Source organism: Bacillus sp. FSL W8-0519, from assembly GCF_038005585.1.
Taxonomy (GTDB): Bacteria; Bacillota; Bacilli; order Bacillales; family Bacillaceae_G; genus Bacillus_A; species Bacillus_A paranthracis.
In genome coordinates this window covers 2,406,079-2,463,749 of record NZ_JBBOTL010000001.1, presented here as the reverse complement: position 1 = coordinate 2,463,749, position 57,671 = coordinate 2,406,079, and the positions used below count along the sequence as shown (strand labels likewise).

The 57,671-nt window shown below is 32.8% G+C and carries 57 protein-coding genes and 5 pseudogenes (2 of these 62 only partly in view); 17 read left to right on the top strand and 45 right to left on the bottom strand.

Features of this window, described 5'->3' with window-relative positions:
• Window positions 1–991, top strand: the 3' portion of a protein-coding gene (locus NST14_RS12885; RefSeq protein WP_000903322.1) for a peptidoglycan D,D-transpeptidase FtsI family protein. Its footprint begins 776 nt before the window's first position; 991 of the gene's 1,767 nt are visible here — the last part of the coding sequence; the start codon falls outside the window, past its left edge; the stop codon is at window positions 989–991.
• 11 nt (window positions 992–1,002) lie between these two features.
• On the opposite strand, the gene NST14_RS12880 is transcribed toward NST14_RS12885, so the two are convergent.
• The 5 genes from NST14_RS12880 to NST14_RS12860 all read right to left on the bottom strand — a co-directional run bounded on the left by NST14_RS12880 (window position 1,003) and on the right by NST14_RS12860 (window position 6,749).
• Window positions 1,003–1,830, bottom strand: coding sequence for a hypothetical protein (locus NST14_RS12880; protein ID WP_001060776.1), 828 nt, complete (start codon window positions 1,828–1,830; stop codon window positions 1,003–1,005).
• A complete protein-coding gene (locus NST14_RS12875) occupies window positions 1,820–2,353 on the bottom strand; it encodes an RNA polymerase sigma factor (RefSeq protein WP_061184417.1) in 534 nt (177 codons plus the stop codon). The genes NST14_RS12880 and NST14_RS12875 overlap by 11 nt, the downstream gene beginning before the upstream one ends.
• Before the next feature lie 372 nt (window positions 2,354–2,725).
• Window positions 2,726–4,693 carry a penicillin-binding transpeptidase domain-containing protein gene (locus NST14_RS12870; protein WP_000737753.1) on the bottom strand — a complete coding sequence of 656 codons (1,968 nt, stop codon included), beginning with the start codon at window positions 4,691–4,693 and terminating at the stop codon, window positions 2,726–2,728.
• Between the two features lie 447 nt (window positions 4,694–5,140).
• Complete coding sequence (locus NST14_RS12865; protein WP_001997501.1) at window positions 5,141–5,761, bottom strand: SGNH/GDSL hydrolase family protein; 621 nt, start codon at window positions 5,759–5,761, stop codon at window positions 5,141–5,143.
• 328 nt (window positions 5,762–6,089) lie between these two features.
• Window positions 6,090–6,749, bottom strand: coding sequence for a CatB-related O-acetyltransferase (locus NST14_RS12860; RefSeq protein ID WP_000682535.1), 660 nt, complete (start codon window positions 6,747–6,749; stop codon window positions 6,090–6,092).
• 454 nt (window positions 6,750–7,203) lie between these two features.
• Between NST14_RS12860 and NST14_RS12855 the strand changes: the two genes are divergently transcribed.
• On the top strand, window positions 7,204–7,674 hold the full coding sequence (locus NST14_RS12855) for a DUF5065 family protein (RefSeq protein WP_000771836.1): 471 nt from the start codon (window positions 7,204–7,206) through the stop codon (window positions 7,672–7,674).
• A 580-nt stretch (window positions 7,675–8,254) separates the two neighbouring features.
• Here NST14_RS12855 and pepD read toward each other — a convergent pair.
• Complete coding sequence (pepD, locus tag NST14_RS12850; protein ID WP_000287532.1) at window positions 8,255–9,724, bottom strand: beta-Ala-His dipeptidase; 1,470 nt, start codon at window positions 9,722–9,724, stop codon at window positions 8,255–8,257.
• A 215-nt stretch (window positions 9,725–9,939) separates the two neighbouring features.
• On the opposite strand from pepD, the gene NST14_RS12845 reads away from it, so the two are divergent.
• On the top strand, window positions 9,940–10,329 hold the full coding sequence (locus tag NST14_RS12845; RefSeq protein ID WP_000808872.1) for a YxeA family protein: 390 nt from the start codon (window positions 9,940–9,942) through the stop codon (window positions 10,327–10,329).
• Window positions 10,330–10,352: 23 nt separating this feature from the next.
• On the opposite strand, the gene spoIISB (NST14_RS12840) is transcribed toward NST14_RS12845, so the two are convergent.
• Window positions 10,353–10,529 carry a stage II sporulation protein SB gene (spoIISB, locus tag NST14_RS12840; protein WP_000852621.1) on the bottom strand — a complete coding sequence of 59 codons (177 nt, stop codon included), beginning with the start codon at window positions 10,527–10,529 and terminating at the stop codon, window positions 10,353–10,355.
• Between the two features lie 558 nt (window positions 10,530–11,087).
• Here spoIISB (NST14_RS12840) and NST14_RS12835 point away from each other — a divergent pair.
• Window positions 11,088–11,363, top strand: a complete 276-nt coding sequence (locus tag NST14_RS12835) for a hypothetical protein (protein ID WP_001041552.1) — start codon at window positions 11,088–11,090, stop codon at window positions 11,361–11,363.
• Between the two features lie 43 nt (window positions 11,364–11,406).
• Here NST14_RS12835 and spoIISB (NST14_RS12830) read toward each other — a convergent pair whose 3' ends face one another.
• From spoIISB (NST14_RS12830) to NST14_RS12810, 5 genes are all read right to left on the bottom strand, one after another.
• Complete coding sequence (spoIISB, locus tag NST14_RS12830) at window positions 11,407–11,583, bottom strand: stage II sporulation protein SB (protein WP_000819051.1); 177 nt, start codon at window positions 11,581–11,583, stop codon at window positions 11,407–11,409.
• Window positions 11,584–11,658: 75 nt separating this feature from the next.
• Window positions 11,659–11,784, bottom strand: a complete 126-nt coding sequence (locus tag NST14_RS12825) for a hypothetical protein (protein ID WP_000594783.1) — start codon at window positions 11,782–11,784, stop codon at window positions 11,659–11,661.
• Window positions 11,785–11,896: 112 nt separating this feature from the next.
• A complete protein-coding gene (locus NST14_RS12820; protein ID WP_001997496.1) occupies window positions 11,897–12,634 on the bottom strand; it encodes a type II toxin-antitoxin system SpoIISA family toxin in 738 nt (245 codons plus the stop codon).
• A 188-nt stretch (window positions 12,635–12,822) separates the two neighbouring features.
• A complete protein-coding gene (gene gpmA / locus NST14_RS12815) occupies window positions 12,823–13,560 on the bottom strand; it encodes a 2,3-diphosphoglycerate-dependent phosphoglycerate mutase (protein WP_000594125.1) in 738 nt (245 codons plus the stop codon).
• Between the two features lie 167 nt (window positions 13,561–13,727).
• On the bottom strand, window positions 13,728–14,210 hold the full coding sequence (locus NST14_RS12810) for a MarR family winged helix-turn-helix transcriptional regulator (RefSeq protein ID WP_000191884.1): 483 nt from the start codon (window positions 14,208–14,210) through the stop codon (window positions 13,728–13,730).
• Between the two features lie 96 nt (window positions 14,211–14,306).
• Between NST14_RS12810 and NST14_RS12805 the strand changes: the two genes are divergently transcribed.
• On the top strand, window positions 14,307–15,992 hold the full coding sequence (locus NST14_RS12805) for an alpha-keto acid decarboxylase family protein (RefSeq protein ID WP_229142733.1): 1,686 nt from the start codon (window positions 14,307–14,309) through the stop codon (window positions 15,990–15,992).
• 121 nt (window positions 15,993–16,113) lie between these two features.
• Here NST14_RS12805 and NST14_RS12800 read toward each other — a convergent pair whose 3' ends face one another.
• The 7 genes from NST14_RS12800 to NST14_RS12770 form a co-directional block, all read right to left on the bottom strand.
• Window positions 16,114–16,896 carry a class I SAM-dependent methyltransferase gene (locus tag NST14_RS12800; protein ID WP_000381793.1) on the bottom strand — a complete coding sequence of 261 codons (783 nt, stop codon included), beginning with the start codon at window positions 16,894–16,896 and terminating at the stop codon, window positions 16,114–16,116.
• Between the two features lie 284 nt (window positions 16,897–17,180).
• Window positions 17,181–17,588 carry a VOC family protein gene (locus NST14_RS12795; RefSeq protein ID WP_229142732.1) on the bottom strand — a complete coding sequence of 136 codons (408 nt, stop codon included), beginning with the start codon at window positions 17,586–17,588 and terminating at the stop codon, window positions 17,181–17,183.
• Between the two features lie 120 nt (window positions 17,589–17,708).
• The gene (locus tag NST14_RS12790) at window positions 17,709–18,419 is read right to left on the bottom strand and encodes a class I SAM-dependent methyltransferase (RefSeq protein ID WP_000787480.1); all 711 of its coding nucleotides are present in this window, start codon (window positions 18,417–18,419) and stop codon (window positions 17,709–17,711) included.
• A 97-nt stretch (window positions 18,420–18,516) separates the two neighbouring features.
• Window positions 18,517–19,278 carry an ABC transporter ATP-binding protein gene (locus NST14_RS12785; RefSeq protein ID WP_000721687.1) on the bottom strand — a complete coding sequence of 254 codons (762 nt, stop codon included), beginning with the start codon at window positions 19,276–19,278 and terminating at the stop codon, window positions 18,517–18,519.
• Window positions 19,279–19,289: 11 nt separating this feature from the next.
• Complete coding sequence (locus NST14_RS12780; RefSeq protein WP_229142731.1) at window positions 19,290–21,629, bottom strand: ABC transporter permease; 2,340 nt, start codon at window positions 21,627–21,629, stop codon at window positions 19,290–19,292.
• A 6-nt stretch (window positions 21,630–21,635) separates the two neighbouring features.
• Window positions 21,636–22,883 carry an MFS transporter gene (locus NST14_RS12775; RefSeq protein ID WP_000987083.1) on the bottom strand — a complete coding sequence of 416 codons (1,248 nt, stop codon included), beginning with the start codon at window positions 22,881–22,883 and terminating at the stop codon, window positions 21,636–21,638.
• A gap of 62 nt (window positions 22,884–22,945) precedes the next feature.
• Window positions 22,946–23,581 carry a TetR/AcrR family transcriptional regulator gene (locus tag NST14_RS12770; RefSeq protein WP_001223577.1) on the bottom strand — a complete coding sequence of 212 codons (636 nt, stop codon included), beginning with the start codon at window positions 23,579–23,581 and terminating at the stop codon, window positions 22,946–22,948.
• 485 nt (window positions 23,582–24,066) lie between these two features.
• On the opposite strand from NST14_RS12770, the gene NST14_RS12765 reads away from it, so the two are divergent.
• The gene (locus tag NST14_RS12765) at window positions 24,067–24,279 is read left to right on the top strand and encodes a hypothetical protein (protein ID WP_000033169.1); all 213 of its coding nucleotides are present in this window, start codon (window positions 24,067–24,069) and stop codon (window positions 24,277–24,279) included.
• A gap of 586 nt (window positions 24,280–24,865) precedes the next feature.
• Window positions 24,866–25,369: an exosporium protein ExsF gene (gene exsF, locus NST14_RS12760; protein WP_001257912.1), complete on the top strand. Its 504-nt coding sequence runs from the start codon at window positions 24,866–24,868 to the stop codon at window positions 25,367–25,369.
• Between the two features lie 877 nt (window positions 25,370–26,246).
• Here the strand turns inward: exsF and NST14_RS12755 are convergent.
• The 3 genes from NST14_RS12755 to NST14_RS12745 form a co-directional block, all read right to left on the bottom strand.
• Entirely contained in the window at window positions 26,247–26,507 is a 261-nt protein-coding gene (locus tag NST14_RS12755) for a hypothetical protein (RefSeq protein ID WP_220778634.1), read from the bottom strand.
• Window positions 26,508–26,687: 180 nt separating this feature from the next.
• Window positions 26,688–28,052 (bottom strand): DEAD/DEAH box helicase, encoded by a 1,365-nt coding sequence (locus NST14_RS12750; RefSeq protein WP_229142730.1) that lies wholly within the window; start codon window positions 28,050–28,052, stop codon window positions 26,688–26,690.
• A 73-nt stretch (window positions 28,053–28,125) separates the two neighbouring features.
• Window positions 28,126–28,395, bottom strand: coding sequence for a hypothetical protein (locus NST14_RS12745; RefSeq protein WP_000054539.1), 270 nt, complete (start codon window positions 28,393–28,395; stop codon window positions 28,126–28,128).
• Window positions 28,396–28,422: 27 nt separating this feature from the next.
• On the opposite strand from NST14_RS12745, the pseudogene NST14_RS12740 reads away from it, so the two are divergent.
• A pseudogene (locus NST14_RS12740) lies at window positions 28,423–28,626 on the top strand (hypothetical protein); the annotation flags it as partial.
• A gap of 87 nt (window positions 28,627–28,713) precedes the next feature.
• Here NST14_RS12740 and NST14_RS12735 read toward each other — a convergent pair.
• Both NST14_RS12735 and NST14_RS12730 read right to left on the bottom strand, forming a co-directional pair.
• Complete coding sequence (locus NST14_RS12735; protein WP_000691137.1) at window positions 28,714–29,400, bottom strand: MBL fold metallo-hydrolase; 687 nt, start codon at window positions 29,398–29,400, stop codon at window positions 28,714–28,716.
• A gap of 131 nt (window positions 29,401–29,531) precedes the next feature.
• Window positions 29,532–29,792, bottom strand: coding sequence for a hypothetical protein (locus NST14_RS12730; protein WP_000513520.1), 261 nt, complete (start codon window positions 29,790–29,792; stop codon window positions 29,532–29,534).
• A 216-nt stretch (window positions 29,793–30,008) separates the two neighbouring features.
• Here NST14_RS12730 and NST14_RS12725 point away from each other — a divergent pair.
• Window positions 30,009–30,146: pseudogene (locus NST14_RS12725) on the top strand (SMI1/KNR4 family protein); the annotation flags it as partial.
• 224 nt (window positions 30,147–30,370) lie between these two features.
• Window positions 30,371–30,700, top strand: a complete 330-nt coding sequence (locus NST14_RS12720; protein WP_000414826.1) for a YkvA family protein — start codon at window positions 30,371–30,373, stop codon at window positions 30,698–30,700.
• A gap of 66 nt (window positions 30,701–30,766) precedes the next feature.
• Here the strand turns inward: NST14_RS12720 and tdcB are convergent, their stop codons facing one another.
• The 8 genes from tdcB to NST14_RS12680 all read right to left on the bottom strand — a co-directional run bounded on the left by tdcB (window position 30,767) and on the right by NST14_RS12680 (window position 38,215).
• Window positions 30,767–31,768 (bottom strand): bifunctional threonine ammonia-lyase/L-serine ammonia-lyase TdcB, encoded by a 1,002-nt coding sequence (tdcB, locus tag NST14_RS12715; RefSeq protein ID WP_000628911.1) that lies wholly within the window; start codon window positions 31,766–31,768, stop codon window positions 30,767–30,769.
• A gap of 74 nt (window positions 31,769–31,842) precedes the next feature.
• A complete protein-coding gene (locus NST14_RS12710) occupies window positions 31,843–33,426 on the bottom strand; it encodes an aminotransferase class V-fold PLP-dependent enzyme (RefSeq protein WP_098947321.1) in 1,584 nt (527 codons plus the stop codon).
• Window positions 33,427–33,496: 70 nt separating this feature from the next.
• A complete protein-coding gene (plsY, locus tag NST14_RS12705; protein WP_000610858.1) occupies window positions 33,497–34,045 on the bottom strand; it encodes a glycerol-3-phosphate 1-O-acyltransferase PlsY in 549 nt (182 codons plus the stop codon).
• Window positions 34,046–34,177: 132 nt separating this feature from the next.
• On the bottom strand, window positions 34,178–35,077 hold the full coding sequence (locus tag NST14_RS12700) for a BadF/BadG/BcrA/BcrD ATPase family protein (protein WP_071741720.1): 900 nt from the start codon (window positions 35,075–35,077) through the stop codon (window positions 34,178–34,180).
• Between the two features lie 20 nt (window positions 35,078–35,097).
• The gene (anmK, locus tag NST14_RS12695; RefSeq protein ID WP_073541667.1) at window positions 35,098–36,246 is read right to left on the bottom strand and encodes an anhydro-N-acetylmuramic acid kinase AnmK; all 1,149 of its coding nucleotides are present in this window, start codon (window positions 36,244–36,246) and stop codon (window positions 35,098–35,100) included.
• Window positions 36,247–36,268: 22 nt separating this feature from the next.
• A complete protein-coding gene (locus NST14_RS12690) occupies window positions 36,269–36,535 on the bottom strand; it encodes a hypothetical protein (RefSeq protein ID WP_001021973.1) in 267 nt (88 codons plus the stop codon).
• A 79-nt stretch (window positions 36,536–36,614) separates the two neighbouring features.
• Window positions 36,615–37,898 carry a PTS sugar transporter subunit IIC gene (locus NST14_RS12685; RefSeq protein WP_001032282.1) on the bottom strand — a complete coding sequence of 428 codons (1,284 nt, stop codon included), beginning with the start codon at window positions 37,896–37,898 and terminating at the stop codon, window positions 36,615–36,617.
• A gap of 11 nt (window positions 37,899–37,909) precedes the next feature.
• Window positions 37,910–38,215 (bottom strand): PTS sugar transporter subunit IIB, encoded by a 306-nt coding sequence (locus NST14_RS12680; RefSeq protein WP_000865887.1) that lies wholly within the window; start codon window positions 38,213–38,215, stop codon window positions 37,910–37,912.
• 227 nt (window positions 38,216–38,442) lie between these two features.
• Between NST14_RS12680 and NST14_RS12675 the strand changes: the two genes are divergently transcribed.
• Window positions 38,443–40,002: a glycoside hydrolase family 10 protein gene (locus NST14_RS12675; RefSeq protein WP_229142729.1), complete on the top strand. Its 1,560-nt coding sequence runs from the start codon at window positions 38,443–38,445 to the stop codon at window positions 40,000–40,002.
• Between the two features lie 55 nt (window positions 40,003–40,057).
• Here the strand turns inward: NST14_RS12675 and NST14_RS12670 are convergent, their stop codons facing one another.
• The 3 genes from NST14_RS12670 to NST14_RS12660 form a co-directional block, all read right to left on the bottom strand.
• Window positions 40,058–40,891 (bottom strand): DUF3974 domain-containing protein, encoded by an 834-nt coding sequence (locus tag NST14_RS12670; protein ID WP_000008358.1) that lies wholly within the window; start codon window positions 40,889–40,891, stop codon window positions 40,058–40,060.
• Window positions 40,892–40,915: 24 nt separating this feature from the next.
• The gene (locus NST14_RS12665) at window positions 40,916–42,028 is read right to left on the bottom strand and encodes a toxic anion resistance protein (RefSeq protein WP_000137402.1); all 1,113 of its coding nucleotides are present in this window, start codon (window positions 42,026–42,028) and stop codon (window positions 40,916–40,918) included.
• Window positions 42,029–42,341: 313 nt separating this feature from the next.
• On the bottom strand, window positions 42,342–42,935 hold the full coding sequence (locus NST14_RS12660; RefSeq protein ID WP_001997477.1) for an O-methyltransferase: 594 nt from the start codon (window positions 42,933–42,935) through the stop codon (window positions 42,342–42,344).
• Window positions 42,936–43,238: 303 nt separating this feature from the next.
• Between NST14_RS12660 and NST14_RS12655 the strand changes: the two genes are divergently transcribed.
• Window positions 43,239–43,397 (top strand): hypothetical protein, encoded by a 159-nt coding sequence (locus NST14_RS12655; RefSeq protein ID WP_001100984.1) that lies wholly within the window; start codon window positions 43,239–43,241, stop codon window positions 43,395–43,397.
• A gap of 34 nt (window positions 43,398–43,431) precedes the next feature.
• On the opposite strand, the gene NST14_RS12650 is transcribed toward NST14_RS12655, so the two are convergent.
• From NST14_RS12650 to NST14_RS12640, 3 genes are all read right to left on the bottom strand, one after another.
• Window positions 43,432–44,301, bottom strand: coding sequence for an RNA polymerase sigma-70 factor (locus tag NST14_RS12650; RefSeq protein WP_000447135.1), 870 nt, complete (start codon window positions 44,299–44,301; stop codon window positions 43,432–43,434).
• Window positions 44,279–45,589: a phytoene desaturase family protein gene (locus NST14_RS12645; protein ID WP_000712992.1), complete on the bottom strand. Its 1,311-nt coding sequence runs from the start codon at window positions 45,587–45,589 to the stop codon at window positions 44,279–44,281. Before NST14_RS12645 ends, NST14_RS12650 begins: the two co-directional genes overlap by 23 nt.
• 93 nt (window positions 45,590–45,682) lie before the next feature.
• Window positions 45,683–45,988 carry a luciferase domain-containing protein gene (locus NST14_RS12640; protein WP_000010324.1) on the bottom strand — a complete coding sequence of 102 codons (306 nt, stop codon included), beginning with the start codon at window positions 45,986–45,988 and terminating at the stop codon, window positions 45,683–45,685.
• 260 nt (window positions 45,989–46,248) lie between these two features.
• On the opposite strand from NST14_RS12640, the pseudogene NST14_RS12635 reads away from it, so the two are divergent.
• A pseudogene (locus tag NST14_RS12635) lies at window positions 46,249–46,774 on the top strand (TGS domain-containing protein); the annotation flags it as partial.
• A 179-nt stretch (window positions 46,775–46,953) separates the two neighbouring features.
• Window positions 46,954–47,586, top strand: coding sequence for a cupin domain-containing protein (locus tag NST14_RS12630; protein ID WP_000097590.1), 633 nt, complete (start codon window positions 46,954–46,956; stop codon window positions 47,584–47,586).
• A 618-nt stretch (window positions 47,587–48,204) separates the two neighbouring features.
• On the opposite strand, the pseudogene NST14_RS12625 reads toward NST14_RS12630, so the two are convergent.
• Window positions 48,205–49,256, bottom strand: a pseudogene (locus tag NST14_RS12625) (exosporium glycoprotein BclB-related protein).
• A gap of 183 nt (window positions 49,257–49,439) precedes the next feature.
• Between NST14_RS12625 and NST14_RS12620 the strand changes: the two are divergent.
• Window positions 49,440–49,640: pseudogene (locus NST14_RS12620) on the top strand (BclA C-terminal domain-containing protein); the annotation flags it as partial.
• A gap of 404 nt (window positions 49,641–50,044) precedes the next feature.
• Here the strand turns inward: NST14_RS12620 and NST14_RS12615 are convergent.
• Window positions 50,045–50,659 carry a helix-turn-helix domain-containing protein gene (locus NST14_RS12615; protein WP_002170244.1) on the bottom strand — a complete coding sequence of 205 codons (615 nt, stop codon included), beginning with the start codon at window positions 50,657–50,659 and terminating at the stop codon, window positions 50,045–50,047.
• A gap of 57 nt (window positions 50,660–50,716) precedes the next feature.
• Between NST14_RS12615 and NST14_RS12610 the strand changes: the two genes are divergently transcribed.
• Window positions 50,717–51,301, top strand: a complete 585-nt coding sequence (locus NST14_RS12610) for a LysE family transporter (RefSeq protein ID WP_001121288.1) — start codon at window positions 50,717–50,719, stop codon at window positions 51,299–51,301.
• A 247-nt stretch (window positions 51,302–51,548) separates the two neighbouring features.
• Window positions 51,549–51,809, top strand: coding sequence for a hypothetical protein (locus NST14_RS12605; RefSeq protein ID WP_229142726.1), 261 nt, complete (start codon window positions 51,549–51,551; stop codon window positions 51,807–51,809).
• A gap of 108 nt (window positions 51,810–51,917) precedes the next feature.
• On the opposite strand, the gene NST14_RS12600 is transcribed toward NST14_RS12605, so the two are convergent.
• The 5 genes from NST14_RS12600 to NST14_RS12580 all read right to left on the bottom strand — a co-directional run.
• On the bottom strand, window positions 51,918–53,714 hold the full coding sequence (locus tag NST14_RS12600) for an ABC transporter ATP-binding protein (RefSeq protein ID WP_001243539.1): 1,797 nt from the start codon (window positions 53,712–53,714) through the stop codon (window positions 51,918–51,920).
• Window positions 53,707–55,461, bottom strand: a complete 1,755-nt coding sequence (locus tag NST14_RS12595) for an ABC transporter ATP-binding protein (protein WP_000834809.1) — start codon at window positions 55,459–55,461, stop codon at window positions 53,707–53,709. Before NST14_RS12595 ends, NST14_RS12600 begins: the two co-directional genes overlap by 8 nt.
• 221 nt (window positions 55,462–55,682) lie before the next feature.
• Complete coding sequence (locus tag NST14_RS12590) at window positions 55,683–56,279, bottom strand: DUF1349 domain-containing protein (RefSeq protein WP_000703153.1); 597 nt, start codon at window positions 56,277–56,279, stop codon at window positions 55,683–55,685.
• A 33-nt stretch (window positions 56,280–56,312) separates the two neighbouring features.
• Window positions 56,313–57,197, bottom strand: coding sequence for a GNAT family N-acetyltransferase (locus NST14_RS12585; RefSeq protein ID WP_000528700.1), 885 nt, complete (start codon window positions 57,195–57,197; stop codon window positions 56,313–56,315).
• A 257-nt stretch (window positions 57,198–57,454) separates the two neighbouring features.
• Window positions 57,455–57,671, bottom strand: partial view of an MOSC domain-containing protein gene (locus NST14_RS12580; RefSeq protein ID WP_073541496.1) — the 3' portion only. 473 nt of this gene lie beyond the right edge of the window; the window shows 217 of its 690 coding nt (coding positions 474–690); its start codon lies beyond the right edge, outside the window — the gene reads right to left on this strand; its stop codon occupies window positions 57,455–57,457.

The window sequence follows — 57,671 nt, the reverse complement described above, 5'->3', positions numbered from 1 at the left end:
CAACTCAGCAGTTTTTGATCCAAATATATTACATACTCATGTATCAACTAAAATAGATAACTTAAAATCACTTTCGCAAAATAAAGCAATTCAAAAATTAAAGTATGGTGAATCTTATGTAAATATGGCCTCTACTATAAAGCCACTTACTATTTTAATTGGATTAAACGAAAAACTTTTTCAACCTGAAGATACGTATTTAGATAACGGTACTTTTGAGTATGATAATCAAAATAACATTACAAATGCACCCGGAACACCAACAGGTGAGATTACACCGAGGCAGGCTATCATTAATTCATCTAACACATTTATGACAGCAAAAGTAGCTCTTCCATTATTTAACCAACATAATGGCAATATAGAAAAAGTGGCACATATATGGACAGATTATTTAATACAATTCGGCCTACGTTCTAAAACCGGGATTGATTTACCCTTTGAAGAAGACGGTCAGTATGAATTCCATCCTTCTAATAAGTTTGAAAATGGAATCTCCGCTTTATTAAATGCCTCGTGGGGCGGAAATGAAGTGCATACTCCTCTTCAACTCGCTCAATATGCAGCAACTTTAGCAAGTAAAGGTGATAAATATAAACCACAAATGGCAAGTGCTATTATTGGTCAAGATGGTAAAGAAACAAAAAAGTTTAAACCAATTTTAGAAAGTTCAAATCGTTACCCAATGAACTTTTGGAGTGTCGTACAAGGTGGAATGAGTCAAAATATAGAGGAGATTAAAAAGTTGCCCTTTGACGTCGCTGGTAAAACAGGTATTACAGGTTTTCCGAATGAGCAAGCAAGAATGATCAATCATTCTCTATTCATTGCATATGCTCCTACCGAAGATCCACAGATTGCCGTTTCTGTCGTTATTCCTGGAAGTAATTCAGAAAAAAACATTGCTGCTCTCGTTACATCAGAAATTTTAGAGTCCTGGAATACTCTTCAAAAAGAGAATAAAAACAAAAAGGAAGGTTCATTAAAGTGAACCTTCCTTTTTTACCAAATAGAATCTATATTTATTATTTTCCATTCACCTTCATTATTCTTTTCAAACATAAATGAGTATTTAATGTCAGTTAAAACATACTCTTTTTGTACATATCCAGTATTACCGTTAATTGTCGATATTTTTATATATTCATCCTTCTGCGCTTTTTCTGGAATCCAAGCTTTTACCATTTCATTAGATACTTCATATAAAACTTGTGATTCTCGCTTTGGTTCAGCTAAAATTTTCGTTTTATTTCCAGTAACAGTTGCATATATAAAATGAGGTTGCTTTGGTTGGTTACTTTCTGTCAATCCACTTGGTACTTTATATACATGTTTTGTATCATTTGCAAATTCTCCCCCCATTGTAAGTGCGACTTGCAACTCATGAAAAATATCTTCATCAAACTTCAATTCATCCTTCTTATAACTCTTCCCTTTAAATTGAACTTCATCTTTTAACGCTTTATACAATTCATTTTTATTTTTTACATTTGTACTTTGATATAACTCATTCATGAATTGTTTTAATGTTGGATCTTGAGCAGACTCATCTTTTGTTTTAGGCTTAATTTGTGTACTACTTTGTACCGGTGATTTATTATTATCAAGCCAAGGTTGTTGAACAATAAAAAATAAAAATGTACAAGCTAAAACCACAACAATTGGCAATGCTTTTTTACGAAATCTTCTTGTTTGTTTTAGAGAGCCTCCCTCATTACTTTCATATATAGATTGCTTTATTTTATAAATATATTCTTCTTCGTTTTTACGGTGTTCCATTGGGCCTTTTTTTAATTTTCTATACCAGTCAGGATTTTGTTTATTGTTCATCACTACTACCCTCCCCTATTAATTTTGAAACCTTACTTCTTGCTCTACTTAATCTAGATTTTACAGTTCCAATGGATACTCCTAGTGTTTCAGCCATTTCTTCATAAGATAGTTCATATTTTGCGTCCAATATTATTATTTCACGGTGCTTTTTAGGTAGTTTTAATACAACTTTCCACACATCATTCATTTCTTCTTGCTTAAAAAACTCTTGTTCTGCCGACAGAGTTTGTTTATCGTCACTAAAAAATCCTACTAAAGATATTCTTTTAAAATAAGATGATTTCAAATAGTTTATTGCCGTATTTCTTGTGATTTTTAATATCCACGTTTTAATAGATGACTCCTTTCGAAATGAATTCCAATTTTTAAATACCTTTATAAATACATCTTGCGTAATATCATCTGATAAGTGTGGATCTTTCGTAATAATAAATGAATAATTCCATACATCTTGCCAATAGTCTTTTATAACATCGTCCAGCTCATCATGATTAAACTTTTCAATAAACGTCTGTTCCAATTTCCACACCTCAAACTTATTTGAATAAACATAAAACTACCCTCACTTTTATTATGGTTTCAATATATAGACAAGATACAAGTTTCATTTGTTCCATTGATTATTTTTTTCAATAGTAGAAATCTTAAATAATCACCAATATATTCTCTTAAATGACAAGTTCCATAATATCACATTTAAAACGATAGAATTTGATTTAAACAATGAATATAATGAGGCATTAACTCCCTAGAACTACAACAAAATAGAAAAAGCATTCTCAATTAGGAAGAATGCTTTTTCGAAACTTAATTCTTCATTTTTTTCGCAATTTATACATTTGAGTTAAGCAAACAATGAATGTAGTAAAAGAATTTACTTTATAATTAAGTATTATTTCTGAAAAACATGTTTTACTTTTTCACCTGGAACGTTACTTCCTCCTCTTCCTTTTACATCTTCAATCATCATGGTAACAATCATGTCTGGCGCATTTGCATCGAAAGCTGCGAACCATCCAAGTTCTTTTCCGTCTGCTTCTTTCGACTCTTTCAGTTCTGCTGTACCGGTTTTACCAGCAAGCGTTACACCATCAACCTTTGCAATTCTCCCTGCGCCATCAGGTTCATTAATGACTTTGATTAATGCACTCTTTAATATCTCTTGACTCTTTTTAGAAACCACATTTTCTTTCCAATTCCCCGCTACTTTTTCTTCTTTTAAAAGATGGGGTGACGGAATATTCCCTTCATTCACAATCGGTGCATATGTTAATGCTAAATGAAGTGGTGTCATTAATACTTGTCCTTGTCCGTATCCCGTGTCTGCTAGTTGAATATCATTTTTTATCCCATCCCTTGCAATAATTGAAATAGGAAATTCATATTCAATTGGTAACTTTTCATGAAAACCATATTTCTTCAGTTCATTTACATACTGAGTTTTTCCTATTTTCAAAGCTTGTTGAGCAAAATAAATATTATCAGAGTACTTCATTGCCTTGTCAAAATCAATTGGATTTGTATCCTTCACACGTGTTACATAATAATTTCCCCAAGATGAATCTTTTGTCCAATTCAATCCTTGAATATTAAATTCTTCCTTAGGATTTATTACGTTTGTTTCCAAACCAATTGCACCTGTAATCGTTTTAAATACGGAACCTGGTACAAATGCTTGTGTGAAGCGATTCATCATTGGTAGTTTCGCGTCGTTAGTCCACGCTTCTCTTTGGGCTTTTGAGGTTCCTCTAACTATTATATTTGGATTATAAGCAGGGCTACTTACAAGTGCGATTGTTTCACCCGTTTTAGGATTGATTGCTGCACTAGATCCTGCTTCATTTCTCATCTCATTAAAGATTTTTTCTTGAATTGCAGCATCAATTGTTAACGTAACATTTTCCCCTGTCTTCGCTTCTTTTTTTGCTACGTTTTTCATCTCTTTCCCATTCTCATCTTCTATAAATACGCGTCCACCCTTTTCACCACGTAATTTTTTCTCCAGTACTTTTTCTAGACCTGTCTTACCTATGAAATCATCAGCTTGATAACCTCTTTTTTGAAGCGATTTTAACTCCTCTGCATTCACCTTTCCTATATATCCTGTTAAGTGTGCCGCTGCTTCTCCTAATGGATACGTCCGAATATTGACTGGGCGAGATGAAACTCCTTCTAATTCAATATAATCATTCTGTCTAGTTCCTTCTTTTAAAATGCCTATTGGTACAAAGGAATTTGGTTTTATCCATTTCGCTGTAAGCTTCTGATCGACCTCTTCTATAGACATGTCCAGTAACTTTGCTACTATTTCTTTTGTTTGCGCCGCCGTTTCGCCTAGTTTCTCTGGAATAATTCCAACCTCAGTCGCTTTACCATTCGTTGCTAGACCTTTCCCATTTCGATCGTATATTTCCCCGCGTTTTCCTTGTTCTGTTTGCATACGTACTTTATAATCTTTTTTCATACCTGGAAAAATGAAATCTGGTGTCCAATCTATTTTCCAAGATTCCTTTTCTTTCACGAGTTTTGCTTCATGGATAAATGAAGCTGGTCCTCCATCCGTATCCATCTTAACTTCAAAAAGAAAAAGTTCTTTATTTTTCATATTCTCTCCTTTCGTTTTAACTTTTAAATTCTTAACGCCAATACCTTCATAAATTTTTTGGTATTTCTCTGTGAATTCCTTTTTAGAAATTGTTTTTTGAGCATGTTCTGATAAATCATCATACATATTTGCAAATTTTCTATCATTCCATAAATTTATATATTCTTCAAATGCTTGTTTTGGCGATTCGTTTTTATTACATCCTACCAACATCACTGCAAAACAAATGAAAAGCAGCATCCATAATTTTTTCAATTCAATCTTCTCCCTTAGTTAAAAATGTTTTTTCTTTCTTTATATATAAAATGAAAAATGTTTTAACGCTTAATTGACAATGTAAGTAATGAAATTGTTCCATATCTACACTAAAAATTTAATTTATGGTTAAGTTGGATTAGAAGAGAGAAGTTTTTAAGCTCATACAAGCAGTAGAAGCGGATATAATTAATGAACTTTATTATGAGTATTGTTTTAACAATTTCATTTAAAATATCTCTTAGTTCGGGTTCTCCAATTCTACTTTTTTTGTATATATTTGATAAAAAAAGAACCCTTATACTAAGGGTTCTGCAACAGAAAATATCAAAAATATAAACAATAAAAGAATTACTTAAAGTATAATTTATAGGCACCCTATATACTTCTTTTCGTTTCAAAAAACCCCTGCGCTGTTTGCGACAAGGGTTTAGCTCATTCTAAAGCTTATTTAGAAGAGTCATGTACAGGCAAACTATTAAAAATCAATTCAGCAACTTTTACATACCCTTTTGAATTTGGATGAATGAAATCTGTAGACCAAAGCGTATTGTCATTAACTAACGGATGACTCCAAAAGTCAACATGATGAAGCTTATACTCTCTACTCAGTGAACGTATAACATCATTTGCCTCTAATAATTGTTCTTTTATTACTCGTTTTTTTTCAGAAGCAAGAGGAAGCCTTACTGTAAAATCTGGAAGATTTGCTATCATAATATCGGCACCTGTTTTACTTAATTTATCTATCATAAATTCCATATCGTTCTTATATGTTTGAAGGTTCCAACGTCCTTTTAATACATCGTTTGCACCCGCAATTAGACTAACCAAATCTGGTTTAAAAGCTAATGCTTTTTCCAATTGCTGTGAGCGAATTTCTTTCGTTACTAACCCGCGCTTTGCAAAATTGGCATATTCTATATCGTTTACACACAGTTGAACAAAATGATCTACCCAACTTTTTAATGTAATTCCCTCAATTTCATCCCCTATCCCCTCTGTAAAACTATCACCAATCGCTACAAATCGCTTCCACATATGTATTCCCCCTTTATTATGAACCATATTTATACTATACAATAGCTCACAACGTAATTGTTATTTCTAAATGGTTTTCGATTTCAATTAAATTCCATAGGAGATTTTTAAAATAGAAAAGGATAAATAGATAAAAATATTTCACATGAACAAAACATGAAAACCTACTTACTATACTCATACCAAATATAAAGTGAAACTTTAATCAATCGAGGTTGCATTCCTTCCCAACTGATTATTAGCCCTTACCTATCAGGATATCCATTAATGTGGGATAAACTTTTCATAATCAAAACTATTAATTTTTTACTACAAAAAACTACATCCTATATCGGACGTAGTTTTCCTAACAGATCTATCTAGGTTTTACTTCTTTGTTATAAAAATCATATAATAATTTAATAGATGAACTAGATAATATAGACATTGCCTTCTCAACTAATTCTCTATCCCAATCAAACCAACGCATTTCCATTAGCATATTTATTTCAGCATCAGTGAATCGTTTCTTTATTTCCTTAGCAGGATTTCCACCGACTATTGTATATGGCGGAACATTTTTACTTACAACAGATCCTGCTGCAACGATTGCACCTTCACCGATTGTAACGCCAGGCATAATAATAGCATTCATTCCAATCCAGGCATCACTTTTTATAATTGTATCGCCCTTCGGTTCATATGAATGTTCAATTTTCTCAACGAATGGATATACTGTAATCCATTCTGAGTGATGATTGTGATTACCACCCATTAAAATGACTACTCCGCTGGCAATACAAACATAATTCCCAATAATGAGTTTATCAAGATGCCATCCCATCTGTTCAATTGGATTGAAAAGTGCTCGGGACTTAGCATCCCCCCACAAATACCTTACACAGCCATCTTCAAAATTTTGATGATCATAATAACCTGAATAATAGGAGTACTCTCCTACTTCAATGAGTGGATTTGTTACTATATCTTTTATATACTTTGTTTCCGACCAATGATTAAATAATGGATGCTTCATAACTTTATTCCTCGCTTCTAAGTAGTGTAGATTTCTGCAATTTACTTAGAAGCTTACTACGACTGCTACATTTTTTAGCTTTTTCAAACGACGAATCATTATATTCAAGCCTTTCTTTTATAATAAAAAAATCATAACGTGATAAATTACATAAGTCAAATTGTAAAATTATGTACTAAACCTTAAAGTGTGAGTTGAAATTTCAACATTAAAACAATCGAGTTTTCAAATAAAAAATCCCAATTATATATAATAAAGATATTTTAGCTATACAACTAACTTATTTCTTATATTAGCCTTAACTCCCTCGATATAGTTTTATTATTTATCAATTTGTCTGATAAATCAATAAATGTTAATATAATTATAGAAGATATTATCATCCATTAGATTTCACAGCTAGTTTTTCATAAAAACGATTTCTGAATCCTTAAGTAAATAGGAGGTTTAGAGGATGAAACTTTTAAGGCAAGCAACAATTATTGGTGCATTGACTGTTGGAGGATTTTTATTTTCGAATACAATTGCTACACTCCCACCTGCGTCTGCTGAATCGCAACCTACACAAAAAGAATCACGATTTTTAGATACTTGGCGGTGGCAAAACTATTTTTTATTACATCATAATGCAGACTTTATAGAAGAGTTAGCAGTTGGTGACTTAAAGCATGGAGATACATTCGATGTTACTATATATACTGGTGGTAAGGATACCGGTATTGTAAAAATATATCAATTGAGTGGAAATGAAAATGATGAAATAAACTTGCATAGATATAAAACCATTTATGACTCGGGTTTAAAACATAATTATGGTAGATTTGTAACGCCTATTACTAAGGCTTATAATCCGGGAACATATGTAGCCGTTATGAAACTTGGAGAAAATTATTATTATGGAGGCAGCTTTAAAATCTCAAAATAATTTATGTTTATCTCACCAGCAACTAAATATTGGATACTATTTTCTTAAACAAAAACCATTTTAAAATCTCCTCTACCTTATATAAGATTGAGGAGATTTTGGTTGTTTGCCCTTTTTAAAATTAGAAAAAATCCTTACTTTCTTTATAAATTATCATTTTTACTCAATAACTGTTTCCACTTCTTTAAGTTCTACCATTCAATATGCAATATTGCATATTCCACATGTTCGATTTATAAATATCCGATAATTATTTTATATAAATATAGAAGGGATAATGCTATATGTCTTTCTTCTCTTGGTCTCCTCTTATTTTCTTAGTAGTTGTTTCAATCATCATTTCTATTAAAAAACTTAAGAAACAATAATGTATTATTTGGAGGTGTAATAATGTCATTTGCAGCGTGGTGTGCAATTTTCATGACTTTAATAGGGGCAATATCCGGAGCAATTTTTGGTACAATCTCCTCTAGAAATTAAAGCAAAAATGAAATACTTACGTAAAAACGAATTTCTAATAAAACTCTATACAAAAAAGTAGCCTATAAAATTTTATAGGCTACTTTTCATTTCATCATTATTACTTAGCTAATTCTTTCGTACCCTTCATTACATCAACGAAGAATCCCCAGTTATTCACAACAGAAGAAATACTAATATGTTCATCTGGAGTGTGAACATTGAATATATCTGGACCGAATGAAATTGCATCTAATTCAGGCATCTTTTGAACGAATACACTGCATTCAATCCCTGCATGTACAGCGAAGATTTCAACATCTTTATTGTATTTTTCTTGATGCACTTTTTCAAATAAATTACGAATTTGTGAATTCGGATTGTATGGCCATTCTGGATACTCTGACTCGATTTCAAATGTTGCACCAACTAATTCGGCAATACATTTAATCTCATCTGCAATATGTTGTTTTAAACTATTTACAGAACTTCTCACTTCGTTACGTAATTTAATTTCATCTTGCAACGTTTCAATAACACCTAAATTTGTTGAGCTTTCTACTAGACCTTTAATATCCATGCTCATACTTTGAATGCCGTTCGGAATTAAGAATAATGATGAAATAAGTTGCTTTTGTGTTTCTTTAGCAAATACTTTTTCTACTTTCTCATCTAATTTTGTAAGTGTAACATGAACATCTGGATCAACAGCACGCATTTCTTCTTGTAATACTCGTGTCCATGATTCTAGTTTTTCTTCTACTTTCTCTACATCTTCTGTACGTAATACGATTGTAGCTATACTTTCACGCGGAATTGCATTCGTTTTTAATCCACCGTGAACTTCACTTATATCAAATTGAATATTTACTGATAAATCATGTAATACTCGTCCTAATACTTTGTTCGCATTACCGCGTTGTTTATCAATTTCCATACCAGAATGTCCGCCTTTTAGACCACCGACATATAGACGGTATGCATCCATATTCGCTGGTGCTTCATCCCAAATTACTGGAATCGTTTCAACAGCTTTTGCACCACCTGCGCTACTTACAAGCAATTTATGATCTTCTTCAGAATCAATATTAATAAAAATCTTTCCTTCAAAATGATTTGAATCAACAGCGAAAGCTCCGCCCATTGTCGTTTCTTCTTCAGTAGTAATAACTACTTCTAGTGCTGGATGCGGAATATCTTTTGAATCTAATAAAGCTAATGCATATGCAACTGCAATACCATTATCAGCTCCTAAAGTCGTTTGATTTGCATATAACATGTCCCCGATAATTCTTAATTTAATTGGATCTTTTTCAAAATCATGTACGGTTGCTTGATTTTTTTCACATACCATATCCATATGCCCTTGAATGATAATAGCTGGTACATTTTCATAACCAGCAGTTGCTTCTTTTTTAATAATGACATTTAATGCTTCATCTTGAATCACTTCTAAATTACGCTCTTTCGCAAAGCCAACTAAAAAATCACTAATTTCCTTTTCATTACCTGATCCTCTAGGAATCTTTGAAATTTCTGCAAAATGATAAAATACAGGGTGCTTTGTTAATTGTTCTAAAGTAGAATACATTTTTAAGCTCCTCTCAAAATAACAAAATAATATGTAAGTCTTTTATCATTATACCATGATTCATAATTTTACTTTTCTTTTAACTTTTAATTTGATGTTCATTTTATGTACAACACTATTACAACATTGTAAGGATGTTGTAATCTATATCGATTTTTCTCATTTCACAATAATCATATACTGTGTAAAGAAACAAATTGAAGGAGATAAAGAAAATGAAACAGTTTGTAGCAATTATTACACTATGTTTATTATTTTCTAGTTTTACTATTGGCTGTGAGAGAGCATCACTAAATCGAATTGGTAAAGATGTATATTACGTGCAGATTAAAGGCGAAGGAGATACCGAAAAAGTAGAAGATAGAAACTTACGAAACTATACGTTGCCCGCATATGATGAAGATGGCGTCAAAAAACAAATTACATTTAGAAGTACGAAAAAAGAAAACGACCAAAAGCTAAAAGAAGACGCGTTTTTACGCCTTTATGTAGATCAAGATGATAATAATAAAAAGGAAATATCATCAATTGAAGTAAAGTCCTATGAAGAGATCCAGAAAGCAGATTTACCTGAAAAAGTAAAAGATAAGTTTACTATTAAATAAAATAAAAAACAAAAGAAAATGCTCTATGCATTTTCTTTTGTTTTTGTCACTCGTATATATTTTGAACTGCTATTATTCATCAGTTTCTCTAACCGATTTATATTTTCCGTTAACGCACCTTTCACAAGAGAGAAATCTGTATTTGGTTCTTCTTTTTTTTCTTTAAAAAACGAAGACTTTTGTACATTTACTTCAGCCATCTCTTCTCCCCCTCTTCAAAAATATACAACCTTCTATTTATATTATATCGCAAATGTAAACAGCATGTACAAGTATCATTTTCTTTTTAATTCATCTTCTAATTCTTCTACTTGCTGTAATGTATCTCCTTTTATTAACGAGAAATCTGTTGTATCTTCAACTCCTACCTGGCATTCTCTCTTTTTCATTTTTGTTAATTATCATAAAATTACCAATATTAATCTACTATTTAATAATAATATTTGATATTATAAAAAAGTAGATTTTATTGTAATTATAATCTAATATATTTTTGATTAAAATAATTTTTCACACATAATGGATTTAAAAACAACACAGTCTATTTACACTATTATACGTCTAGATACAACAGAAAAGAATGAGGTTATTTCTAACAATGGATTCTTTGTTATTGAATCAACAAACACCCAATGGCTATTAACTCGAAATATAATAAATGATTCCTTTGATATAACCTATTTAACCAAAAATCTTTTCGAAAATGAAATAGCAAAACTAATAAAACATTAATCCTTTAAGACGGGAGTATATTTATATTGAATAAACAACAGCATTCTAGCAAAAAAAAGGAAGGTTTTTTCGAAAATAGGATATTACCTATCATCACTGTTCTTTCAGGTGTCATTCTACTAGTGTACAAAGGGTTAGAATTTATTTCAAAGTATGTATTAATTTTAATCTTATTTACACTAATTATTGCTTCGTTATACTTATTGTTTATGAAAGAAATAGTTGGTGCTGTTATTGGATTCATTTTTGCAGCCCTTGGGTATTATATGTATAAAGTCATTTTTAAACAAAAAAAGAAATAACGCATAAACAAATCATAAAGAGGTAATGTAAAAGAGAATGTTTTTACGCATTCTCTTTTACATTACCCTCTTTTATATACTTATATGGAATTGCCTCTACAAATTTTTCTAATCGATCTACATTTTGAGTCAATGCACCTTTCACAAGAGAGAAATCTGTATTTAGTTCTTCTTTTTTTTCTTTAAAAAACGAAGATTTTTGTACATTTAATTCAGCCATCTCTTCTCCCCTTTTTCAAAAGGATACAACCTTTTATTTATATTATATAGCAAATGCAGACAGCTTGTACATGTATCATTTTCTTTTCAATTCTTCTTCTAACTCTTCTACTTGCTGCATCGTATCCCCTTTAATTAACGAGAAATCCGTTGTATCTTCATTGTCTTCTTTAAAAAAATCATTGTCACTATTTTTTATCACTACAATCACCTCTACGTGCTAGTGTAGGAATGATTGTCCGATTTTATACAAGTTTGTCTAAATTCGCTTTACCTTTATGTATAAGTGAAAAGGACAGAAAAAATTCCTGTCCTTATTTACTAAAATAACTATGATGTATTGTTAAATTATATACATTTTCAAAATCTCGATCTTGCAGGTTATTTTTCTTCCCGTCAATAACAATGAAAACATCACTTACTATTTTTGCTGGTATAATTCCGACATTTTCTACTTGTACTGCTCTCTGCTCATTCAATTGCTCAATGTACTCTAACGGAATCATAGTACTAAATTGAGAACGGATACCACGAAAGTTTGTATTTAATTCCTTTGCCGCTTCAAATACAACAATTTTTGCTCCAATCTTTTCCCCATACGAATCTAAAAATGCGTTTAAGCTTTTTGTGTATTCTTCCTCCGTATGCCATTCCATCGTACCGAACACTGCTGGATTGACATTTTGAATGATTGTTGTGTATATTTCTCCCCTTGCTTTAGAAGCAATTAATGACCGTTTTATCGATTGAACCGTCTTGCCGATATCGCTAAATTTCGCTCCCCATATTTCTGAAATATTAGGTGTTAAAATAAATGCAATATCAACGAAAATAACCATTGCAGTGAACATTAAAAGATTTTTCCAGAGGGTTAAATCAATTCCTTTTATCATGAAATACACGGTGACTGATATTATAAACAACCCATACCAAGTCTTTCTAATACGTTGCTTCTTCTCCTCGTACAACTCTTCGTTTTTCCAATAAAAGAAAACAAGTACTAGAAAAACGATTGCTAAAATAAATAAGCCGATTCGAATGTTAGAGATCACCAATGACATCACCCTCCATTCAAAAACTACTCACGATATCATTACATGCACAAGCAACTCTCTTTATGACAAAAGACGTGGACAAGCTTCTAAATTTAGTTACATCGCATATACATTAGAAGGTACCACGTCTTTTATCTTGAATCTACATTGTATATGTAGACAAGCATGTGTTTCAAATTTTCATGTTAAAAAGAAATATGTTTCGGAATTTCCCCTTCAGGTACTTCTCCATCCATACTTAAGTAATAATGACGAATTGGACGTAAATCATCGTCTAATTCATACACGAGTGGTATGCTCGTTGGAATATTTAATGAAACGACACCATCGCTTGAAAGATTATCTAAATATTTTACTAGCGAGCGAATTGTGTTACCATGTGATGAAATGATTACTTTGTTACCATTCTTTAATTTCGGCGCAATTTCTGAATGCCAATAAGCAAGTACTCTTTTCTCCGTATCCACTAAACATTCTGTCAATGGAAACTCACCTTTTTTCAGTGCTTTATATCTTGGATCATTCATTTCATACCTGGGATCATCCTCAGTAAGAGCAGGTGGTCTTACATCAATACTTCTTCTCCAAATATGAACTTGCTCCTCACCATATTTTTGCGCGGTTTCATCTTTATTCAAACCTTGCAATGCACCATAATGTCTTTCATTTAGCTTCCAAGATTTATGTACTGGCACCCAGGTAAGATCCATCTCATGAAGTACAATCCATAACGTCCGAATTGCTCGTTTTAATACAGATGTATAAGCTACATCAAAAGTATATCCGTTTTTCTTTAATATCGCTCCTGCTTCTCTCGCTTCACTTAATCCTTTCTCTGATAAATCTACATCTGTCCATCCAGTAAAGCGATTTTCAAGATTCCATAAACTCTGTCCGTGACGAATAAGTACAAGTTTTATCATAATAATTCCCCTTTCGGAAATGTGAATTTTATTGTTCCATTGCGTACACGTATAAAGTATCTAGTAATGTATCTTTTTATCCATTCACTCTATGACCAAATCATAGTTGCCAAATGTATGGATAAAATTTGTTCTTTTTCAAACTATAAAAACAGATATATTTCTTTTTATTTTTGATCGATTGCAACTTCCCTTTTCGATATCCAAGCATCAAAACCTGATCGGCTATGTGCCATTTCATTCATAACTTGATGCCAATTTTCTTCACATGATTCACCAAATTTTGAAAAAATAGCACCCATTTGTTGTCTTTGTACATCGCTCAGTTTTTTCTCTAAATCGGCACCTTGTTCTGTTAAAGATAACTGTTTCACACGGCGATCATGTATAGCTTCATTACTCTCAATTAAGCCCTTTTCCACAAGTTGTCGTAATGGTCCGTGTAGAGCCTGTTTACTTATTTCTAACAGTGATAATAACTCATTTACGCTTATACCTGGAAAGCGTGCGATAAAAAATAAAATTCGGTGATGTACTCGTTGTATGCCATACTCTTTTATAATTTCATCTGGCTTTTCAGTAAATGTTTTATATGCAAAGTAAAATAAGGCTAATGCTTCATTCATCTGTTCTTCTTTATGTTGTGTCATCTACTTTCCCCCTGTATGTAAATTATACCACATTCTCGTAATGAATTTTTAAATCCATACTCTACGTTTATTACAAGACAGCAAAACAATGAGGAGATGATTCACTTGAAAACGCAATATACTGTTAGTACTTATTTATTAGACCGACTAAGCGAATTAGGAATTGAACATATTTTTGGTGTCCCTGGTGATTATAATTTGGCTTTTTTAGATGATGTAATAGCACATGAAAATGTAGAGTGGATTGGCAATTGTAATGAATTAAATGCGGCATATGCAGCAGATGGGTACGCTCGCATAAAAGGAATCGGAGCTCTTATTACCACCTTTGGCGTTGGAGAATTAAGCGCCATAAACGGCATTGCCGGCTCATATGCCGAAAACGTACCAGTTATAAAAATCACGGGCACACCAACAACAAAAGTAATGGAAAATGGAGCACTCGTTCATCATACGTTAGGTGATGGAAAGTTCGATCATTTTTCCAAAATGTATCGAGAAATCACTGTTGCACAAACTAATTTAACCCCAGAACATGCTGCTGAGGAAATTGACCGTGTGTTACGTGCATGTTGGAATGAAAAACGCCCTGTTCATATTAATTTGCCGATTGATGTGTATAATAAACCAATTAATAAACCTACAGAACCAATTTTACATAAACCGATTTTAAGTAATAAAGAAACACTGGATAAAATGCTTCTACATGCCATTTCAAAAATAAACAGTGCCAAAAAGCCTGTAATTTTAGCGGATTTTGAAGTGGATCGATTTCACGCTAAAGAATATTTATATCAATTTGTAGAAAAAACGGGGTTTCCTATTGCAACGTTAAGTATGGGAAAAGGAATATTTCCAGAAAAACACCCTCAATTTATAGGGATTTATACTGGTGATGTAAGTTCTCCATACTTGCGTAAAAGAATTGATGAATCTGACTGTATTATTAGTATTGGTGTGAAGTTAACTGATGCTATTACAGGTGGCTTCACACAAGGTTTTACGAAAGAACAAGTTATTGAAATTCATCCCTACACTGTGAAAATTACAGATAAAAAATACGGGCCAGTTGTAATGAAAGATGTTTTACAACAGTTAAGTAATGTAATTGAACATCGAAATGAGGAAACATTTGATATAAAGCCATTTATTTCAGAATCACTATCTATTACTGAAAAGTTTAATCCAAAGCCACAAATGGTTACACAAAAACGATTTTGGCAACAAATATACCATTTCTTACAGGAAAACGACGTCTTACTTGCAGAGCAAGGAACACCTTTCTTTGGTAGTGCCGCTATCCCTTTACCAAACGACACTACATATGTAGCGCAACCATTATGGGGATCGATCGGCTATACGTTACCTGCTCTACTTGGTACACAGCTCGCTAATTTATCGCGGCGCAACATTCTAATTATTGGTGATGGTTCTTTTCAATTAACTGTCCAAGAATTATCAACTATACTACGTCAAAATTTAAACCCAATTATATTTTTAATTAACAACAATGGTTATACTGTTGAACGTGCAATTCATGGTCAAAACGAACCGTATAATGACATACAAATGTGGGATTACACAAAACTAGCGAACGTATTCGGAACAGAAGAAAAAAGCCTAACATGTACAGTGGAAAATGAAATAGAGTTACAAGAAGTCTTAACTAAAATAAGTATTGATAAGGATCAACTTACCTTTGTTGAAGTTGTAATGAGCCAAGGGGATCAGCCTGAACTGCTAGCTAAACTTGGGAAAAGATTCGGCCAACAAAATTCTTAATATAAAAAGCATAACCTAATTATATACAAGGAAAAGGATGGAAAGTGCCACCCTTTTCCTTGTATATATACTATTTTAAGAACCTTCTTCGACTAACGTCTCGTGTGACAAGTCAAAATTCTTAATCAACCTTTAATTTTATAGCTTTTGTAGCAATAAATGTTTTAATATGCTTATCTAATATCCTTGTTCCACCAAAATCATCCTCATAAAAACCTGTTATAATAAAACCCGCTTCAATTTGGCCTTGGATTTGATCTTCCAGTGTATGCGCATATTCTATTGTTTGATTTGAATCGATGTAATCTTGAACTTCATCCTCTGGTAAATAATCCAATGTCGATGAAGGGATTGAATGTTTTACATCAAGAATACCTTTTTGTTCTTGATTATCATCAAAAATCCATAGTAACGGATTTGTAAATCCAGAAATGAGAATACCTTTATTCTTTAAAACCCTTGAAACTTCATTCCATACAAGATGTACATCTTTTACAAATAAATTAGAAACAGGATTTACAACAATATCAAAATATTCATCCTCAAAATCACTAAGGTCTGACATATCTCCTTGAACTGTTTTTAAAGTTAAACCATCTCGTTTTGCTACCTTTTCATCTTGTTCCAATTGCTTCTTGGATATATCAGTAACTGTTACATCCGCCCCAGCAGCAGCTAGAACAGGTGCTTGTTGCCCTCCACCTGACGCTAAGCAAAGTATCTTTAATCCATCTAATGATTTTGGAAACCAATCTCTAGGAACTGATTTTTCTGTGGTAACTGTGATTTCCCATTCACCTGATTTACTTCTTTCAATAACCTCGCTACTTACAGGTTGCGTATATCTAGAACCTTCTTCAACCTTTTTATCCCATGCATTACTGTTTTGTTGAGTTGTATCCATTATAACTATTCCCCCTAGCTATCTTGTTACATTTTAAGTGTAAGATCATTTACTATTTATGCTTTTTTCTATTAATCTAACCAATAATTAATACATATTTTTCTATATTTATATTAACAGATAAAAAGTAGTTAGAAAAATAAAATATTCAAAATAGAAAAAATATAAATTTATTTAAACAAATAAAAAGGCATTCCAAACTTGTTGACGGTTGGAACACCTTTTTATTTGTTATTTAAATTTTCAACCTCTTAACTACACCCATTAAACAAATCAATTACAATTTATTCCGCAAGTGTTAACTGCCAAGACACACCATACTTATCATTTAACCAACCAAATTTTTTACTAAATGGATAAGAACCTAAAGGCATTAGTACCGATCCATCCTCCGCTAGCTTATGAAAGACAGTTTCAATTTCTTCTTCTGTTTCACAAGTTACATAAAGAGACATAGATGGTGTAAATGTAAAACCATGCTTTACATAACTATCTATGCACATGAACTCTTGCCCGTGTAATGTAAACGTTGCATGAATGACAGTACCCTCTTTACCAGGTCCGTTTTCATCGTAACGAGAGATACTTACAATTTCTGATTGATCGAATAGCGACGTGTAAAAATTCATCGCTTCCTCAGCTTTTCCTTCAAACATTAAAAACGTAGTAATTTTTTGATTTGTGTTACTCATTTAGAGACAACCCCTTGTTATGTATTTATGCAAAATATACATCGGTTAACAAAAAACGAACATACATTCTCATTATTATATTGTCTATAAAAACGATGAGTTTGTCAATTATCTACATTCTTATTTCTTCTTAAATAATGCTGTCCAAAGAAATGATTCTCCAAACATAGTATTTGGTTGTTCAATCTGTTCCATCTTTCTAATTTCAATCACTTCAAATCCTTTAAATATCTCTCTTAGTTTTTCTTCCGAATAAGCAAGACCTCCTTGTAAACTCCATCCTCTATATACGTCCCAATCTGTTATTTCTGATCCATTTCGCTCATCTAAATCACCTGCCGCGAAACACGTTAATCCGAAATAACCACCTGATTTCAATGCGTTTTTAATTAAATCCACATAATTGACTCTTCTATGTGGTGGAATATGATGCAAACAGCCCGAATCGTATACAAAATCAAATTCATTTTGAACCTCTAAATTGAAAATTGAATCACAAATAAATTCAATTTCTACTCCTTTTGCTAACGCCCTCTCTTTCGCCCAGCTAATGCCTTCTATAGATAAATCTACTGCTGTTACATCAAACCCTTCATTTGCTAGATAAATTGCGTTTCTACCCGGCCCACATCCAAGTTCCAGTACTTTTCCTTTTGAAACCCGCTTTTTTTGTATATACGAAACTAGATTCTCATCTGGAACATTTTCAAAAAACGGAACATCTTTTTCTCTATTCGCATAAAATTCATTCCAAAATGGTTCTGCTGGTCTTAATAATGAATCCAGCATTTTAATAATATCTTCTTGCGTGTGCAACGTTTCATTTTTCATTTGCACCCCTCCAATTTTAATATTCAGAAAATTATTATATATCTTTTAGAACTTTAAGACAAAGAAAAACTCCTACATTCAATAGGAGTTTTTCTCTTTAAAATCCAAGTACAGCTAACCAGTTTAACAACTTCTCTTCTCGCGCTTTTAAATCATCGTTCCTAAGCTTACCTAACTGTATTTCACTAACAATTTCTCCGTCCGCCATAAAAAGAATTCTTTCTGTTTTTGCTGCTACTTTCACATCATGAGTGACTAACATAATGGTCGTTCCACCACGATTAATATTTAATAATATTTGCATTACTTCTTCTGTTGATTTTAAATTTAAAGCACCAGTCGGCTCATCTGCAAAAATAATATTTGGATTATTAATGAGCGCTCTACAAATAGAGACTCTTTGTAATTGCCCCCCAGATGCTTCGGTTATATAATGAGACGCTATATCACTTATCCCCATATTCTCCATTAGCTCTAGAGCACGTTTATTTACTATTTTCTTACTCTCACATTTCGCTAAATATGCTGACAAGATGATATTATCAAATAGGTTCAAGTTTCTAAGAAGGTTGCTCTGCTGAAAAATAAATCCTATTTCAGTAAGACGTAATTTCGCTAACGCTTCTTCTTTCATACATGATAATTCTTTACTATCAATTTTTACACTTCCTGATGACATTTGATCCATTCCACTAATATTATATAGTAATGTCGATTTCCCAGAACCAGAAGGCCCCATGACCGATACAAATTCTCCCTCATAAATCTCTAAATCTATATTTTTTAACACGTGATAATTTGTATTTCCATCCATTGAATATGTTTTGTTTACTTGCTTTACTTCTAAAATTTTTTTCAAGTGATACACCCCTACTCCCCATTTGGCTTTACATCGTTTGTTTGTTTCATAGTAAAACTACTGAAAAGCGTTGTTGCAGTCACACATATACATAATATAGCTGGACATATTACATAAGAAACGATAGGATTCACGACAAACTTTATATGAGCAGCTCCCATAAAAGACCCTAACCAACTTACTAACATTTCACCAAACGTAGCAGCTATACATGTCCCTATCACAATGCCTAATAATACAATGAAGATAGAACGTGTTATATACTGTATACGAATATCTTTACTAGAAAAACCGATATTTTTCATAATTAAAATTTGCGAAGAATCTTTTGCTAATAACATTTTAAAAAACATTGCAGTAATTAAAACTGATATCAATATCGCAATCAAAATAGCCACTTGTGTCACGAGTCTTAATTGTTTAATTGTTTCTCCTAAAGTTTGCGTTACATAATCATTTGTATCTGTTATTTTTACAGAACTAAATTTTTGTTTATACTCCTTCACTTTTTCTTGCAAATCCACTTTAGGCTTCATATCTACATTTACTACATACCATAATATATTTTCATTATTATTAGAAAAACTAGCTTTAGCTGTTTTCCCACCATTCGTTACATCTTGATACATACCACTAATCGTTAGTGTTTTCTCTTTCCCATCAACAAATAAAACGATATGATCCCCTACATTCTTTTTTAATTCATTTGCGTTCATATAAGAAAGAGAAATTTCATTTTCATTTTTTGGTGCCCTACCTTGGATATAGTCTAATGGAAATTTAGTGAAGTCTCCCATTTCTACATTTAAGTTTTCATGTGTACCATCAGCGTTTACCATTTTAAATGTACTCGTAACAAATGTTGCATATTTTTCTACTTCTTTATCATTTTTTACATATGAAATAACACCCTTAAAACGTTTCTCTATATTTTCAGTTTGCTGTAAATCTATTCGAATATCACTTTTTCCTGTTCCCATATAATTTACAAAATCCGGTGACTGAATCGTATACAAAAAGTTAACAGGTACAACAATCATGAACACAGCTATTATTAATACGATACTTAACACACGATATAACTTGAATCTTTTTATAACATCTTGTATACCAATAAATATATTTACATTTGTAAATTTAGTTTGTTTGAGTGAAAAGGATTTTCTAATCTTTCTTTTTCCTAGTTTATCTCTTGATTGTAAAGCGTCTATTGCTGTAATTCCCCTAAAATTCCGCAAAATAATACGACAGAACAGGATAACGACTAAAAATAACAATGTTGTAATTATGAATGGCACAATATTGTGTAAAATGCTTTTATTTGCCGCCCCCATATAAAGGGTGATATTTGAAGTGAAGATTTTTGTAACAAATAGTGAGAGTATATATCCACATATACATCCACCAGCTGAAATCACAATATATTTTGTTATATATAATTTTTGAATATCTTTGTTATGAATCCCAATTGCTTTCATAACACCAATTTCTCGATAATCTTCTTCCATCGAAGTAATGATCGTAAATCTAATACATAACATTGCAATTAACATTAATAATCCACTTATTATGATAAGTACGGCAGCTATTATTCCGTCTGTTAATGAATTGAGTGTTTTAAATAGTGAGTACGTAATAGAGGGATCTTTTTGAGGTAAGTTCGATGACTTATATAGATTTTCAAATTCATTTATTTTATATTCGTCTGTTAGCTGGAATTCAATAAGATATTCGCTTTCTCCAAAATTTCTTTTTATTCTTTCAAAATCCTTATTGCTTATTACAAATCGTTTTGAACTAACGATTGATGGGTTCATTTGAACATCACGAACAAATGCTGAAATCGTAAATTCTAGTTCATTATTATCTTTAATAACCCATATTTTATCTCCCATACGCAAATTATATTTTTGCATATAATAAATGGGTACACCTATTTCCCCTTTCCTAACATCGACCACTTCATTATTTAAATTTAATAAAAAATCAAACTTACTATTTTGTTTCACGAAACTAATGTCCATTACACTATTATGTTCTGCTTGATTTTTCTTTTTAATAAAAATGTTAGATCCATTTATTTGAACCATCTCAGCCGTTTGCTGTTTTTTTACAAACGGATTTTTTTCTACAAAGGAATCAATTGACTTTTGATTTACTTCTCCGGCATGCATTTGTACGAAGTGCGGTGCGTTTGATACTTTAACCAATTGATCCATTGAGTTCAATAGATTTATAACATTACTTGAAGCACTAGCCATTAAAAGACTTGATAACATGATAAACATAAATAAAATGGTAATTATCATTTTATTTTGAGAGAAATCTCTTTTTAACATTCTCCTAATCATATTAAGCTAGTTCCCTTCATTCGATAGTATTTTCTTCGTCACAACCGCTATTAATAACATTATGAAACTAATAACTAATATAGGTAAATAAATTTTCATGCTGAATTCTTCAAACATAAAACCGTAAATGACTTGCCCAATCGGTGCCATACATTGGGATACCGCTGTTATAATTGCCATTACTTTTCCTAAGTTCTCATTTGGTGTTTTCTTTTGAACTACAGTAATCACATAGATGGATACAATTGTCATAATCATTGCAATTAGAATAGAAGAAAGTATAAAGAGAATAAATGGTGGATAGTATCCTAAATTAAGAATAACTGGTGTAACTGATAGTGCCATCGGTATTACTAATAGAGCTATTAAAATCATCCAATAATACAATGTTTTCATCTGTAGCTTTTTCGCAAAAAAACCTATTGATAATGCACCTATTATAGTAGCAAAATCGATCAATCCCATTCCAATGCCATATAACGTGTGGCTACTCTCCATTGTTACTCGTATAATAATTGGAGCACCAACAACAAATAGCGGCGTCAGTATTAAATTTAGTAATGCGGCTAAAAGCATAGATTTCAAAATAAATGACTGTTTTAAAACGTATATAAACCCTTCTTTCATATCCTTTACAATTGTCGGTATGATATGGCTTTCTTGCACTCTCTTTATAAAAGGTATTGTAATAAACATTTCTAAAATCGCAGATAAAAAGAAAGCAAAGCAACTTATTATTACGAGCATTTTCAAACCAATTATGCCGTACAATATTCCTCCTAATACAGGAGCAACTATATTAGATAATGCTTGCACACCATTTACGATACCGTTCGCTTGTTCTAACTTTTTCTCTGGAACTAATTGCGGAATACTCGCCATTACAACTGGTGCGTACATTGCATTAACGATTGCTAGTAAAAACATAATTGTTCCGATCAATAGAATAGATACAGATCCAGTAAATAGCAAAACTATAAAGCTTAATACAATCGCAGCATTTATAAAATCAAAAATAACCATTACATTACGGCGATTGAAACGATCTGCTATCGCTCCACCAAGAGGAGCTAGCAAAAACGGAATACTTGTTACCGCATATAATCCTGCAAATATATCAGCACGCCCTGTTATATCAAGTACATATAATGACAGAGCAAAACGTAAAAGTGTTGAACCTAAAATAGTAATAATTTGCCCACTCACCATTAAATAAAAATCTTTCATCGAAGGTTTTATACTAATAGACATCATAATCACACCCTTTCTTTAATTTAGACCGACTGTCGGTCTATAATAAACAAACAGAAAAAATATTATTTCTGTTTCATTAAAACCTCCAGCATATAATTAAACGATCCTTCTTTCGCTCCAACAGATACTTCCATCATTTTAATATAAGCTTTCACTCTCCTCATCATTTCTTCCGGCTTCCATTGGAATAACCCATCATCAAATATAACTTGCGCTGAAGATAGTAATAGTTCAATCGTTTCTTGTGGATATGAAGTCGAAAATATCCCTTCTTCAATTCCTTGTTCTAAAATTTCTGTTAATACAGGAGATAAATGAATAATGGATTGTACTAAACTTTTTTGATGCATTTCTGCATTATTTGGTTGATGAAATTGCTCAATCATTTTATCTTTTACATCCCCTGATTTTGGCGATTGCTCCATTAAAACTCGAAATAACTTTTCTAATACTGGTATATTTGGATTAGAGACGATTACTTTCGCTTTAGCAACATCTTCTTTAATAATCCTCATAATAATCTCATCCATTACTTCTTCTTTCGATTTAAAATAATGATAAAACGTCCCCTTTGCTATCCCTATCTCTTTTAAAATGTCATTTACTGTTGTTTTTGTATAACCTTTCGTAAGAAATAATCGTTCAGCTGTTTCTAAAATTTCTTTTCTACGCTCCTCATATTCCTTTACTATTCGCATTCAAGTTCCCCTTCCCATCAGACCGACTGTCGGTCTATTTAAATTATATGCTTAGTTAGTAAAAAGTTTCCTATTATCGTATATATACAACTACCTACTTTCTATTTCCTTTATAAATTTTTATTTTTTAACTTCCGTTTAATTTGTTTAAAATGTATCTCATGTTTCTTACCGTCACCTTTCATTTGAGGAAAAGAACGATGCCCCCGCTTGATCCTATTTTTCTTGATTCTTCATTCAAACGCACAATACTTTATAGTTTTTCAGCTCCTTTACCACAAATCTACGCATCTCCTTTTCATCGATGACTTCAAAAAATGACAATTGATTCATACGAAACGGTTTCCCTCTGTTCGATCTATTTACTTATGAATGGATTATTTTGTTAAGTTCCAATATGTAATTTTGCATATTTCATACTTTTAATTTTTGCACATGCGATAATTTATTTATAAAAATATAAATTATTAATAAGGGTGATTTATATGAGCAAGTTCCGAAATAAGATGATTAAATATTTGCAAACATTTTGGGGATGTTTAGCATTTGGTGTATTAATGTTTGCTATCTTCTTAATTATGAATTTAATAGATGCATCTTTAAACACATTAAGCTGGAGAGACTGGCTAGGTTCTGTAGCAGGCGCAGCCATTTTATCTGTTGGGATGTTTACTTTAAATAAATTGGATTTAAAATAAATATTCGGTCAATACTGAATGTAGGCTGTATGCCAACATTCATGTAAAGTAGTCTTCTCTGTATCTCCTTGTATTGAGCAGTTAGCTTTTGCTAGCTGCTCTTTTATTTCGTTCCAGTTCTTACCTCTTAAAGAACTCTTTAACTACGTTTTCCCAATAAATACACATATCTATTCCCCTTTACTATAAAATGAAATCTTTATTTTGTTATACGCTTCCATTCGTTCCATATGCATTCTCCCTTTCTCAACTATTAACCGGACAAGCATATATTATTGTATGGAGGAATCCACTCATAAAAATCTACCTTTCTTGTCAAAGAGCATGCTTATATGTATGTTCCTTTTTATTATGTTTCCTTTCATTTCTAAATAGCATTTTCAACTCTATTCATACTATTTTTTCAACTTTAGGTTACAAACTATTTCTGTAAGCGTAGTATCTCCTTTGTACAATAGGCAATTAGTGTTACCCATAACAGTACACTTCTGCACTATTCACTATAAATTTTCATATATTGTATTGTGCTTGTCCAAAACGTGAGGTTGTTACTCACGCAATCTAAATGAAAGAAAGGAGTGAAAATATGCGATCATCTAGTCGTAAGCTCACGAACTTTAATTGTAGAGCACAAGCCCCCAGTACACTACCAGCTCTCGGTTTTGCTTTTAATGCTACTTCACCTCAATTTGCCACACTATTCACGCCACTACTACTACCTAGTACGGGCCCAAATCCAAACATTACTGTCCCTGTAATCAATGATACAATTAGTACAGGAACTGGTATTAGAATTCAAGTAGCTGGTATTTATCAAATCAGTTATACATTAACAATCAGCCTCGATAATGTTCCAGTAGCCCCGGAAGCAGCGCGCTTTTTCTTAACACTAAACTCATCAACTAATATTATTGCAGGATCAGGAACCGCAGTCCGTTCTAATATCATTGGCACTGGTGAAGTAGATGTATCCAGCGGTGTCATTCTAATAAACTTAAACCCTGGTGATTTAATTCAAATTGTACCCGTTGAAGTAATTGGTACAGTAGATATTCGTTCTGCCGCTTTAACAGTTGCACAAATTCGTTAATAAAAACAATATGCTTGGCTAATTAACATTTAATATTCCTTATACACCCCAAAATATATGTTATAGATTTGACACACATTTATATCAAACAAGCATATTTTATTGTATGGTGACTATGTAGTCACACAAATCTAAAGCGTTCATAAGAGCACACTTATATGTGTGCTTTATTTTTTATGAAAATCAAGCTTTAATATAGCTATTTTGTTTTACTTTATACTCATCACTCTTTTGAACATTTACCTTTTTATTGTTATATTTGCTCATTCTTTTTCTACTTTGTTTTACTAATTAGTTGATTAATTTCGCAAACACCATTTATTAAACATTCCATGTTTCTTCACCCCCTGAATATTTCCCAAATAAAAATACATACTATTTTCAAGCCGCCGTGTCCACGGCTAATACTTCTTTCTTTTGTTACAGCAGAAGCAGATAGATTTTTCACTTATCTGCTTTCTCTGTATATTTTTTAGGGAATCGAAAATAATACGAACAAGCTGTTTGAACTAGCAGCTTCACTCTTCTCGCAATGGGGATGCAAATTATCACAATTAGCTAACTCATTGAGCTCACTGGCAGACAACCAAAATCGTTGTCTGCTTTTTGTATGAGATTTTTTGTTTTACATATACTACTTTTGAACCTGCAGACCAATACGAGCCATTTTGGTGCTTGGGATTTCCCTTCCGGGGATAAGTATTTTTTACTTATCCCTTTTTTTGTATAGACACTTATATTTAGGGTAAAACTAATCACAAGCAGATTTTCTGTTTATGCGTAGTTCTAAACAAGATTACTTTTTCTCCTATTAAAGGACAGCAGGTACGACTGCTAGTCCTTTTTCTTATTTCGCATACTATCCCTTCTATTAACTTCACACTACATTACCTTCATCGCCGTAGTAAGTAACTTCCCAATAAGGATGGCAGTTGTGCATCTCGAGTTCCCATCGAACAAAACTAACAAAGTTACAAATTTCTTTCACCAAATCGGCCAATTCTTTGTTTGCAAAAGATGTTTTTATATCGTTATACCAATTGATTTTTTCATAATTCGTATCATCATCAGAGGGGCTAGTACGAATTGCTTTCTCTCGATTTTTTTCGATTAAATATTGTTCATACGTAAGTTGCACTTGTTCTTGAATTACGACATGGTTGTAATACCCTTGTTCTACTGGTTTTGGACTATAAACTTTCCTTTGTAAGTTTTAAATACGTTGAATGAAATTTCCGTTTTTTTCTTGCTATCATCCTTGTTCTATACAAACAAAAAAGAGCCACAATATTTTGCGACTCTTTACAATTATAACTATTTAACGGCCACGTCTTTGCTGACCTTGCTTTGTACTACCTTTTTTATTACTTGGCTTATTAAATGATCGGTTGTTTTCATTTCTTGAACTATTTCTTGCATCACTTCTTGAGCCATTTCTCGAACCACGTCTTGAATCACTTCTTGAACCTTCACGGCTATCTCTTTGACGATACTCGCCTGATTTCTTCGGAGCCGGCCTTGGTACCGGTTTTCCATTTTCATCTACACGTTTTATCTTCGGTTGTTCGATTATTTCTCTTTGTATTGATGCGCCAAGCGTTTTTTCAATTTCTTCTAAATGTTTTTCATCTTTCGCTGCAACAAACGTAATTGCAAGACCTGATCCACCTGCACGTCCTGTTCGGCCAATGCGGTGAATGTAATTCTCTACATCTTCAGGGATATCATAGTTAAATACGTGCGTTACACCATCTACATCAAGTCCACGAGCTGCTACATCCGTTGCGATTAAGTACTGAATTTTAGCTTCGCGGAAACTCTTCATAACTCTTTCACGTTTCGCTTGAGGTATATCACCATGAAGTTCAGCACAATTATAACCTAGTCCTTTTAAATTATCATAAAGCTTACTCGCTCTAACCTTTGTACGACAGAAAATAACTGCTAGAAATGGCTGATCACGGTCCATAACAAAACGAAGTGCATCGGGCTTTGCACGATCTGTCGTCTCAATGACACGCTGCTCAATTGTATTTACCGTTACTTCTTCACTTTGTACTTGAATCATTTGCGGCTCATCCATATAACGCTTCGCCAATTTTTTAATATCTTTTGGCATCGTTGCTGAGAATAACATCGTTTGTTTACTACCAGGTGTCTCATCTAAAATATCTTCAATATCATATAAGAAACCGAAATAAAGCATTTGATCCGCTTCATCTAGTACAATGGTTGTAAGATTACTCAAATCAATTGTTTCACGTCGTATATGATCTAATAATCGTCCTGGTGTCGCAACAACAATATGTGTATTACCTTTTAACTTTCTCAATTGTTGTGCTACATCTTGACCGCCATAAATCGCTAATACATTAATATCTTCTCTTTGCACAAGCATTTTTTTAATTTCAGTTGTAATTTGCAGTGCTAGTTCCCTTGTTGGTGCAACAATTAAAGCCTGAACATCGCTACATTCTGGATCGATTTTTTCTAAAATTGGTAACACAAATGCTAACGTTTTACCCGTACCTGTTTTTGCCTGCCCAATAATATCTTTACCAGACAGAATAACAGGAATTGCCTTCTCCTGAATCGGTGTTGCTTCTGTAATTCCATTTTCACGTAATGTATGATTAAACGTTTCACTAATTCCTAATTCTAAAAAGTTTTTCACATTGACCACTTCTTTTCCTTATTTTTCACATTAGCTTTCATTGTACCATTTGTTTCCCCAAATATGAAAAATAAAAAAATTCTTATCTTCTTTTTTTATATTCATCGTGTACTAGGTGGACAAATTCTTTTTGCTTTTTCTCACATTTTATTAATGCTTCCATGTTAGTAGAAGACAAAATGAACTTCTTAATTTTTCTATTACTCCAAATTAATTTTGTATACTTTGTATCTTCGTGTAGTTTTCGAAACCACTCAAATTCGCTTAATTTAGCAATATGATGTTTTAATTTCATGTCATTTCGAGGATAAAATGTAATTATATCCATTATTACATCAAACAATAAACTCATCTTCTCCCCTCCAATACATATATTTCAATGTTATGGAAACATAGTTACAGGGCGATAAAATTGACCATTACACTCATCAAGATATTTTGCATATTTTTCTTACTATATTTTCAATCGACCTCCATTATTATGGAAAAACCTCAAACAGATGTGATAAGTGAATTTAAACAAGCTTTACTCATAAATGATAAAAAATTAATGCAGTCCTATATAACAGAAGGGATTGAACTACAATGTTAATGATTTGATTAGAATTGCAGAATCTATGAATTAAAAAACCGATCTTTTCTATATAAGAAAGATCGGTTTTTTATTATTTTATATATTGACTTTCCCCCCATGATAGCAATAATACTTTACAGCTTTAAGGTCTTTAATCCTCTTTAAAGACTCTTCCGCTTTTTCTATATCTAAGCAAAAATCCGGATTAGCTATTACTAACTCACGATTCTCTTGAACAGCCGCATCTCCCGTAATTACAAAATCTAAATTCGGAAAATATAATGAAATATGTCCCGAAGTATGTCCTGGGGTCGCTACTATTTGACATTCACCATTCAAAATCATTTGGCCATCATGTACTTTTTCATCGACGAAAATATGTCTTATATTTTTTAACTGTTGTATAAACCATTTACCAAATTCTTTTTCTTCATTTGGCATACGTTCTAACATTTCTTCTGCTTGAACTAATCTCTCTGATTTTATATCACCATTAATGTAGTTAGATTCAATTTCACTAGCAATAATATTAACTTGAGGATATTTCACTTTAAAATCATATAAAGATCCTATATGATCGTCATCATAATGAGTAATAATTATATTTTTTAAGTTTTTCATCTTGTATCCATGTTTTAAAATTGCCTCTTCAATTAAAGGTAAAAAATTCATATACCCTGTATCTACTAAAGTTAATTCATCGTTTACTATTATTAAACTTGGATAAATACATTGTTTTTGCTCGTTAAATTCGAATTCAATTGGTAGTTCTATTATCTTCATTTTTCTTCCCCCATACCACTTAATAAATGTTTAATAAAAACTAAATCATTTACATACATTTCGTTCAAATTTACGTTTAATGTGTACTTTCTATATAGCAAAGAAAAAAGCATCCGTTATGAATGCTTTCCTTATCTTACCTGTTCAACTACATAAATCAACTTTGGCCTATCCGAAACCTGATATGTATAGTCTTCATTTTTATGCATATATGTTTCTATCCTATTTATCACTTTAAACATTCTGTCTGAATTCGCACTGAACCGAGATACTGAATCACATAAAACTATTGACCCTTTCTTGTAAAAATTTACAATTTCATAAATATCTCGTTCTAAACAAACTTCTCCTACTTGCAAATCCTCTTTCGCTTCATAGTTATAAATTCCCATTCTCATTCCCCCAAAAAATTGTATTTTTTCTTACAACATCCCCTCGTTACATAAATAATACCACGATAAAATTCTAAAACTCAAACTCATCGGCTTCATCTGAGAAAATAAAAAAACATCACCGAAGTGACTACTTTCAAGAAGATGGGAGAAAAGAGAGGAAAAAATAATTCAAAACAAAGTAACACCTGAAATGCTAGATGAAGCAGCTAATCGATTAATAACAGAATCACATTAGAAGCCTATGAATCACCAGCGAGGAAAGGGGCTATTCAAGAATTACTAAATTTCTCATCAATAGATTATTTAGAAGTAATTCAACATTGTACGAATGCAGAGATTAATGTGAAAAATTAACTTTAATACGCATTACCACAAAACGTTATCTACGTAGTACCTTTACTTGGAACGAACATATACACTGTAAGTCGTTACATAACCAACATTCTATTATTTTGAACAGGTAATTCCCTATTTTTATTGAAATATACATTAAGAAAAACTATAAAATTGATTAGTCTCTCACTTCTTTGTCTATCCTTTTAAAAAATCTATTTTTTTGTAAAAGGAGTGTTTATATGGAGAAACAGAAACTTTGGAAAAAATTCAAGGAAAGCTCAGCAGATCTCGGTAAATCTAGCGTATATGAAAGTATTATTTTATATTACACAATGAGAAAAAAAGGGTTACCTACTAAAGCGAAATTCATCATATTAGCCGCTCTATCCTATTACGTATTAACAATCGACTTTATTCCAGATATAGCTGCTATTATTGGGATTGGCTTATTAGATGATGTTTTGGCGATCGCTGTAGCTCATAAATACGTGATGCGCCATGCAGACGCCGAAATTCGAGAAAAGAGCAAAGTAAAAATGGAGTCATTATTTACTCCCGCACAAACATAATGAAAAAGGAGCTAATATAATGTTACTTAGCTCCTCTTTTATTACACAATGTTTAAATGTACTATTTCATTTCACTTCATTCGCCACAAAAAATTGTTCACAAACACTCGATATGCGCTGTAAGTCTACGTTCCCACCAGATATAACCGCTACTACTTTTTTCCCCTTAATATATGTATCCACTTTCCCTGCAAGTAGAGCAGCAGTAGCTAATGCGCCTGCACCTTCTACAACAGCTTTCCCGCGTTGTAATAAGTCTTTCATCGCTAATTCCAGCTCTTTTTCTGATACTGTTACAATATCATCTACTAATTCTTTTACAACTTCAAAAGTTAAATTGCCTGGTATTTTTACCGCGCAACCATCTGCTATCGTAGGTGCCTCATAATGTTCTATAATTGTACCTTTGTCATAAGATGCCTTCATCCCATGAACATTTTCTGCTTGGACACCAATTATATGAATCGACGGATTAAAAGATTTTAATGCAACAGCAATTCCAGAAATAATTCCTCCTCCACCAATTGGTACAATGACCGTATCAACATCCCACATATCATCAAGAATATCTAATCCTATTGTACCTTGACCAGCCATTACTTCTACATCGTCATATGGATGTAAGTATGTTTCACCTGTTTCTCTAATAATCTCCTCACATTTTGCCTTCGCATCATCAAAGGTTTCACCATGTAAAACCACTTTAGATCCATATCCTTTCGTTGCATCAACTTTCGCTTGAGGGGCAGAAATCGGCATTACAATTTTACTTTTAATACCGAGTAAATGAGCAGATAAAGCAATTCCTTGCGCATGATTACCAGCAGAACAAGCAATTACTCCTCTCTCTTTTTCTTGATCTGTCAGCTGTGACATTTTATTAAACGCACCACGGAATTTAAACGAACCTGTTAATTGCATATTTTCTAATTTCAAGTGAATTTCTCCACCTGTTTTACTAGTCAAATAAAATGATTTTACTAATGGAGTTTTACGAGCATTTCTGTCCAAAATAGTTTGAGCTTTTTTAATATCGTCTATATGCAATGGTAGTTTTTTAGTTATCATACTAACACCTCTTCCAATGTTCTATTCCTAAGTTTTCGTAAGTCGCAACTCCTTTATACGAAATGAAAAAGTCTTTATATATGTACCCCACTCTGTAATACATACATCTGCAAACAATTCAACATCCTCTTCATATCACGTTCTTTATAATGATTTAAGCATGCAATTTGGATCCAATTATTCTTTCGTAAATACGCTGATTCATAATGAACAATATATCCTTGTAACGCTAACGCATCACCGACCGCTTTAGAAGAAAGACCTCCATTTAATTGAATCGTAAGTATAATTGGCGCGGCATATTCTTTAGGTGAAACAAGTTTTAACCCTATACTAGTAATAGCTTCTTCCATATAATCATATGTCTCTTTAATTTTTACAAATGCTTTTTCATCTTCAAATCTCTTCAACGCTTCTTGCAAAGCATTAATTAAATTCCATGAATGGGAATATGGAATACTTTCATTTTCTTCGTACATACCAATATCCATATAGGCTGGTAATGTCTCGTTTACTTTCACATTATGATTATGAAAAATGAAAGATAATCCAGTCAACGATTTAATTGCCTTTCCGCTCACGCCACTCGCAAAATATACATCCTTTAAATCTATCGGTATCGCTCCAATTGAGCTAATACAATCTACACATAGTTTCACTTTATACTTTTCACATAAAACATTTAGCTCGTCTAAATCATTTAACATTCCAGTTGATGTTTCGTGGTGAACAAACCAAAGCCATTCATAATGTCCAGCTCCCATTATTTTTTCCAATTCTGTATAAATAAACGGTTCTCCCATTTCTTTTTTATACGTATCAAAATGTAACTCTGCACGTGTTGCATGCCCGACTAATCTATTACCAAATTCCCCATTTGTTAATACGAGCCCCTTTCCTTTTAAAGAACGTAACTGGAAAGCAATGGCATCATTCGCTAATGTCCCTGTTCCTAACATGATTTGCACACGTTTTGCTTTTGTCATTTGAAGTAATCGTTTCTTTACATTATCCATAGTCACTTGAAATGACTTAGAACGGTGTGAAATAGGCTTAGTAGAAAATGCCTTTCGAACATTCTCTTCAATATCTACTGGGCCGGGTAAAAACGTATACTCTTTCGTCATAATTCCCCCAACACTCGATGCTTCAAACATAGCAGGGGTAACATACATAGGCTGGAATGCTGCTGCTTCTGTACCAACTAACGAATGGAAAGATTTGAATCCCATTTGCTCATATAAAGGTAGTTCACGTGTTGTTGCAGAAATGAGTGCCAATTCATATCCATTTAGAAGTAAATAACGATGTAAAAAGCGAATTAAACCTAATAACGCTCTTCCATTTCGATATTCACTTTCTACTGAAAGTAAACGAATTTCATATACGTTTTCTCCATGTTCTTGCAAATAAAAATCTAGATTTGAAATTTTATAATCTAACGAGAATGGTCGTTTTCCTCGCAACGCAACCATACCTACTAACTTATCGTCATCTAAACAAATTAAATATGTATTTTCTTCATGAAAACAATCTATACGAACACGATCTTTCGTTTCTTCATGTTGCGGAATTTCTTCTACAAATGTTTTATAATTCAATTTATGTATACTTTCAAATTCCCAAACTTGATCAGCAACTTTATAAATTAACCTCATGCCCTATCTCCTTTATCTATTTAATAAAAAATGATAAGTGGAGATTAACCCCACTTATTAAATGTTTATTTCATTCGCGATTTACATATAAAATAAGTACAATGATGAGTGCACTTAAAATAGTCGTAACAATTGAGTAAGAATACAAAATCATGCAAAGTGGTAAACAAGCAATTGTAATTAGTCCTGGCTTCGTAAATCCTTTAAAGATTAAATAAAATATAATGAAAACTGCAACGAGGGTAAGCGCTATCAAATAATCAAATGCGATTAGTCCTCCGATAAATGTTGAAATACCTTTACCGCCCTTACCTTTAAATAAAACTGGATAAATATGTCCAATTATTACAGCCAATAATGTTAGCATTACAAATGTAGAATCTTCAAAAAGGTATTTTGCAATAGAAACTACGATTGCCCCTTTGATCGCATCGCCTAAAAATGTAGCGACGAAATACCCTTTTCCATACACACGGCCCATGTTTCTTGCACCAGGATTACCACTTCCTTCATCCCGAATATCAACGTTATGTCTCCATTTCGTTACTATATAAGCAGTCAATATGTTTCCAAATAAATAAGAAGCCACCAAATACAAAAATTGCATACTATTAATCATATAATCATTCACTTTCTACGTAGGAGTACTTATACAATATTCAAGAACAATGTATATTGTACGTTTCTATCCGCATCCCTTTATACATTTTAACATCATATATTTACAAATCATACAAAAATTCTCATACAGCTATTTTTTAAAATATATATTTTTCATTAAATAATATGTTCCTTTCACTGCTGATTGTGATTGTGATATAAATGTAACTTTTCCTATGCTTTTCTCACAGCATTTCTTAAATTCATCATATATTTCAGGAACGAAACGCAATATACTGCCACTTACTGCAATGGAAGCTGATAAATCAAACTGCATCTTGTTATAAACATCTATTGTAATCCTTGCTAATTCCTTTCCAGCTTGCATCATAATTTCATGTGCAGCATCATTCCCATTTCTAGCTTCCCGAATAACTAATGGTGTGATTGCTGCAACTTTATCTTTTGCAGATCTATAAACTAGACTTTTTATATGAGACGATGTCAAAAGTTGAAACTCATCTTGAATTCTTAAGCTTAATGGACAAAGTGTAACTCCTTGATCCAATTGATTTACCATTCTCTTTAAAGCTTGTAATGCAATCCAATATCCGCTTCCTTCATCTCCTAAAATATGTCCCCATCCACCGCTATACTCATGTACTTCTCCTTTTCTCCCTAGACAAATCGCACCTGTGCCACCAATCGTTAAAATTCCATCCTTTCCTTCTAAAGCGGCTGCGTGTGCTATCATTGCGTCATTAAAAACTTCAATTTGTATTCCATACTTCTTTTTTAGACGTAATGTTAATTCATTTATATTTGCTCCGCTTATACCTGCTAATCCTAAACAAATACAAACACAATGCTCTTTCACTACACTTATCTGGCAATGATCAATCGCTTCCATAATATGCACAAGAGCTTCTTCAAAATCTATTAATATGTTTCCAAATCCACTAGTAGCTCTTACAAGTTCATTTCCGTCTTTATCAAATGCAATTGCTTCTGTCTTCGTTCCCCCGCCATCTATTCCAATCATATACTTCATATACGTTCTCCTCATTTTCTTCATATTGAAGGGTACGTTACATTCCCTAAAACTACAGATTTCTTTGCACCTGTTGCACTCGGCACATTACTCGGATTACGATGATACGTTTCGTTTGCTAAAATGGCAAAGGCGATTGCTTCTTTCGCCTCTGAAGAATAGCCTATATCTTCTTGAATGAATATTGTACATTTTTCATCCTTCAATCCATACCGTATCATTTCAACAAGTGTGTTATTATAACTGCCGCCACCGCCTAAAATTACCTCATCAATTTCATAATACGGCAGAATAAACTCCTTATAATGATGAACAATTGAACTTGCTGTAAACATCGTGACAGTCGTTAATATATTTTCTTTACTATACTTTTCATACCGCTTCAATAACTGACTTACAAACTCTTCACCAAACTGTTCTCTACCTGTTGATTTCGGTGGATTCATTTTCAAAAATGAATGATTCATACAATATGTCAAAATTTCTTCTACAACTACCCCTTGTTTTGCAATGTTACCATTTTGATCATATGGCAACTGAAATAACCTTTGACATACTTCATCAATTATCATATTACCCGGACCAGTATCAAAAGCTATAACGTTCTGATCACTTTTTTGACTTGGTATTACGGTAACATTACCAATCCCGCCGATATTTTGTAGTAGTCTATTTTTAGTTGGATGACGATATAAAATAATCTCTGAATATGGTACAAGTGGTGCACCTTGTCCTCCTGCTGCCATGTCCATCGTTCGGAAATTTGAGATAACCGTCGTATTCGTGTCATATGCTATTACTGCAGGCTCCCCAATTTGTAATGTGGAAGCTATCATATTCCCTTCTGGCTTTGGCTGATGGTAAATCGTTTGTCCGTGAGAACCTATCAAATCTAATTGTTCCAAAGAAAAATTGGCCTCTTTACAAACTTCTTTTACAGCGTTGGCGAAACATAAACCTAACTTAAAATTCAAACTACATATGAGTTGGACATTTGAATTTTCTATTGATAATGCTTGTTGTATTTCACTTTTTATATCATTACGAAATGGAACTGTAGTAAAATGGATGAGTTTAACCTTAGAATCTACACCACTCCCTTCTATACGAACGAGCGCTACATCTATTCCATCTAATGAAGTACCGGACATTACCCCTGCAATATACATAACATGCATGACCTCCTATTTACTAAAAAACAATCATGTAAGTTACAAATGTACAACCGATTGAAAACAATATAAATCTAAAAAACAACTGAGCTTTCGATGCAAACGATCCATCAATGAAAGAAACAACTACTGTAAGCAAAATGCTTGCCGCAATGCTTGTAACAAGCCATATACTATGCATTTGTGATAGATGTAGCATTCTTAATAAAGGCACAAAAAGTAAATTCGCACATATCACTCCAAATAATAATAAAAATACACCTTTATAACTAAATTTTATATTCATTCCATTTCATCCTCTCTGGACTTCATGTGAAAGAAGTGATAGGCAAAATACCTATCACTCATAAATTAAAGCATAAAGATTATGGATTAACAGATTCGCCTTCACCACTCTTCTCAATTTCAAGCATATTTTTGTCGTACATTTTAAAGAATGGTAAATATATAAGGAACGATATTGCTATATTTATAAAAACTAATACAATCGCACGCCAATCCCCACCTGTTGCTAAATAAGCACCAATTGGAGCAGGTAATGTCCATGGCGGCATAATATGCGTTGGTGTTACAAATCCCATTGCAGTTGCAGAATATGCAACAGTTGCCGTTACAAGTGGTGTAATGATAAATGGGATAATTAAAATTGGATTTAGTACAATCGGTAATCCGAATATGACTGGCTCATTTATATTAAAAATACCCGGAACAATACAAGTTCTTGATAATGCTTTCGAATATTTTGATCGACCAAATACAATCATAGCTAATACAAGCCCTAATGTCGCACCAGAACCGCCAATCCATATAAACCATTGATATAACGGCTCTGGTGAAATAAATGGCAACTGATCTGCTCCACTAGCAACTGCTTCTCCATTTTTCCCTAGATATACTTCCCATAATGGCCGAGCAACAGTTCCAACAACCGACACACCATGGATTCCGAATGACCAAAAAAACGTAATTAAAAACACTGGAATCATTACACCGAAGTAACTATCGCCAGCTTTTACTAATGGTGCTGCTAGTTTATCAACAACATGGTGTAAATCAATGCTAAAAACGACAGTTACTAGACTCATAATAATAATAACGAATGCAGCAGGTATAAGTGCTTCAAACGAACGCGATACTGACGGCGGTACTTGTTCTGGCATTTTAATCATTACATTTTTCTTCTTACAAAACCTTAAAATCTCTACGGATAAAATAGAAACAATCATCGTCACGAATAATCCATGACCTCCAAGATTTGTCATCGGAAGCATAAATCCTTTTTTATCAATTAATTCAGGAGTTAATGTTAATAGCAGTGAACATACTGCAAGCTGTGCTCCTGATAAAGCATCTAGTTTATAACTTTTCGCCAAATTATATCCTATTCCAAATGCTATATATAAAGACATAATAAACATCGTTAGGCGATATGGTATTAATATACTTGTTTGATTTTTTAATGCCCAAACGGATATGAAACTATCTTTCGGTAAAGGTGGAAATGCTACGATTAAAAAGAAACTTCCTACGATGATAAATGGTAATGCTGAAATCACTCCATCACGGATTGCTTGTAAATGTCTCTGTTCAGAAAGTCTTGCCATCGGTCCAGATAAGTTTTTATCAAGAAACGTGACAAACTTATTCATAACGGTTCCCCCTAACGAATTAAATCATTTACAGTCTTTAATAAAGTCGGTCCACCAAGAGGTGTATATGCTTGCGGCGGTATAATACCGCACGGGATAGATTCCTCTTCTGCGAATTTTTTAACAGAATCAAATCGATGTCTAACTTGAGGTGCAACCATTACAACATCCCAGCCATTCTTCACTTCTTCTTCCACCTCATTTGTTCCAATCGCATGCACTTCCATGTTCATACCCTTTTTCTCCGCCTCCTTTTTTAAAGCGTTTACAACAATTGCACTGGACATCCCTCCAGAACAAACGAACAAAACCTTCATTTATGAATCCTCCTATACTTATAATTTATTCCCCTTCAAATGAAAGGAAGTTTCACTTTACTAACAAGCATATGAAGTAGTAAATGAATTTAGTTATACTGAAAGTAAATTTCAGTAAAAATATTTTTCCTATTAAATTAATGTTTCAATATTTATTTTTCTCAATTGTAAGAACAACCTCATCTCGGATATCATAATAGTTAACCACATAATAGGGAGGCGTATAAATGATTGTTAAACGTTTATTAATGATATGTTGTATCGTCATCTTTTTTATTCCTTTCACTTTCATTTCCCCTCACTCTACTTATGCTGAAGCTAATACTACGTATAAAAAACATGAATTACGTGCTGTATGGATCGCATCTGTTCTTAATATTGATTGGCCCTCAAAAACTGGCTTACCAATTGAAAATCAAAAACAAGAATTTATTAAATTATTAGACGATGTAAAAAACACTGGTATGAATGCAGTCATTGTACAAATAAAACCAACTGCTGATGCTTTCTATCCTTCAAATTACGGTCCTTGGTCTGAATACATTACGGGCACACAAGGAAAAGATCCTGGTTATGACCCACTCGCATTTATGGTCGATGAAGCACATAAAAGAAATATAGAATTTCACGCATGGATTAACCCATACCGAATAACGATGAATCACACTGATATAAATCGATTATCAAATAATCACCCTGCAAAACAACACCCGGATTGGGTTGTACCTTATGGCGGAAAATTATATTACAATCCCGGTATTCCAGAAGTAAAAAGGTTTATAACTGAAGGTGCTTTAGAAATCGTACAAAATTACGATGTTGATGCATTACATATGGATGATTATTTTTATCCATATAAAGTGGCGGGTGAACAATTCCCCGATCAAAAAACGTACGAATTATATAATAACGGTAGATTTACAAATATAGAAGATTGGCGACGTGACAATGTAAATGAACTTGTAAGAGATTTAAATACTGCTATTAAACAAGAAAAGTCATATGTAAAATTTGGCATTAGCCCATTTGGCGTATGGCGAAATATAGCTGATGATCCGACTGGCTCTAACACAACTGCCGGCCAAAGAAACTTTGATGATCTTTATGCTGATACACGTGAGTGGATACAAAAAGGTTACATTGACTACATCACACCGCAAATATATTGGAATATAGGTTTCACTCCTGCTGCGTATGACATATTAGTAGATTGGTGGGTAAAAGAAACAAATAATAAACCGATCCACCTATACATCGGTCAGGCGGCCTATAAAATTAATAATAATTCTGTCCCAGCTTGGTCTGATCCAGAAGAATACCCAAGACAAATTGAATTAAATCGGTTATATCCTGAAATAAAAGGTAGTATGCATTTTAGCTTGAAAGATATTAATAACAATCCACTAGGAATTAAAGATAGACTCTCAAAAGACATATATAAATATCCTGCATTAATCCCCTCTATGCCTTGGCTTGATCATGATCCACCAAAACAACCGACTTTAAAAGGTGCTATTCCAAGAGATGAAGGTATTGCTGTAGGTATCATTGATAATAGAGAGAATGATTCTGCTTATTACGCTATTTACCGCGTGAATGGAAAAAGTGAAGTGAATATAGAAAATCCGAAAAATTTACTTACTACTGTAAGAAAGACAAAGCCTGGAGAAATTTATTTAGATAAAACCGTTATTTCTGGAGAAACATATACGTATGTAGTAACTGCAGTTGATCGATTGCATAATGAAAGTGTTGCTTCTAGTCATACTACCGTTAAAGCAAAATAACAACTAATAAAAAAAACGCCTTAAAGCTAAGTATTATAGCTTTAAGGCGTCTTTTTTATTTATTCTTAAACTTCTCAGTCGCTGCTCTCATCTTCACATTCAAATCGTGATCAATCGAGTCACGAATATCCCGCTCTACTACTTCCATTTCTTTTTGGAAATTTTGTAAGTAGATTTTCAATTCTTCTTCTTTTTCGGGACGTTGTGATGGTGGTAGTTGCACCACTAAAGATAACATTGCTATTAAATCTTTCATTAAGAACGTTTCAAGTTTATGTTGTTGTTCAAACATACGTTGCTCTTGATAGTATGGCAGTGCATTTAATACTGAAATTGTAATATCATCAACTGTTTTTTGTAATGAAGGATTTATTGAACGTTTATACGCTTGAATTGTATTTAATGCATCTGGATATCGATCATAAAAATACAATTTATAAAACGATAAATCTGTCGGTTTTACTGTTTGCTGCGTTTCTTGTCTTAAAAAATCTTTTACTTTCATCGCTGCTACATCAATATCTTCATTAGTAAGCTTTTTCGTCGTTTTTGCCATTACATGTACTTTTTTCTGTTTTTCTTTCGGTAACATTGAGAATACTTGCTCTCTCGTACGTTGACCCGATGCACAGAAAAGCGTGTTTAATATATGTTGTTCTTTCTTTCCTTCCGTACGAATCCAACGATAAAAGAGTGGATGTTGTGTAAATTCTTGTAGAAACGGTAATGATTTATTCGATAACTTATCTAAAGAATCGTGTGCTCTTTTATATGGCTTCGTCCACGAAAAATACAGTTTACGTCCGAAATATACAACTAAAACAACGACAGTAAATGCGATTAAAAACAATGTACCGAGTAGTAATAATACAGTTTGAATAAAACTCATTTTTTCACCTCCTCTAAAAGTCTGCTATTTTCTTGGGCGCTGAATGAGTTTTTGTTTCATTTCATCATTAAATGTGTCTAGTTCAATAACAAACTTCTTACTTGACTCGATAATACGTTCTGACGATTTTTCAGAAGCTTCAATTGCAGCAAATACATTTTGGAATGATTCGCGTAATTTATCCATGCTAATTGCAGGATTTTCAAGAAGTTTTGTTGTTTCTTCTGTATTTTGTTTTAATGCCTGAGAATTACTTAATACCATAGACTCAATTGCTTCATTTGTTGCATTCACTGCATCAATTGTTTTACGCTGATTTGTTAATGCTAACTGGATAGCAGCAGAAACTGTTACAACGTTTTGCGTCATCGTAATTGCATTACGAATTGCCTCTGTTAACTTTTCATTATTTTTCTTAATAATGTCTACTGATGCGATAGATTGTAATAACACACTTTTCGCTTGTTGCATATTGCGCGTACGTACGAGTATCTTTTCTAATGCATCATTAATTAATGGAATATCCCTTTGACGTTCTGGATTTTGTTTCTCAGCTTCCAGCATGCCAGCAAGTTTTTTCCCTAAGTATACTTGCTTATCAAGCGCGTGAATTTTATCGTGTGATTGTTCCTTAAGCATCTCTAGGCCAACAGTATCTTCTTGTAAGTTGTCACGGCCAATTAGAAGCGATCTTATAATCTCCTCAATTTGCTTATCTATAGATTGGTATTTATGCACGTATGTTTCAAGTGGATTTTTCTTGAATACTTTAAACATAATTTTCTTCATGCCACTTGCTTTTAATGAGTTCGGATCAAGCTCTGATACTACTTTACGTAATTCTAACAATGTATTCGGGATTTCTTCATTTTTCCCGTTCATCATCGCTGTGACAGGACGTTTTAATGCTGATAACGTTTGTCCTGCTGCTTGTTGTTCTTTATCCCCTAAATCTCCTAGCTGAGACAATACTTTCGATAAATCTGTATTTTGCTCGCTATTTAATTTTTGTACATAAAGATCGGCTTCTTTATTTAATTCATCAAGTTCTTCATCTTTTATAACTGTATCAACTACTACTTCTACATTATTATCTTTCACAATTGATACGGGTTCTTTTTTCTCGAGTTCAGTCAACAAAATCGCTCCTTTATTTATATGTGCGAATTTATGTGCACTATATTTCATCTAATATATTGTATTTCATGTGCAAACAGCCTATATGAAATCAATTTTCAAGAAATACCTGCTTATGCAGTCATTCCCTGTTTCTTACTATAAGTATACCTGTAAACAACATAATTTTCCTCAGACTTAAGACCTAGAGACCGACATGCTGAAGGCGGATTCTTCGTATGTTACGTATATAAATTACGACCTTCCCATCCTACTGTACTCAATCTTTTGACATACACCCTTTTTCAATGTGATAATTATATTGCGTTCAATCCTATTGCTTCTTACGCGCTACAAATGCACCATTTTGAAATGCCAATAACACTGTTTCAAACATTTTATCTTCTTCAATCATTTTTATAAACTCAGCTAATTCACTCGCATGAGAAGTAGCATTATCGACAACAAGAAGACCTTGTGGTTGTAAAATGCGTTTTATATGTTCAAGCCACCACATGTATTGCGTACGCTCTGAATCTAGGAAAATAAAATCAAATGAATGATCTAGTTGTGAATCTAAAAATGCCCCTGCTTCTTGATTGTGAACATCAATCCTTTGCAACAAGTTTGCCTTTTCAAAATTGACAAGTGCCTCTCCAACTCGTTCTGAAGAAAGCTCCACAGTTGTTACATTTCCATTTGTTTCTTCTACCGCATTAGCTAACCACAATGTAGAATAACCATTAGAAGTTCCAATTTCTAAAATGTTTATTGCGCTACACCCTTTTACTAAAATTGATAAAAATTGCCCCATCTCACGAGAAATATTCCGTAATTTTTCTTCCCGTGTTTTTTTATTTCGATCATGCTCTTCTCCATATTGTTCAAGTTGAAATAATAATGAATTTAATGTATCCATTTTTTTCATCGCCTTTCTAAAGCAATATGATGAAAAAGCTCTTGTTGCTCGTCTACTTTCATTATATGCGAAACAAAAACCTTTTTCTCGTTATATGACAAAGATTTATAATTTTTTATAGCATATTGTTTCGTTTTTTGGTAAAGTTAATTTCTACGTGCAATTATTCCATTCATACTATTTTTAATTCAATTGCAGTTGTTAAATCATATAAACCCCATTTAAATGAATCGGTATTTCAAATTCAATTAAGCGCCCTTTCCGGACGCATTTTCTTTGTTTATATATTTCTAGAAGAAAGGATGCTTACAAATGAACGTGATTAGCTTAGATGCTGCTCGAAAACGAAAGCAGCACAAAAAATTAATGATTACTATACCGATTATTACACGTATTTATGAAGAAGACGGGGAAATTAAATTTGAGGTAGCTGGCGAAAAAGATGTACCTCTTGAAATGTTAGAAAAATAATAAAAAGACGCACTTCTAAAGAAATGCGTCTTTTTTATACTATTCTATTTAAGTGCATAAGTTTTTCAGGATTAACCATCATATAAATATTTGAGATTTTCTCATTCTCAAATGTGAATGAAAGTACATAAGTCACTTTGTTTTTCACTTTAACAATAACACCTGGGGCACCATTTACTATCTTATAATCAACATTGTACGCTGATGGGAACTTACTTCTAATTCCAGAGAATAAACGAATAATTCTATCTGCAGAATAGATTGGATGAATCGCAGTTGTAACTTTACCACCACCATCTGCTTTCAATATCGCATCTGTTTTTAATACTTCTAACATACCTTGCGCATCACCACATTGTAGTGATGATACAAACTTTTCAACATAATCAGCCATTTTCTTCGTACTTAATGTTGATTGCTTCGGCTTATCCAATATACTATTTCGTGCCCGTTGAAAGATCTTTCTACAGTTCACACTACTCTTATCAACAATTGAAGCTATTTCTTCGTATTCATAACTGAAAACCTCTCTTAATATGAAAACAATCCTTTCTACCTCAGACAGTTGTTGTAAAAGTAATAAATATGCTGTGGAAAGGGATTCTTTCATAACAAATGACTCTGATGGCTCATTACTTTCTTCTACAAGTGGCTCTGGTAACCACATCCCTACGTACACGTTACGTTTATGCGCTGCCGAACGTAATTTATCAATTGAACGATTTGTCGCCATCTTACACAAATATGCTTTCATATTTTCTATAGACTGAAGATCCTCTATATTATTTAACGAGATAAATACATCCTGAACGATATCCTCAGCATCCATAACACTCCCAAGGATTCTATATGCTAACGAAAATAATAATGGTTGATACGCTTCATATAATTGCTCCGTTTCCATGATGAACTCCCTCACTTTCTAATTGCTTTAAAATGTGTAACGCTGCACGTTTTCCACTTGCTACTGCAGCATCAGCTAATATTTCATCATGCCCAGTCCAATCACCTGCAACGTAAACACCTGGCATTTCAGGGATATTAGGACCTGATTTTTCAACTCGGTTTATATGAGGAAAATCATATACTACTGTTATTTTCGGTAAATATTGTTGCGCAACAACTTCTCTTTTCCAATTTGGATGTAGCAAATCCATTGTACTTTCTAACTGTTCTTTATCTTCATGAGTATGTTTCATCTCTAGTACAGGATTATGGTACTTAATTAAACTCACTGCAATTGATCCATCATCACTTAATTTAGCTGCTCTTGATTGATTCGTGAAAAATATAGGCTGATCTAACCCTAACGCAAATTGATGTGTCGGATTAGGTAATCGTCTCAAACCAATATCTAATGCAGCAACAGTAACCGGTACCGATTGTTCACTCCATCTATACAAACTTGTTCCTTCCACACCTTTAATTATGTTACAAGCTTCTTTCGGTGGAGTCGTCACAATGACTGTACCTACTTCAAATACCTCATCATCAAAACAATATATTCTTTGTTTATCTTCGTAATGCTCTATTTCCAAAACATGCTTTTTATCCAAAAATTGCACCCCGGCATGATTCGCAATGTCTCTTAATTTTGTTATTATCGTCTCCCAGCCACCATCTACATAAAATACCCCATCTTTTATCGAAAGCTGTATTTGCTTTAGTACAGATGATGCTAATTGTATTGTAGGAGCAAACGTATATGTTGTTGTTCGGCATAGCGCATAAAATATATTGCGAACCATTGGATCTTTTATTTCATTTTCTGCCCATGTAGTTAGGCTCACTTTTTGAACTTTTCTTACATCTAAATTCCCTAAACGAATCATAAGACGTGAGAATTGTACTTTTGCAGACCACGAAAGTAGTGGTGTTGATAAAATTGAACGGAAATCTGTTGGTATGGTGAAAATCTCCCCTTTCCATATTCCATGTGCTTTTGTAGATGGAATTCCACCCGGTAGATTCATACCGAGCTCATTAAAAGTTAAAAATGCGGCTCCTCCTCTATATAAGGCGTGTGCACCAAGATTCATACAGATCCCATTTTTATTAATAGTCATCCCTCGACCACCAAAGCGATTGGACTTTTCTAAAACAATCACTTTTCTTCCAGCTTTCGCTAAATATATAGACGCTGTTAATCCAGCAAGGCCACCACCAACAATTGCTACATCAAATTTCTTCATAATAAAATCCCTCCTTATCGTTCTACATACAAGACGAACGATTAAGGAGGGATGTGACATGAAAATATATTTTTACTCATCTATTTTATTACATTATTTTTTTATTCGGTCATATTGCATACGAAATAACTCAATTGCAAATGGTATATCCTCTTCACTCTTTATATAATAACTGATCCATCCTGATTCAGGTAATACGTGATGTGGTTTGACCAATCCTTGGTTTACTAATTCATCCCGCTTTAACTTTGGAAATGGTAAATCGACTAACTTATCTCCATGCAGATGACCAAGTTCTTTCTTACCGTAATTTATTTCAATGCCGCCAAATCGATGCGGTTTTTCAGAAACACCCGCCCAGCTGAGCACTTCATTTCTAATCATTTCACTAAATGACATGAACCTTCACCCCTTATTAATGATTGATGTAATATTAAATTAACACGTTCTTTACTTTTTTCCATCAATCCAAAGTATGAATGGATATACGAATATAGTTTCATCTCAACACCTTTATTTTTTACATAATTAAAATAATTTCAAAGGGGATTTATTCTATTATATAGAATTACTATTAAAAATAATTTTAAGGGACGGATTTATATGAGCGAGGTATTATTACAAAAGGCAAATTATCTACAATTTAATGAATTAAAACTCTTGAAAAAAGCTATTTTAATAACAATTTAAAAACTAAAGTCAATATGAATAATACTGAACAAACAATTATCATTCAAACACAATTAGCAAAAACATTAAAAGATAACGGCATTTTTTCTTTATTAAATAATAGAACTGCAAATATCCAATCCATATCTTATAAAATAATGAATGATACAATTGTGCATAACAATTTATTAACTACAGATCCAATTGCGTTCCACAATCTAGTATCGTACGAACTATTTGAAAATACCATAACGGCTTATACTTCAGATTTACAACCTATTTATTTACCAGATGGTGCTACAATTATTGATTTTACTTTCTCTGCATTTCCAAAAATTGCACATAACATGAAAAATGCAAAAGTAAACGGTATACCTGTTCCACTTAAAACAAAGGTATCCCATTTTGACGTCATAGAAATCTACTTTGATTTAAAAACAAAACTTGGTATTAGATTGGCTCAATTATGCCAATACCGCTAAAGCACAATTAATTATTCAGCAAAAACTATCATAAAAAATAGACCAATGCTTCTTATAAAAAGTATTGGTCTGTTTTTTATGATACGAAATACACCCCATATTCTTTATGGAATAAGCAAATTTAATAAGATACCAACAACTGCACACAACCAACAATAGACACATATCCTAATTTTGTAACCTTACTTACTAATAGAAAGGCAGGTAATACAATTGAGTTCCAATATCGACTACACTTCCCCCTCAATTAATTTCACTTATGATTTAAATAAAAGTAATTTTTTTCAGAAAGATGCTCAAAACTATATAAACGTACTTGGCGAGAAACAATTAAATACGTTAGAAAACACTTCTTTATTAGATATCTATTTAAGTACAGGAAATGTTGTAGAGCCGCACATACATCAAAATGCAGCTGAACTTGTTTACTGCATTTCAGGCTCTGCAGTTGTTTCTTTACTTAATCCTTTTACAAATCAAATATTAAACTTACCAATAAAACCGGGGCAAGTTGCCAACATTCCACAAGCGTGGTGGCATTATGAAATTGCTACAGCAGATAACACTCATTTATTAGCAATCTTCGACGCACCAACACCAGAAGTTATTTTTGGTTCTGACATGTTAAGATTAACTCCCACTAATATAATGGCCCATACTTACTGTCTCGATGAGCAACAATGGAAACAAGCGGTATCCCCTATTCAATCCACTACAGTAATCGGTCCTCCAGCAAATTGTAATCAGAACCGCGGAACGATACCCCCTGCAACTCATCCTCCTAATCCACAACAAAATTTATATTACCAAGATTCATATTATTTTCCTCTTTACTGGGGATATTAATTTATATTATGAAAGGACAATTATTTATCTCCTCGGAAAATACGTAGGAGATTTTTTTATTATATACCCATTCCTATTTATTATCGTAACAATTAATAGAATAGCTACATATAATAGTTATATATTTAATTGGAGGTGATAGTACTATGAGTAATTATAACTATCGAAAAAACTACTCTCATAATAAAAATAGTAGTTCATCAACATCCTCTCAGTCTTCGAATTCTCAATCTTCCAATTCCCAATCACAAAGAGACTTAGCCAATCAAGGCTATGTAAAGAAAAAAGGATGTAACTGTAATAAAAACAAATAGTTGATTACTAATTTGTACAATAACATTTTAACACTCACGATAAATAAATTACTTCCCTTTTATTTAAAAGATGAATTCTGTTTTTAATAGAATTCATCTTTTTTATTTATAGATAATTTTTCAAATCATATAACTTATTCCATAAACAATAGATTATAAATCATTAATTTTGATTTTTTTAACAAAGAGTACTTTCTCAATTGATTTATCACCTATCTTTCCATAAAATATAGCCCACCCTAATAAAATTAGGATGGGCTATATACAAACGCCAATTCAAATTTCAAACAGGCGTTGTAACAAACTAGACGATATTTATACCTGCACTTACAAATCCAGCTACTGCAGCTATTGGACTTGCTGCTGTTAATGAAACGTATAGTAGTATTTTATCTCCTGCAGCTACTGGGATAGCTTCAGGTATAATACCTGATGCTGTAGAACCAATTGCGATTGCAGCAAATGCTGGTGTTAATAATAGAGGTGCACCCTGTACTGTAAACGTATTACTTGCTGCAGGTGCAGTTAATATTTGTATCTGCACTTGAACAGGTGATAATGGAGATAATGCAGCTGTTGCACTAAAGAAACCTGCTAATGACGTAATAACACCTGCGCGTGGTGCTACAAATGCATAATCACCTACACCCAACGCTAATGTGATACTAGTTCCACCTGTTAAAGCTATACCAGGCTGACTAAATCCAAATCCAAGAAGAGTTCCTGTATTTGCTACTAATGCGTTAACTAACGCAGCTGGTGTTGTACCCGAAGCGAATGGAATAATAGCTCCGCCACCAGTTGCTCCAGTTGCTCCCGTTGATCCTGTTGTCCCTGTTACTCCTGTTGCTCCCGTTGTTCCTGTTGTTCCTGTTGTTCCCGTTGCTCCCGTTGACCCTGTTGCTCCCGTTGTTCCCGTTGTTCCTGTTGTTCCTGTTGCTCCTGTTGCTCCTGTTGTTCCTGTTGTTCCCGTTGTTCCTGTTGCTCCTGTTGTTCCTGTTGCTCCTGTTGCTCCTGTTGCTCCTGTTGTTCCTGTTGTTCCTGTTGCTCCTGTTGCTCCCGTTGACCCTGTTGTTCCCGTTGTTCCTGTTGCTCCTGTTGCTCCTGTTGTTCCTGTTGCTCCTGTTGTTCCTGTTGCTCCTGTTGCTCCTGTTGCTCCTGTTGTTCCTGTTGCTCCTGTTGTTCCTGTTGCTCCCCTGATCCTGTTGCTCCTGTTGCTCCCGTTGACCCTGTTGCTCCTGTTGCTCCCGTTGCTCCCGTTGGAATATAAATTGGCGGAAGAACCGGAAAAGTAGGTCCAATATTTTCTGGTCTTACCATACCTTTATTCAAAGATAATTTTTCATCGCTGTTCAATTTACTACCTCATTTCACATTTTGTTTACTAATTAACAAAATAAAACCTCTATCATTTTAGAAAAATTCCATAACTACTTTTTCATACTCAAATGATTTTACATAAAGTAAACTTTTTACCGTTACTATAACTAGTAGTATTAATATAACAAAATGATAGTTCCATTCCAAAATACTAAATCGCTACTATTAAACTCTTCGACTCCACTTTCCGGATCTATCTTTTCACCCGCAATATCAACTTCAAATTATAATAATAATTTAATAATTAATTTAACTGCTGGTAATACAATTTCACTTCAACTATTCGGCGTATTATCCATAGTTAATTTAGTTGGAGGTGGTTCAACAGGTGCCTCTTTAACAATTATACGAATCGATTAAAAAATGATTCATTCTTTTTATAATAATCATTCTTAAATGCTAAAATAGTAACTACTAGGTCATTCCTTTAGTTTATATTTTAATAACTTCACGTAAGTGATTATGCAATAAGAAATACTTTGTACTATATTCATAGTACAAAGTATCTATACTAAATTTTCCGTATATACATTATCAATTTACACTCCTCACTGCTAATGTTACATTGAACATGAAGATAGTTTCTCAAATGCGAACCATCTCAAAACATATTTGAGAAACATACTCCAATCCTATACGCGAGAGCAACACTATGTTGACACTCAAATGAGTGTCTTTTTTTGTGGATTATAAAAAATAAAAACCATCTCTTATAGATGGTTTTATCATTACGCCTTTCTTTGTTTTTCAAGGTAGCTGTAAATTTATGAAGTTGAATAATAAATAGTCATATTTAACCGGGTTTGCGTTCTTCCAAAATTACGATAGGAATGCGGTCTATCCGCCTTAAAGCGAATTGAATCCCCGCTATTTAATTTATACTGACAATCATTTATTTCAAGTGTCAATTCCCCTTCAAACACCGTTATAAATTCTTCAGTCCCTTCTTTATGACCTTCCGAATTTAACTTTCCTTCTGTTTCAATTTCAACCGTATAGATTTCAAAGTTCCTATCATCTTGGAAAGGAAAAGAAGGATACACTTTATATCTTCCATTGTCTTCTGATAATACTTGAACATCATTTCGTAAAACAACTTTCGTATCCGGTTGCGGATTATTGATTAAAGAAGTAAAAGACACTTTCAACCCATTAGCTATTTTCCATATCGTTGTTAATGTTGGACTTGACTCTCCACGTTCAATTTGTCCAATCATCGTTTTACTCACACCTGTTAATTGGGAAACCTTTTCTAAACTTAATTTTTCTTTTTCTCGAATTGTTTTTAAATTTTTCGCCAGAATAAGTTGAATTTCTTCCATAAGAAACACTCCTACACTATATACAATATAACGACCGTTATGTATAATAAAAAGCACACGTTATATTGTTCTTTTCAGTCATTATAACATACAAAATACTTAGGGGGTTTTGAAATGCCTATATTTTCTTTTTTGTTATTTGTTTTTATAAGTAGCTTCACACCCGGACCTAACAATTTTTTAGCTATGACATACGCTAATCAACATGGTTTAAAAAGGAGTATGCAATTTTGCTTCGGAGTAGCTTTCGGTTTTTTCATCCTCACTTCCTTATGTAGTTTCTTTAATATTGTACTAATTAAAATCCTACCTATAATCGAATTCCCTTTAAAAATCTTAGGTGTAGCATATATGCTATATTTAGCCCTTAAAATACTCACAAGTAAAACTAGCATAAATCCCGATGAAAAATATAATAAAAATTTATTTACAGTTGGGATTTTCCTTCAGTTTATTAACCCTAAAGGAATACTATTCGGACTAACTGTAGTATCAACTTTTATTCTTCCTTACTACAATTCATATTCAAGTTATCTACTTTTTTCATTATTTCTAGGTGTAGTTGGATTAATGAGCACATTTAGTTGGACATTATTCGGTTCCATGTTTCAAAAACTTTTGTTGAAGCATACTAAATCATTTAACATCCTTATGGCCGTTTTATTAGTTTTCAGTGCGCTTTCCATTATAATCAATTAAATTTCCTTTATTAAAAAAAAGAGGATTACTCAATAAAAGTATCCTCTTTTTGAGGCCGAGTGATTTTTCTGTTTCACTAAAATAAAATCTTTACTTAACTTTCCATACCACCAGCCTCTACGCTCAAGGTAATCCGTCATTCCTTTAAGTTGCGGCCTCTACTTTTTATTATTCATTTTAAAATCTCTTTATAATAATACAGAAAAATACGCTATAATATAAGTTATTGTTCTTTAGGAGGGGTTTAATGACTGATAAGTATAAATTTTTAATTCTTGTTGTTACAGCATTTTTTTCTTTCTTTTCCTTAATAAAAGATTTCCGTAACACTTCAAAAAGTTTCTTTTGGGGAAGCTTTGCAATCCTAACAAGCTTTATATTATTATTAACACACGCTTTAGAGTTAACTCCAATACTTCTCCATTCAGCCCAGATAGCTCTTGAGATTATTACAATACCTCGTAAATTATTGTTCCCGTCTGGCACTGAAATTGCTAGTAATTGCTAACAATTCGTGTATCTAAAAAAATTCAAGTCTATATTTCTAATTATCTTTATAAATATAAAAATGCGGTTTCTCCTTTCTAGAGAAACCGCACCCTATCAAAAATTCTTCTTAAATTTTAAACTGACTCGTATACAGATCAAAGTAAAATCCTCTATCTTCCATGAGAGATTCATGGTTCCCTTTTTCCAAAATACTTCCATCTTTTATAACAAGGATTTGATCTGCTTTTTCAATCGTTTTCAGTCGATGAGCGATTACGAAACTTGTTCGACCTCTCATTAAATTGTTTAGTCCTTCTTGTATTTGTAATTCTGTTCTCGTATCAATATTAGATGTTGCTTCGTCGAGAATTAATATATCTGCATCTGCTAAAATTGCCCGTGCAATCGCAAGAAGTTGTTTCTGTCCTTGACTTAAATTCGATCCTTCTGAAGCAATTTTCGTTTCATATTGATTCGGTAAATGTTTTATAAAAGAATGTGCAGATGCTGCCTTAGCTGCATTGATTACCTCTTCATCACTAGCATCTAATCGACCATAACGTATATTATCCATAATCGTCCCAGCAAATAAATACGTATCTTGTAAAACTACTCCTATTTTACTTCGCAACGAATTCATATCATATTCTTTTATGTTTTTTCCATCAATATGAATTTGTCCTTGCTGTATATCGTAAAAGCGCGTTAGCAAATTAATGATTGTTGTTTTGCCCGATCCAGTTGGACCTACTAAAGCAATTGTCTCCCCTGGCCGCGCTTTAAGACTCACTTCTTTTAAAATCGTTTTATTTTCCTCATACCCAAATGAAACATTCTCGAGTGCAACATGTCCTTGTAAATTTTGTACAACGAATGCATCTTTTTTATTTTTGATTTCCGGTACTTCATCCATAATTTCAAAGACACGTTCCCCACCAGCCACTGCCGCTTGAATCGTATTCATTAAAGTTGCGAATTGACTGAGTGGTCTTGAGAATTGACGAGAATAATTAATAAAAGCTGCAATGACACCTACTGTTGTCATTCCATTTAAAGCCATTACTGACCCAGTCCCAATTACAAGTCCCATACCTAAGTTGTTAATAAAGTTCATACTCGGAAAAATAAAAGCTGAAAATGTATCCGCCTTCGTTGCAGAAACTCTTAGCTGTTCATTAATTTTATTGAAATTTTGTACGGTTTCTTTTTCTTTCCCATATAACGTTGTAACATCCGCACCTGTTATAGCTTCCTCAATAAATCCATTTAATTCTCCTAAATCTTTTTGACGCTTTGCAAAGTTTTTACCACTATAAGCAACTAGTTTTTTTGTAACGAAAAACATAATAGGTACTGTAATTAAAGTAACAATCGCTAAAATCCAATCTAATGCGAACATCGCAATCGTCACACCTATAAAAGTTAGCGCTGATGAAATAATTTGTACAACACTTTGTGTCAACGCTTGATTCAAATTATCTATATCATTTGTTACACGACTCATTAAATCCCCTTGAGAACGTACATCAAAGAACCGTAAAGAAAGCGTTTGGATTTTCTCAAAAATATCTTGTCTTATTTTTTGTATCGTTTTTAATGCAACGTTAACCATGACAAATGTTTGTAACCAAGTTAAAAACACTGTAATACCATAAATTGCGATAAGTAACATGCACATTCTTGCTGTGCCATTTAAATCTTTCGGTACAATATATTGATCTATAATTACTCCCATTAAATAAGGACCTAATAATCCAAGTAACGTTGTAGCAAATACTAAAAATATAACGAACGTAAGAGCAGCCTTTTGATAGCCCATATAGTTCCATACTCTCATCACAGTTCCTTTCGTATTTTTAGCCTTCCCCATCTTTGTTGCGTTACGCCCACCTTTATTAGCAAATTGCCCTTGAAAATTACGCATGTTCTTTCCCACCTTCCTTATACAAATTGCCACCTTGGGAAAGATAGATTTCTTGATAAACCTCGCATTGTTCTAACAGTTCTTTATGTGTACCATCACCAACTAATTCACCATTATCTAACACGAGAATTTTATCAGCATCTATTATTGATGAGATTTTAGAAGCAATTAATAATGTTGTTGTTCCTTTATATTCTCTCCTTAATGCTGATTGAATGTTAGATTCTGATTTAGCATCAACTGCTGATGTAGAATCATCTAATACAAGAATAGATGGCTTTCTCACAAGCGCCCTTGCAATGGATACACGTTGTTTTTGTCCACCTGATAAATTCGTCGCACCTTGTGTTACATGATATTGATAAGAATCTTCCAGTTTGTTAATAAACTCAGTCGCACAAGCTGATGAAGCCGCCACTTCCAGCTCTTCCTTCGTTGCATCTTCTTTTCCATAACGTAAGTTCTCTTCTATACTACCTGAAAACAACAATGCCTTTTGAGGTACAAACCCGATTGAACCACGAAGTTTTTGTAAATCGTATGCCTTAACATTTATTCCATCAATACATATTTCACCTTGATCAACATCGTATAAGCGTGGTAACAATTTTGCTAAAGTAGATTTACCACTTCCTGTAGAACCGATAACCCCTACTTTTTCACCTTTACATATGCGAAATGAAATATCTTTTAAAACATATTCATTATTTTTCGTATAACTATAACTAACATTTTTAAAATCAATATTCCCCTCAATTTCCTTAGGTACAAGCGCATTTGTTTCGCTCGTAATATCAACCTCAGTATTTAAAACTTGCTGTACTCGATCCGCAGACGGAAATGCTCGCGCGATTTGCATAAATACCATACTGATAGACATAAGTGACATTAAAATGATATTCAAATAATTTATAAACGCTAATATAGCTCCTACTTGAAGAGTCCCGTTAAATACTTTTTCTCCACCAATCCATAATGTTGCGACAATCCCTCCGCTTACAACTAACATTATGATTGGCATCATTAAGGAAATAAGCTGCACCGCTCTAATATTTATCTTCGTTAAATTTGTATTAACATTTCCAAACTGATTAATTTCATATTTTTGTCTTACATACGCTTTAATAACACGTACTCCAGATAAATTTTCTTGTAACTTTGTATTCACTTTATCTAATGCTTCTTGCACCTTTTTGAACGTCCCGCTCGCTTTACTCGCAATGAATATAATCGCAAGTAATAAAATTGGAACGACTACGAGTAATATAGGAAATAACTCGCGTGCTGTTACAAAAACAATTATGATACTTCCGATAAATAACAAAGGACCACGAACAAGAACACGTAATGTCATCGTCATCGCCGATTGAATAGATGTAATATCATTTGTCACTATCGTTAATAACTTTCCAGTTCCAAACGAATCACGATTTTCACTAGAAAATGTTTCTATTTTCGCAAACACATTTTTTCGTATGTCAGTAGCGAAATTAACAGCTGCTTTTGTAGAATACATCATACACCCAAGCCCTCCAACTAAACCGAGTGCTGCAGCTCCTATCATAAGAAGCCCCATTTTTATTACATAATTCATATCCCGATTTGCTATCCCAACATCAATAATATGTTGCATAATAGTCGGTTGAATTAAGTCCATCGCAACCTCAAGTACCATAAATAGTGGTCCAATAATAGCGAAGAACATGTATGGTTTTAAATACTGTAATAATTTACGAAATGATTTCATACATAATCTCCTTTTCCCATGAAATTACCCCCTAATAACTCATATCCCTCCTTATTTAAGCGCTGTAGTTTATAATTTCTTTCTTATTCCTATTATATTATGTAAATTAATATTTAACATTATTAAATGATAAGCATTAATGACTTTACGGTCAATAAATGTGCTTTTTATTATATACATATAAAAACCGCATTCCTAATGAAAAGAATACGGTTTTTCATCTATATTTTTTCAGTTGTAAACTCTAAAAACTCAGTCTCAAATCCATTATTTTTAGACGGACTACACGTGTAAAAACCTATTTTAATAGGCTTATTTCCTATATCCTCCATCAAATGAGCGATTCTTATTTGTTCCCATTGGTGAATCTTCTTCACATATATTGTATAATCACCACGTTTACGAACAATTCGAAAACGAAGTTGCTCGTTAGCTAATTCTGTCGGAAAGTCTTGCGTGGACCAATCGGAATATCCATTATTCGTTACGACAGCTCCTAAATGAGATGGACCATCTGGAATATATTCTAATGAAGTTTTCAGCCAACACTTTTCCGAAACCATAACAAAAAGACCAGCTTGATCGAATTTTGAATTTGGATTCATACGCAATTGAACTTCAGCTTGAAAGTCTGTCATCGTCTCTGTATAAAATACATGACCATTCATTACTTCGAATCCATAATGTGTTTTAAGCCAAAAATCTGTTTCGGCTTTCGAGCGGACAATAAGCGCATGATTGTTATTAAGCTTATAATATTCAGGTACATTCATTATAGTAAGTTGCTCAATATGTTCTGGTATATGTGATATTTTCATAGTTCCTCCCTAATAAAGCATCTATATACACATTTAAAATTCTACTAATACTGGGAATTTATAACCTTTCAAATCCAACTCTCTATTACTTCGAACCATTAAATACTTACTTGATTGTAATTCTGTAAACTGTACATCCTCAACCCCTAATTGATCTGGAGAGAAGTAAAATTCGATTTCTGTAAATCTTTCAGCGATCTCCCCACATATTTCATCTAAAACTGGAATTACTGGTGCAAACACTCCATATAATTTCAACTTTTCATTATCTACTTCATACACAATTAGAGCATCGAGTTTCTCTGAATAATACAATTTCTCATTCCATTCCGAATTGTACATATTCAAATAAAACGAAGGACGGAAGTTTAATGTTGAAAAATTATTTGAAAGTCTTTGGCTACTATCTATAGTTTCATGTATTAATTTTCTATCCTCTTCCATATAATAATCTAGCTCTCTAAGTAAGGAATCATTATTATTCTTTTTATCATATGGAATAGTCATCAAATACTCCTGCACAACTTTAAAACCATATGATGTATATAGTTCAGGTTTTTCCGTAAACAATAATGTGCATTCACATTTCTTATCGATTTCTTCTATCATTTTACTCATTAATTGTGTCATGAGTCCTTGTCTTCGAAAATTAGGGTGTGTCATCACCGATTGAATGCCTGCTGCATTTATTCTTTCACCATTCACTAGCAATGGTAACGAGAATACCGCAACGTTTGCAATCGCTTTATCTTCTTGTAAAAATGATAAAGCTTTATATGTATCATCCCAATAACCTCTCTCTGAAAAATCATGCAATGTTTGACTTGGAATCCCAAATACTTCTTCAAATAAAGGAAATAACTGCTCTCTTTTCGGTTCTTCTAAAAGAAGTTTTTCAAAACTTTCAACATTCCCCATGTTGTCCCTCCATATGTTAATTCCATCAAATTAGATATAGTTGTAGAACCTGCTCTTAAAGTAATAGGTCTTACCAATCAATATACTATCATAAAATATAAAAAAAAAGTCTAATTAATTTTATGTTTCGACTATTCGAAAACAAGTCGAATAAAACAATATTAGGATTTTTGAATATTAATGAGTTTATTATATAAAAATAGCGCTTTCTAATTCGTTTTTACTAATAGAAATACACTATTTATAATAAAAGATTTTTATTCTTTTATCCCTTCAAGTCTTTCCTTCGTATTAATTTCTTCTCCACTTATACGCTTTTCAAAAGACTTTCTCCAACTACTTGAAAGTGCATTTACTTCTAATATCCTTTTTATCCCTTCAATATTTTGCTTTTCCTTGTGCATGATACGGTTAGCAAACGCTACTGAAACACCCTTTGGATCAGACTGTAGTCTTTTTAAAGTATCGACTGAT

Coding starts and splice junctions, on each gene's coding strand:
- NST14_RS12880 (WP_001060776.1), bottom strand. CDS start 1,830: ATGAACAATAAACAAAATCCTGACTGGTATAGAAAATTAAAAAAAGGC.
- NST14_RS12865 (WP_001997501.1), bottom strand. CDS start 5,761: ATGGTTCATAATAAAGGGGGAATACATATGTGGAAGCGATTTGTAGCG.
- NST14_RS12860 (WP_000682535.1), bottom strand. CDS start 6,749: ATGAAGCATCCATTATTTAATCATTGGTCGGAAACAAAGTATATAAAA.
- NST14_RS12855 (WP_000771836.1), top strand. CDS start 7,204: ATGAAACTTTTAAGGCAAGCAACAATTATTGGTGCATTGACTGTTGGA.
- pepD (WP_000287532.1), bottom strand. CDS start 9,724: ATGTATTCTACTTTAGAACAATTAACAAAGCACCCTGTATTTTATCAT.
- NST14_RS12845 (WP_000808872.1), top strand. CDS start 9,940: ATGAAACAGTTTGTAGCAATTATTACACTATGTTTATTATTTTCTAGT.
- spoIISB (WP_000852621.1), bottom strand. CDS start 10,529: ATGGCTGAAGTAAATGTACAAAAGTCTTCGTTTTTTAAAGAAAAAAAA.
- spoIISB (WP_000819051.1), bottom strand. CDS start 11,583: ATGGCTGAATTAAATGTACAAAAATCTTCGTTTTTTAAAGAAAAAAAA.
- gpmA (WP_000594125.1), bottom strand. CDS start 13,560: ATGATAAAACTTGTACTTATTCGTCACGGACAGAGTTTATGGAATCTT.
- NST14_RS12810 (WP_000191884.1), bottom strand. CDS start 14,210: ATGACACAACATAAAGAAGAACAGATGAATGAAGCATTAGCCTTATTT.
- NST14_RS12805 (WP_229142733.1), top strand. CDS start 14,307: ATGATTCACTTGAAAACGCAATATACTGTTAGTACTTATTTATTAGAC.
- NST14_RS12800 (WP_000381793.1), bottom strand. CDS start 16,896: ATGGATACAACTCAACAAAACAGTAATGCATGGGATAAAAAGGTTGAA.
- NST14_RS12795 (WP_229142732.1), bottom strand. CDS start 17,588: ATGAGTAACACAAATCAAAAAATTACTACGTTTTTAATGTTTGAAGGA.
- NST14_RS12790 (WP_000787480.1), bottom strand. CDS start 18,419: ATGAAAAATGAAACGTTGCACACGCAAGAAGATATTATTAAAATGCTG.
- NST14_RS12780 (WP_229142731.1), bottom strand. CDS start 21,629: ATGATTAGGAGAATGTTAAAAAGAGATTTCTCTCAAAATAAAATGATA.
- NST14_RS12775 (WP_000987083.1), bottom strand. CDS start 22,883: ATGATGTCTATTAGTATAAAACCTTCGATGAAAGATTTTTATTTAATG.
- NST14_RS12770 (WP_001223577.1), bottom strand. CDS start 23,581: ATGCGAATAGTAAAGGAATATGAGGAGCGTAGAAAAGAAATTTTAGAA.
- NST14_RS12765 (WP_000033169.1), top strand. CDS start 24,067: ATGAGCAAGTTCCGAAATAAGATGATTAAATATTTGCAAACATTTTGG.
- exsF (WP_001257912.1), top strand. CDS start 24,866: ATGCGATCATCTAGTCGTAAGCTCACGAACTTTAATTGTAGAGCACAA.
- NST14_RS12745 (WP_000054539.1), bottom strand. CDS start 28,395: ATGAGTTTATTGTTTGATGTAATAATGGATATAATTACATTTTATCCT.
- NST14_RS12735 (WP_000691137.1), bottom strand. CDS start 29,400: ATGAAGATAATAGAACTACCAATTGAATTCGAATTTAACGAGCAAAAA.
- NST14_RS12730 (WP_000513520.1), bottom strand. CDS start 29,792: ATGGGAATTTATAACTATGAAGCGAAAGAGGATTTGCAAGTAGGAGAA.
- NST14_RS12720 (WP_000414826.1), top strand. CDS start 30,371: ATGGAGAAACAGAAACTTTGGAAAAAATTCAAGGAAAGCTCAGCAGAT.
- tdcB (WP_000628911.1), bottom strand. CDS start 31,768: ATGATAACTAAAAAACTACCATTGCATATAGACGATATTAAAAAAGCT.
- NST14_RS12710 (WP_098947321.1), bottom strand. CDS start 33,426: ATGAGGTTAATTTATAAAGTTGCTGATCAAGTTTGGGAATTTGAAAGT.
- plsY (WP_000610858.1), bottom strand. CDS start 34,045: ATGATTAATAGTATGCAATTTTTGTATTTGGTGGCTTCTTATTTATTT.
- NST14_RS12700 (WP_071741720.1), bottom strand. CDS start 35,077: ATGAAGTATATGATTGGAATAGATGGCGGGGGAACGAAGACAGAAGCA.
- anmK (WP_073541667.1), bottom strand. CDS start 36,246: ATGTATATTGCAGGGGTAATGTCCGGTACTTCATTAGATGGAATAGAT.
- NST14_RS12690 (WP_001021973.1), bottom strand. CDS start 36,535: ATGAATATAAAATTTAGTTATAAAGGTGTATTTTTATTATTATTTGGA.
- NST14_RS12685 (WP_001032282.1), bottom strand. CDS start 37,898: ATGAATAAGTTTGTCACGTTTCTTGATAAAAACTTATCTGGACCGATG.
- NST14_RS12680 (WP_000865887.1), bottom strand. CDS start 38,215: ATGAAGGTTTTGTTCGTTTGTTCTGGAGGGATGTCCAGTGCAATTGTT.
- NST14_RS12675 (WP_229142729.1), top strand. CDS start 38,443: ATGATTGTTAAACGTTTATTAATGATATGTTGTATCGTCATCTTTTTT.
- NST14_RS12670 (WP_000008358.1), bottom strand. CDS start 40,891: ATGAGTTTTATTCAAACTGTATTATTACTACTCGGTACATTGTTTTTA.
- NST14_RS12660 (WP_001997477.1), bottom strand. CDS start 42,935: ATGAAAAAAATGGATACATTAAATTCATTATTATTTCAACTTGAACAA.
- NST14_RS12655 (WP_001100984.1), top strand. CDS start 43,239: ATGAACGTGATTAGCTTAGATGCTGCTCGAAAACGAAAGCAGCACAAA.
- NST14_RS12650 (WP_000447135.1), bottom strand. CDS start 44,301: ATGGAAACGGAGCAATTATATGAAGCGTATCAACCATTATTATTTTCG.
- NST14_RS12645 (WP_000712992.1), bottom strand. CDS start 45,589: ATGAAGAAATTTGATGTAGCAATTGTTGGTGGTGGCCTTGCTGGATTA.
- NST14_RS12640 (WP_000010324.1), bottom strand. CDS start 45,988: ATGTCATTTAGTGAAATGATTAGAAATGAAGTGCTCAGCTGGGCGGGT.
- NST14_RS12610 (WP_001121288.1), top strand. CDS start 50,717: ATGCCTATATTTTCTTTTTTGTTATTTGTTTTTATAAGTAGCTTCACA.
- NST14_RS12605 (WP_229142726.1), top strand. CDS start 51,549: ATGACTGATAAGTATAAATTTTTAATTCTTGTTGTTACAGCATTTTTT.
- NST14_RS12600 (WP_001243539.1), bottom strand. CDS start 53,714: ATGCGTAATTTTCAAGGGCAATTTGCTAATAAAGGTGGGCGTAACGCA.
- NST14_RS12595 (WP_000834809.1), bottom strand. CDS start 55,461: ATGAAATCATTTCGTAAATTATTACAGTATTTAAAACCATACATGTTC.
- NST14_RS12590 (WP_000703153.1), bottom strand. CDS start 56,279: ATGAAAATATCACATATACCAGAACATATTGAGCAACTTACTATAATG.
- NST14_RS12585 (WP_000528700.1), bottom strand. CDS start 57,197: ATGGGGAATGTTGAAAGTTTTGAAAAACTTCTTTTAGAAGAACCGAAA.